Here is a 57671-nt window from a genome sequence, read left to right as displayed (position 1 = left end):
ATTTTGGGATTGATCCTATCGGTATTGTGCGTGCTATGTATATCGGGTTGAAGGATAAGAGCTTTTCACAAGGTGGTAGTACTATCACCCAACAAGTGGCGAAAAACTTCTTTTTAACACCAGAAAAAAGTATTTCTCGTAAAGTAAAAGAGATGATTATTGCAATTCGTATGGAGCGAGAATTATCTAAAGACGAGATAATGGCGTTATATCTTAATATGATCAACTTTGGTTCGCGTGCTTATGGTGTGGCTGCTGCTTCATATACTTTCTTTGGTAAAACGCCAGATCAGTTAACTATCGATGAAGCGGCACTACTAGCTGGTCTACCCAATGCGCCTTCTGCCTATAATCCAATTTCCCACCCAGAAAAAGCATTAACAAGACGTAATTGGGTTTTAGGTCGTATGCTAGATCAAAATTATATTACTCAAGCGCAATATGATGAAGCGACTAAGAAGCCTTTAAATGCAAGTTATCATACGCCAAAAATTGAATTTTCTGCGCCATATGTTGCTGAAATGGCAAGACAGTTTATGTTCGATAAATTTGGTGAGAACGCTTATACCGATGGTTATAAAGTTTATACCACCATATCTAAGACAGACCAGGTGGCAGCAACAGAATCAATACAAAAGCATATTATTGATTATGATATGCGACATGGCTATCGTGGACCTGAAAAAGTGTTATGGCAAAATAATGAGCCGGCACTAAGTGACGAAAAAATTCAAGAAGCTTTACATAAATATATTTGCTATAGCGGGATGTGCCCAGCCGTGGTTCTAGAATCATCTGATAAGGAAGCAAAAGCAGTATTATCCGATAAAAGTAATATTACTATTGCCTTTCAAGATATGAAATGGGCGCGAAAATTTATCAGTGATAATCAACAAGGTGCCTCGCCGAGAAAGGTTAATGATACTTTAAAACCAGGTCAGCTGATTTGGGTTAAAAAATCTGGTGAGAATTGGGCATTAGCGCAAATTCCAGCAGTTAACGCTGCACTGGTTTCTCTTGATTCTGATAATGGTGCAATTAAGGCGATTGTTGGTGGTTATGATTTCAATTTAAGTAAATTTAATCGTGCAACACAAGCTTTACGTCAACTAGGTTCTAATATAAAACCATTTGTGTATACGGCTACGTTAGAGAAAGGGCTAACGATGGCGACGCTACTTAATGATGCGCCGATCGTTCGTACAACAGGTAGTGTGACTTGGCGTCCAAAAAATTCACCGCCTACTTATGCTGGTCCATTAAGAATGCGAATTGGTTTAGGGATGTCTAAAAATGTGATGATGGTACGTGCATTACGCGCAATCGGTATCGATTATGCTGCCACGTATTTAGAACGTTTTGGATTCCCAAAAGAGAATATTTCACATAATGAATCACTTGCTTTAGGTTCAGCTTCATTTACGCCATTGCAGGTTGCACGTGCTTATTCCGTTATTGTTAATGGTGGGTATTTAATTACGCCTTACTTAATCGAAAAAATTGAATATGACAATGATAGTGGCGTAATTTATCAGCATCAACCATTGATTGCTTGTCATAACTGTAAAGATGAAGTGGTAAAATTTGATTCTGTTTCAGTATCGTTAGATAACGTTGAAAACGAATCAAATGAGACGGGTAGTGAAGAGCCTGAAGAGGCAAATCTTAAAACAGAAGATAATTTAATCTTACCTAATATTAATAAAGACAATAAAACCACTGATGTGACACCTAAATATGCACCACACACCGTTGATAGTGGTATTGCATATATTATGAAAGATGGACTAAGAACAATTGTTTTTGGCGGTTCGGATTGGCAAGGTACTGCTTGGCGTGTAAAAGCATTAGGTCGTAAGGATGTTGGTGGTAAAACGGGTACAACTAACCAATCGAAAGACGTTTGGTTTTCTGGTTTCGGCGGTAACATTGTTACCTCGGTCTGGATGGGGTTTGATGACCACCGACGTGCTTTAGGTCGAACTTTCCGCGCTGAAGCCGGTGCAGTTACCGCTAACCCTATTTGGGTTGACTATATGAAAGTTGCTCTTAAAGATATACCTGAAAAACAAGATGTAAAACCGGATAATGTTATTTCTGTTACTATCGATCAGCGAACCGGTATGTTACCAGGTTCTGGAGCGAGAACGATGTCAGAATACTTTATCAAGGGAACCGAGCCAACTACCTATGGATCGCAAGAAGTTGGTACCAGCGTGAAGGATTCACAAGGTAATACGCAAGAACTATTCTAAGTAAGGTTTTTATATGAATGGTTCTATAAGAATTATTGGTGGAAAATGGCGCGGAAGAAAGTTGTCAGTACTTGATAAACAAGGCTTGCGACCAACCACAGATAGAGTAAAAGAGACTTTGTATAACTGGCTAATGCCAGTTATACAAAATAGCGTTTGTTTGGATTGTTTTTCTGGTAGTGGATCATTAGGTTTTGAAGCCGCATCACGCGGTGCTCAAAATGTCACATTATTAGAGAAAGATAAACAAGTTGCCAATCAGCTTAAGAAAAATAAGCAGTTGATTGCATGTGATAATGTCGAAATTTATTCGACAGATACTTTTCAATGGCTTGATAGACCAGCCCAAAGACAATTTGATATTGTATTTATCGATCCGCCTTTTCATTATTCTTTAATCGAGAAAACACTAGAGCTTCTTGAGAATAACCATTGGCTAAGCCCATCTGCTTATATTTATATTGAATCTGAGCTGGGGCATGATTTTAATATTCCATCAAATTGGTATTTGCATCGAGAGAAGACAGCAGGGCAAGTTCATAGCTATTTATTTATACGAGAAGAAAGATAATGTTCATACTTTTAGGTAAACTAGTCTATTTATTTATATGGTTATTTTTATTATTTAATCTTGTTCATCCGTTTCCTAAACCAGCAAATATTCTCGCTTATATAGGATTGGTTGCTTTTACACTTATTCATGGATTACAAGCATGGATATTACAATCAACAATGGTTAATCAAGAAAAAGAACAGGATAAATTTAAAGCACTTAGATTTTTTATTTTTGGTGTTTTTGAAGCACTTAGCTGGAAAAACAAAAAATAAAGAATAAAATAGGTTGTCAGATATAAATATTTTTGTATAATGCTCACCACTTCTTTCGAAGCGTTCAATATGCGGGAATAGCTCAGTTGGTAGAGCGCAACCTTGCCAAGGTTGAGGTCGCGAGTTCGAACCTCGTTTCCCGCTCCAAGTCAAGATTTATAGTTTTTTATAATCACACAATTAAGAATTTTTATCTTTTAGTATCAGTTATTAAGCTTTATTTTTATATCATTAAAGAGTATTTATGTGTATTATAATCTATTCGTAAGGGGCACAACCAACGGATCATTAAATAGAACAAGCTGTTTACTGTATTTTTGACTGTTTTTTAGTTCTATCTATCAATAATTGGAATCTCTTTTTTCTATTTTGTTTTGGCTTCACACCCTTGTTTTCTATGGGTTAGAATAGCTATACTATTTAGCATAATTATAAAAGATTTAAACAATAAGTTGTGCTTATTAATTAAAGTTAAATCCACAACTTCTTGATGGAATAAAAAACTGCATTAAATAGTATAGTTATGAAGTGTAAGACAGATTTATTTATCTGTTACCAATTGTTATCTTCGGTTATATTAAAAATTGATAAATTTTGTTATGATGACAACCAGAATAGACAATCAAAATTAATAGATATTTTAAGGTCTTTATGGCAGTCATTGATACCCCAAAAGAGCATTCGCTTTCAAAAAAAGGCAATAATACTAAAATGGCATTGATCCGCAGTGGTGTGGAGGCTATGACCATCAATGGTTATGTATCTTCAAATATTGAAAATATTTTAAAAAAAGTTGGTGTGCCAAAAGGATCTTTTTATTATTACTTCAAAAGCAAAGAAGATTTCGGTAAAGCAATCATAGAAAGTTATGATAGTTTTTTTCGTTATAAGTTAGATAAACACCTTTTAAATGAGTCAATTGAATTGCCTTTATCTCGAATTAAGTCGTTTTATGAAGATGCAAAATTGAGTATGGCAAAATATAATTTTGATAGGGGCTGCTTAATCGGAGAATTAACACAAGAGGAGTCGCTTTTACCCGAAGGTTATAGCACTTTATTAGTGGATATTTTACAAAGCTGGCAGCAGAAAATAGCAATTTGTTTGCAACAAGCTCAGAAAATAAAAGAAATAAAATCTAATGTCAATTGTGAAGAGCTTGCGGTATTTTTCTGGTTAGGCTGGGAAGGTGCGGTCACTCGTTCTAAATTGATTAAGAATGCCGAACCGCTTGATATATTTATGCGACAGTTTTTACTATCTATAAAATCCGAACCTTCAGATTAATTATTATATTTTTGTTTCTTTATTCATTTTACTAACAGATTAGAGCAAAAACTCACGTTTGTTGACTTGGCTCTTTCCTCTTAAATTGCCTCTATACAGCATATAAATAATTAACCTTACAAATTCTATTGATCATTACTAGACGATCGGTCTATAATTATTAGACCGATTGTCTAGTAATGATTGCTAAGGAATAAAATATGCTGTTTAAAACCATTCTATTAGAAAAAAATGATACCAAATTCTCTTGCGAGGTTAGTTCTCTCTCAAAAAAAGAATTATTTAAACAAGAAGGCGATACACTTATTCAAGTTCAGTATTCAAGCCTAAATTATAAAGATGCATTAGCTATCACTAATAAAGGACCCGTGGTAAGGATGTGGCCAATGATTCCGGGAATTGATGGAGTTGGGACGGTTATTCACAGCGTCAATCGCCAATATAAAGAAGGCGATTCTGTTATTTTAAATGGCTGGGGGTGCGGTGAGACACATTGGGGATGTTTAAGCCAATATGCTTATTTAAAATCAGACTGGTTAATTCCTTTACCACCTAATATGACACCACAACAAGCAATGAATATTGGTACCGCTGGTTATACGGCAGCATTATGTGTGCAATGCATTATTGATCATGGCGTTAAACCAGAGCAAGGTCGTATTTTAGTTACAGGAGCAACAGGAGGAGTTGGTTCTATCGCAATTATGCTACTGGCTAAATTAGGTTATTCAATAACAGCGGCTACATCTAAAATGCAGGATACGGACTATTTATACCAACTTGGTGCTAGTCATTGCATTGATAGAAAAATACTAAGTGAGTCAGGGAAACCATTGCAAAAGGAACAATGGATAGCTGCTATTGATGTATTAGGATCACATACTTTAGCAAATATTTGTGCCCAAATTCAATATGGTGGCATTGTTGCTGCTTGTGGCTTGGCTCAAGGTTTGGATTTTCCATCAACTGTTGCTCCGTTTATTTTAAGAGGGATAACATTAGCAGGGATTGATAGTGTTATGACCCCTTATCAAAAACGTATTGCAGCATGGAATTTTCTTGCAACGTACTTAGATGCACAACAACTTAATCATATCGCTAATATTATTACCTTGGATCAATGTCAACTAGCTGCTGAGAATATGTTCTCAGGGAGAATCAAAGGTCGGTTTATTGTTGATGTAAACCAATAACATCCAGCTAAACACTAATTTGATAAATCGACAATACGTACTATGGATAGATGATTAACATAACAGAGGACACTCCTAATGAGCCAACTATTTAATAAATTAACTTTAAGATCTGGGGCAGTATTAAAAAATAGAATTGTCATGGCGCCAATGACAATTGAATCCGCTTTTTTTGATGGTAGCGTTACGCAAGAGATGACCGATTATTATGCATTACGCTCGGGTGATGCGGCCGCTATCATTGTCGAGAGTGCTTTTGTTGAAAACTATGGAAGAGCTTTTCCTGGTGCACTTGGGATTGATCACGACAGTAAAATAGAAGGTCTAAAACAATTAGCTGAGGCAATTAAAGTCAAAGGTTCTAAAGCGATTATACAAATCTATCATGCTGGTAGAATGGCTAATCCTGAATATAATGGTGGTCATCAGCCGATCTCTGCTAGCCCAGTGGCTGCGCTTAGGGATAATGCAGTAACACCATTGCAAATGACGTCAGAGCAAATTGAATTAATGATTGAAAATTTTGCGCAAGCAGTCAAACGTGCTTTATTAGCAAATTTTGATGGCATTGAAATTCATGGCGCAAATACCTACCTGATTCAGCAATTTTTTTCACCTCATTCCAATCAAAGATCAGATAAGTGGGGTGGAGATATTGAAAAAAGGTCGTCTTTTCCCTTAGCGATATTGAAAAGAGTCCACCAAATTATACAGGAATATGGTAAAAGTGATTTTATTGTCGGTTATCGCTTCTCACCAGAAGAAATTGAACAACCGGGGATTCGTTTTTCTGATTCCATGTATCTTTTAAATAAATTGAGTTCTTATGGTTTGGACTATATCCATTTCTCTATGGGCAATTGGGATAGAACATCTATTGTTGATACTGATAATAAACAGCAACTTATTAGCCAATATCGTAAACTACAATCAACCACTTTAGCGAAAATTCCAGTTATTGGTGTAGGTGGTATAGCACAAGGTATTGATGCAGAAAATGCACTATTGAGTGGTTACGATCTTGTTAGTATTGGTAAAGGTTATTTGGTTGAACCTACGTGGGCAACGAAAGTTAAAAATAATGAGCTATGTGCTACTTTTGCTGATATCACGCAAAGACAACAACTTAAAATCCCATTCCCATTATGGCATGTTATGGATTTTATGATTGTTGATAGTTTAGCTGAACAGCAAAAATATCAAAAAATTAAAGCATTACAAAATATTGACATTCGTTTTAATGCAGGTAAATACACCGCCTTCGGTCGAGGACATAATGGTGAACTACCGATTACAGTTACCTTCTCTGAAAATAAGATTCTAGATATTTTAGTTGATCAATCTAAAGAGTCAGAAGGTATTGCTAATCCAGCATTTGAGCGTATACCTCAACAAATTATTGATGGACAAACTCTTAACGTTGATGTGATTTCAGGTGCAACGGTCAGCAGTTAAGCTGTTATTAATGGTGTTGCTCAGGCGGTTGATATGGCAGGAGGCAACTCGGAAGCACTACGTTATCGAGCGAAAGTACCTGTAGAGTGGTCATCTCAGCTTATAGAAGAAACGGTGGATATTGTTGTTGTCGGTGGTGGTGGTGCTGGATTAAGCGCAGCGTTATCAGCTATTGATAAAGGGAAAACTGTTATTTTATTAGAAAAATTTCCGGCAATTGGAGGTAATACAATTCGTACTGGAGGTTGGGTTAATGCCGCCGAACCAGAATGGCAAAAACAATTCCCTAGTTTAGCTGGAGAAAAACAAACACTCGTTGAGCTTATCAATATGCCTGAATCAGAGTTTATAGCTGAATATCTACAAGACTTTCAAATATTAAAACAGCAAATAAAAGAATACCTAGCAAAAACCGAGCAAGGTGATTTTCTATTTGATTCTACTGAGCTGCACAGAATTCAAACCTATTTAGGTGGTAAAAGAACGGCTCTTAATGGACAAATTATTTACGGCCAATATGATTTAGTAAAAACGCTCACCAACCGTTCAATGGAATCAATTCATTGGCTAACGGAAAAAGGCGTTGACTTTGATCGAAGCGTAGTAGAAATTCCTGTGGGTGCCTTATGGCGTAGAAGTCATAAACCAAAACGTCCGAAGGGGGTTGAGTTCATTAATGTATTACAACAACGTATTGAAGAAAAAGGTGGGCGAATCATAGTAGATACTAAAGCAGAAAAACTGATCTTAAAAGATAGTAAAGTTATTGGCATTGAAGCGAAGCAAGCTAATGGTTCAAAAATGATTATTCATGTAAATAATGGCGTTATTCTAGCCTGTGGCGGTTTTGGTGCCAACACACAAATGATTAAACAATATAATACCTATTGGAAAGAAATCGCGGATGATATAAAAACAACTAACTCACCTGCTTTGGTTGGTGATGGTATCAAAATGGGAGAAGAAGTTGGTGCTGATTTAGTTGGTATGGGGTTTGTACAACTTATGCCAGTAGGAGACCCTAAATCTGGTGCATTACTTACCGGGCTAATCGTTCCACCTGAGAACTTCGTTTTTATTAATAAACAAGGTAAACGGTTTATAAATGAGTGTGAAAGCCGAGATATTTTATCGCAAGCCTTTATAGATAATGGCGGTTTAGTTTATATGATAGCAGACGAAAAAATTCGACAAACAGCAGCGAATACTTCAGACGAAACTATTGAAAGAGAAATTAAAGAAGGTATTATTTATCAGGCTGATTCTTTAGAAGAATTAGCCGATAAAATTGGTGTGCCTGCGTCTTCATTAATAGAAACCATAAATAAATATAACAATTATGTTGCACAAGGAAAAGATCCTGAGTTTCATAAAAGTGCATTGAGTTTAAAAGTAGAACAAGCCCCATTTTATGCCACACCAAGAAAACCCTCTGTTCATCATACAATGGGTGGGCTTAAAATTGATACTTATGCTCGAGTAATTAATAAACAGGGTAATGTTATTAGTGGATTATATGCTGCGGGGGAAGTTGCTGGTGGAATTCATGCCGGTAATCGTTTAGGTGGTAATGCCTTAATTGATATTTTTACCTATGGTCGAATCGCAGGTGAAAGCGCGGCTGCGTCGATTTAAATAAGAGATGTCATTAAATAAAAGAAGGATGATCACCATTCATTCTTCTTTTAAATTACACTCTCCGCCAAAAATATAAGGTGTCCTAGTAATGAATAGATATGAGGCGAACTTTCCTCTGATGGGAACAATGATTAATCTACTTATTTATCATACTCATGGTGAAAAAGTCCTTAACGAAGCTTATAATTTACTATTAGAATTTGAAACGCGTTTTACTGTAAACCGAACACACTCCGAGTTAATGGAAATCAATAAAAATGCAGGAAGAAAACCGATATATGTTAAAGAGGATATTTTTGAGTTAATTAAACTAAGTAAAAATATAAGTATACAAGCTAATACCCCATTCAACATCGCAATCGGTCCATTAGTTAAGGCTTGGCGAATAGGTTTCAATAACGCAAAGCGCCCAACTGATCAAGAAATAGCTGATTGCCTATCATTAGTTAATCCCAAAAATATTTTACTCAATCAAAAAGATAAAACTATTTATCTAACAAAAGAGAGAATGGAACTTGATTTGGGTTCAATTGCTAAAGGCTATTTTGCTGATCAAATAAAAAAAATATTTCTCAATCATGGAGTAAGTAGTGGGTTTATTGATTTAGGAGGAAATGTACTGACTATTGGTTGTTCACCCAATAATCTCAATAATAACTGGGTTGTGGGTATTCAAAATCCTTTTAAGCCACGTGGTAATATGATTTGTGCTGTTCTAACAAAAGATTGCTCTGTTGTAACATCTGGAATTTATGAACGATTTCTTTCTGTTGATAATAAACGTTATCACCATATACTTGATTCAATTACTGGAGCGCCTATTATTACTAATATTGCGAGTATTACTATTATTTCAAAGCAATCTCTTGATGGTGAAATATGGAGTACTGCTGGTTTCCTGTCAAACGCTCAGCAAAGTATCGAATTTTTAAATCAGCAAACGAATATTGAAGCTATTGTTATTACTTGTGATGAAAGGATCTACCTAACTAATGGGCTTGTTCGAAATAATCTCTGTATTCAGAAAATAGTAGAGTAATAACCTTAATAGATAATTATAAACCCTTCAAATTTAATATATTAAAGGGTTTATTAATATAAAATACTACTTACTAGTTCTGTTGATATAACAGATAATATCTGGATTTATCTTATTAATGGTATCTTTGGGTAATGTTGTATCCTTTAATCGACAAATATTGGTTGTACCATAATCTTCATTTTTTTCATGGGCATTAGTTCTTGCCCATACGGTTACATGAGCATAATCTTGATTATCACATTTTTTTTCTGTTAGATTAAAAGCATGAATCGAATTTCTGGGAATATATAATAAAGCATCCTTTGAAGGGGTTGTTGGTGCCCAATAACTATCTAAATCCACTATTTTAGATCCTTCTAATTGAATAACTAATTGATTTGGCAATGAAGATAATAAGGTAAAAATATTTTCTTCTGGAGAGACAACAAACTGTTTAATTCCATCATTACATGATGGTTCTCGAATTGTATAATAGATTTCATTTGTGTCATGATGATGATAAGGGTAAAAAGTGTTACCTGATTGAACTGTCATACCAATTTCAGCTCCTACTGCTTCACCATTAATTGAATCAATTTGTAGCAACCCCCAATGTCCCATAATTTCAGCATAAGCATAACCCGCACGAAAATTTTCATCTCCTGTGTGTTGGTTTCTTTCTGTATTTGTTGAGTACATCGGAACCCAACCGACACTAGCCCAAAGAGTAGGAAGTGCTCTGGCACTGATATCATTTACAAAATTTAGTGGCATTTTGATAGAATCATCAGTTGTAACTGAATAAAATTGTTCTGAAAACTTAGTACCAGCGGTTTGAATTTGAACTTTGTCACTATTTTGATAGTATTTATGTAATGATGGTCGTTTTAACCACATAGCAACATCTGATTGTCTTTCTAATGTGTCATTAGGACTATATAATCCATCTATTCTTTTTTGTGGTGAAAAACATTGAAACGCTTTTTCTTTATTATGGACAATTGTATACAAATGCTTAACAAGTACTTGTACATCCCGGTTATCCATAATACATTGGCGTATTGGTTTATTTGGTGAGATAGACGAACCTGTTTGTATAATAGCGGTGTCAGAATTTGTGCAATCAGGTGACTGAGATGTACTTAGTGCTTCTGCTAAAGTACCTAAATATATGATGGTTTCATCCCACAATTTATCAACTAGTATTTTTTCTTCATCAGAATAATTCTGTGGAGCATTACGACAAATAAATTTAGCATTTTCAATAGACTTTGAATCAATAAAACTAGGAACATCCGTTTTAGCTAAAGTATTCATGCTACAAAAGACTAGCATGATCAGAGCGAGTTGTTTTTTCATAAAATTCCTTATTTATATATTGAGTATAAAAATACTTCTTTAGTTCAATTTATTAAACAATAAAATAGACCGGTTGTCTATGAATGTTTTTTTGGTAATTCCAATAGATGTTAACGATGGTTTTAGCTTCATGCTAATAAATGATGGTTAGTTTAGATTTATTTATAGGTAATATGCATTTAGGTATAAAAGTATAATGAGTAAAGTATACAATATATTAAATTTTATATTTTAAGTTGTTACTTTTGAAAATAGTATTATGCCTATTTTAGTCGTTATATTAACCAATAAAAAACTTTTATAGGATATAAAAATATCCTTGTGATCACTCAAATAAATTAATTTTGCCTTAAAGAGCTATCGATAAAGATGTTTTCTTAATCGCTCAATAATGCAGAATTGATCTAACTAAATGATTATAAAATACCTTATTGATTTACTATAACTAGGATGTAGTAAGTAACGATAGAACAAAACAAGGCTGTTAACTACAACATTACGATAGATAATGCGATGACTATTCATCAGCAAACAGAATCTTTTTTTTCGTAGATACCTTTTAACAATAACGACTACGATTTAGCTGATGCAGTCAGGAAAGCCGATGCTAACTACATCAACAAGAAAATGTCTAGCTATTATTTGTGTCGCACTTAATACTGTTGATGCAGTTTTTTGTGAAAAACTCTTTTATGCTGGTTTGTCAAATAAATCGTTTTTACTAAAGCATTGGGCGCGCTAGGCGATAACGATCTTATCAGTTAATAGAAATGATTTAGGTTAGCTCACATACCGCATAACGATTTAAAGTCTTTTCCCTTGTGCATTCTAGGTGATTTGTATTGGTTAACCGCTCTCTCATATTAAAATAGGTATACAATAGAAAGTGCTACATTAGTACTATATAGTTTTTTTAAAATGATTACATTTCAATGAAGTAAATTTAAATAAAAAAGAACGATTCCCGCTCCAATTTCATCTTAACACAAAATTTTTTCTGAAATTTTTTAGATGTTTTATTATTTAATCTGGAATAAAAAACGATTAATTCTTAATGAATTTTGTGGAATTTTAAGCTTTATAATTAAATAAGCTAGCCGTTATAGTTAACTTATTTACAATTAAAACATTATTATTTTTGTATTCATTAATTAATAAGTTAATAATGAATAATTATGCTGTTTCTGGTTTTTAACACCCACAAAGCAACAATACAAATAAATTGATACATTAGCAACAGATCTCATTGCTGGAATTTGAAATTCTTGCTATTAAAAGCAGTAATTAAAATTTTATAAACACGATTATTTTTGTCCTGATTAGAAACTATCAGTCGTTTTAAAACCTCCGCCACCTGTTGATGAGCTGGATGAAAACCCACTGTCACTTGATGAACTATAAGATGACGAGGAGGAAGAACTCGAAGAGGAAGATGAGCTCGAATAGGAAGATGATGATGATGAGCGTGAAGAGGATGAAGAGAAAGAAGAAGATCTCCTTGATGATGAATCGTCACTCGCCCATCCTGAATTATGATTAGATGATTTTAATTCTCTCCTTATTGCTCTATACCCAAAAAGGGTTTGAACAACTGTTTCTGGAAAAATTTGATTGCTAAATAGCTGGTCTAATAAATCATTAAGCTTGAACGATGGTATGTTATATTCATAAATTGAGCTAGGAATATTGTTTTCCCTAAATAAATAGAATGTTTGTTCAAAACGATTATAAACATTGTCTAATTCGTTAAGCGTTTTTAATAACGAGGCCAGATATGCATCAATATCAAGTATTTGTTTATTTATCGCGACAATTTTTTCTAATAATTTATCATCTTCTGTTGATTTAGTTTGTAAAGTTAAATCATTAAGTTGACTTAAAGATTGTTTTTGTAACAGTTTAACTAATTGATTTGAAATTAGTTTAAACTGCGAATTATTGCCTTTTTGAAGTTCTTGTAAGGTATTTTCTGTATCTTGTTTCTGTTTTTTATAATGTGCTAAATCTTGCTCAGTTAGCGCAATTGTTTTTTTCAATTTAGATAAATTTAGGTTAGTATCAACCTCGCGTTCTTTACGCTCTTTTGCTTTTAATGCTTGCTCATATGCTCGTTTTTTATTATTAAACCGTAGCTGAGATTCTTTATATAAATCTTTAAGCATTTTATGATTTTTGAAATTTTCTGAAAAATTGATAAATCTTGCTACCCATGAGTCTAAATAACGAAATATTTTTAAGGCTTTATAATTTTTCTCTCCAAAGCGACGATTAATTAAATAATTGTAATAGTAATTTTGTTGATATTGTTTCAACTTGGTTGAAAACTCTTGTTGTGAACTTTTGAAGTTTTTTGTTTCTTTGGTTAGCTCGTCTTTAGTAATGTTATAATTATTTAATAGTGATAGATAATCTGCATCACTTTCAAGTTGTCGAATCTTTTCCGCGGTTAATTCATCTAATTTTAATAATGTTTCATCCATTTTTTGTTGGGAATCAGCAATAAAATGATCTAAATTACTGGATTTATTTTTTAAATTACAGTTTAAATCCTTTAACTGTTTGATGATTTTCTGAATTTCCAAATCGTTATTTTGGGGAGATTCTAATAGATAAATAGTCGCTATCTTTTGATAAATCTCTACTTGTTTATTTGTCAAATCAAGGATTTTTTGACGAGAGTTTTGCACCTCGTTATTAGTTTTCTCGATTGCACTAAAGATTTCCTGAAGTTTTATTTCAATACTTCGTTCAATATTGCTAGATTGCATATTTACCACTCTAAAATCCTACCTGCTTTAACTGTATTAGGACAGTTAAATTCTAGACGACCAATGGGTTTTTTACATAATTTATTTTCATCAATATGCCCATCGGCAATTTTATCTTTTTTAACCTTATTAAATTCTTTTTGAGAAACCTGCTGACCAAACATATCTACGAGTTTCGTTTCACCTGTTTCAATACTGGTTACCCATAGCGGTGTTGCTATTCCGGATGATGTTGTTGGTGTGACAATCACATACCAAGATTTACCGTTTGTTTTTTCGTGGGTGCGCTCAACTCCTGATTTATAATTAGGTTTGTCAACAATAGTAAGTGTCAAATTAGTTTGAGCTAGATTGAAATAATAAGACATCATTTGTTGATAATTTTCAAACTTATCAAAGTTGAGATTTTTTAGGTCAGCTTGTAAATCACTTTGTAAAGCAATAACAGGTACCATATCCGACTTCGGAACTTTTAGGGCTAATAATTTCTGATTATCAATCTGAATTTTATTTATAATGGTTTTTGCTCGTTCTGTGGAATTGTAAAGTGTTTCAATTTGATTGAAATCGATAACTCTTTGTCCTTGATTAAGATTATCAAGAACGGTATCGACTGCATTTTGTAGTACGTGATACTCTTTGCTTGTTTTTATAAACTCATCATCATCTATTAAATTAGCTAGCCGCTTATCATCTTCCAATAATTTTTTTAATATATTTAATTGAGTTCTAATATCCGACAATTTAGTGGTTACTGAGTCATTAATTTGCTTAAATTGTTTAACTAAACCATTTTCATCATCTGTAATAAAAGCCCCGTTAATGGTTGGCTTGGTGACTGTGGGAATAATTTTCTGGCTAAGTAGATTAGAAATTGAGGTCTTTAAATTTTTTACTGGAATCTGCGCATAATGAACAGTAGTTTTATCAATTTGCTTAAACTCGTTGCGTAATTCTGTTAATGAATCTTCCGACGCTAATATTTGACTATAGTAACTATCAATTTTTTGTCTAACGTCTCTTGTATAGATTAAATTATTAAAAAAGATTAAGGCTAAAATAAATAAAAATATGCTAAAAAGGCTAAATATTAACTTTCTTTTGATATAACAACGAACTAGAAAATGTTGAAACCAAGGACGTTTAGGTGCAACAAACCGTAACCGATTATCAAACCAAAGATCGATTCCTTCATCAACGATTTTATCGTCCACAATTTGACCTTTGGCTTCATAGAAGGTTTTAATGTTTTCTTTTAAATTAGCTCGTAATCCTTCGCGGTCAAGGTGCTCAAGTAGTAATTGTTGTTTTTGATATAATTCATCAATTATTGCCATTGCACCTAGTTGGTCACTAAGTTTAACATCCTGCATTAACCATCAACCTTCAAGATAATATTATTAAAGCGCTGTTTTCCATCTTCCACTATACGATCGATTTCTTTAGCATTATCAATCGATTCATTTCTTAGCTCTGTAATTAATTGTTGGCTTGATTCTTGATAATTGACAATGGCTTCAACTAATGCACGTAAAGAATCAGCTTTAATCGTCGAACCATAACCAGCTCTTAAACTTTCTTCAAGTTGCTTATTAGCTGAAGTAGCAATACTTTCAATGCCTTTATTCATACCATCTTTCATTGCTTCTAGTGTTTTAGTGCTTTCACTCAAACCTGTCAATGAAGTTATAGAAGCGCTTAATGCAGTAAATACAATTTCGTTGGTTGAAAAAAAGCTTACACTTTGTTGGTAGACACGCTCTTTTATGGAGGTTGTTTGTTGCAATCTTGCAAATACTGCTTCGGCAGAATTATAAGAAACGGTTAAATTATTGGCGAGATCTAAGATGATTTGATAACGGCTATCTTCTTGTTGTACATTGCGTAGAGCTTCGTCTCTAGCAAGTTCTAATCGTCCTCGAGCGACATGATCATCACCTGTAAAATTATCAACTTGAGCAATAGCGTCGGTTAATTTTTGTTTGCGTTCTTCAAGACGATCTGTCGCAATTTGCAGTACTTCTTCAGCAACGATTTGAGCTTGTTTTAGTCCAAAACGGAAATCTTGGTAGGCGTTTAAAATAATATGTTCACGCTCGACTTGATTACTTGTTTCTTTTGAAACATCTAAATAGGTTTTTTTTATTAAACTAAAACGATCAGGAATAGAACCACGTTGAAATGTCATCCAACCCATTTTAATTTTTTCCAAAAGATCTAACTTTCCGTCATCTAACCAACCAAGCATTTTTTCCATATCGGTACGAATACTATCAAAATGCTTAACAATATTAGAATAGCGATCAGAAACATGTACGCCATCAATTTGTTCCCGGACTACTTCATTAAATGCGCTTTGTTGTTGCAAAGTGTGAGCAATGGCGATAATACGATTTTTATCAATTTCAGCAACATTATCCAATAACTTTAAAATTGGCGCATCAGCCTGAGGTTTAACCATGATACCGATTTTATTCAACAACTGTACTGCTCTATCTACATATGAAACTATTTGACTAGACATGTTTAATATTCCTTTAACTATTGTTCCTTAGTTAATTAAGAAAACTAAAAAGATTATATATCACTAAAAAAGTTATCACAAATTAGGATTAATTAGTTGTGAAATATAAATTTTAATTAAACTGTGATAAAAAACTAAGCTAAAGATGAACAAGGTAATAATATCCAAATTATTGAATATACCTAGATTTGACTTCCTCCTAGTTCTATAGGCCTAGAAGGAGGTCCATCTTAATTTTATTTGCATCTTTTTTATAATTTGGCTAACTTTTCCTGCCAGTATTCTTGATATTGTGGCAGACGTTTTTGTGCTGTTTGGTACACCTGTTTTAGTTCAGTAGTATCGAGTTTTCTTTCCAGTCTCTCCATGGCATAATCTAGTTTTTTCTGCTGCATATATGCCATAAACAGTAGTGAGGCATCATACACTTCACCCATATCCGGCGTAATTTTTTCAAGCTGTTTGATTGCCCGATAATTATCATCCTTATAAATCCCGGCTCTTAAAGCTTCATCCAAATAGATTATACCGGGCTTGGATTTATCAATATTTGGGCTTCCTTTGGGACTATCGAAGTAATAGTGTTGTTTTCGCAGTGCGAGTAATTTTTCTTTATCAGGCGCTTGTTTGTTCATTGCAACAGCAATCTTAGCAAAATCCATTACACCGTAAATTAGCTGAGCTTGGTTTTTACCATAAATTCCCATACCCACTTGATAGGGGGTGCCACTAAAATCAATCACTATTTTTTTTCCAAAGCAATACGCCTGTTCTGCACCCCAAATAATAGTAGAGTCGGGATTTATTTTATTCTGCACTTTATAAAATTGGATAATAGCATCGAAAATGTAGGGATTCGTTATCGTTAATGGTGCAAAAATAATTGCTCTCCATGAGGAATCATAAGTATATAATTCATCGAGATCAAAACCGCGTTTTTTAGCTTGCAATGGTGTAATGACACAAGGTGGATTTTCAATAAAATCTTGCTCATCGATGATTAACGGTTCGGAATCGCTTTTTGGTTTAGGTGAGATGTTATAAAAAATTGGTTGACTGCTAACTTCTCCTTCATCCTTAAGAGCTTCTAAAGCTAAATCATGAAAATCTGCATATATCAGTTTTTCTTGTGGATCAGTCGCATTATTAAATAATTTTTTTAACTTTTTAAGACTATCATTAGGTTCACCAAAAAGATATTCTACTAAATAAGTCAATTTACAATATGGGTTTTGGGGCTCGTTACTTCTGTAATAATCCGTCAGACTAGCTAAATTTTGCGGAATTTTATAAAATTGACTGGATAATTCAGACATATGTTGACCTTGAGTTAATTGCAATAGCGCAATCGCAACCGCAGTTTCGGGCGTAATACCCCAATATTTTTCCAGAACAATACCAAAATTACCTGCCAAATATTCATGGTCACCATCGGTTTCAAGTGCAAATTTAATAGCCAAATCCATATGTTTCACATCCGTCATTGCCAGGGCAATAGCAGCAAATGCCCCGGCGACTGAATTATATTCATCTTGTAAATCAAAACTACAATCAAATTCATACATGGTTAAGTCAACAAACTCTCTTATTTTATCATGTAAACTTTCGTACATCGCTGCTTTGCGGAAAAAGACATGTGAACAACAAGCTATTCCTCCTGCCCCTAGCTCTAATTCTTCAAAGTCTTCATATTCTTCAACGTATTTAGCGAATTCAGAATAGTATTCAGGCTTGGCAACAAAATAAATATGAAGCCAATGCCCCTCAAATATATTTGAATAACCTTTTGCCATTAAGCCATTTAAATAATCAAGCGCATCTGAATATGCCTGTTCACTTTCTTGTTTGAAGCGTAAGTAAATTTCACCGCCCGTAGGCATGGCTCTGGCGATAATGGTGTCAGTTTCACAAAAAACATCAGTTTCAGTAAAAGTATCATAAAAACGTTCGGTTTCTGATTGATTGTCTGAATCGTCTTTTTTTCCTGGCTTGCTATCTCTAATGCCCAGCTTATCCCACGCTTGTTTTTGTAGTATTGCTGGTTCATATCCTTTATCAACTAAGTCTTGAATATGTATATCAGCATATTTAAATCCAAAATTTTCCCATTCAAACTGTAAATCAACTAAACGCCATTTGTTATAATCAAAATCGCAGTATTTATCTAACAAAGAACGTCCCTTCGATTCAGCCTCTTTTTCACCCGAATAAAGATATTTTTTTAATAATGCTAAAATTCTATCGGTATCATAATTATCAATAATGCCATTGAAGGCAAAATATTCCTCAACCGTGTTAGTTAGCAAATCTGCATGATATTCTTCTGATTGCTCCAGATATTTTAGGTCGCTTTCAATCTCAAGTATCTTTGTTTGTCGGTAGGTTTGTTCTATTGGTGTTTCGATAAGAATATTATCCGGTTGACAAAGACTAATTCTGAAATATTTACTAGTCATATCACCAAAAAAACCATCATCCAGCATTTTTTGAAGTTTTTCGGTAAGTAGTGAAACTAAATATTGATTATTTATCTCAACACCATAAATACTCGCATTATATTCTAGCTCATTTATACTTTCTGAATAATAGCGTTTGGAATTTCGTTCATTGAATAAAGCATATATTTCCAGCGTTTTATAATCAAAGGTGATATTAAAGCCACAAACATTTTCAGGGAATTTGTTAGCTGGAATATTTTTTTCATCTTCTGCCTGAGTAGTATCAAAAATGCTCTGTAATGCGTTAACTATTTTATCCACCATTTGTATCGGATAATCGGTAAGATATTGTTCAGCCAGACGATGGATTGATTCGACGTGAGTCTTGTTGTGGTCATAAATATATTTCATCACGCCTTGGGCAAAGATGCCTACAAATTTATTTTCTGGATCTCTAATTTTCAAAAGATAAGTAATGCAATCAAAATGCATAGGTGAGATGTTCTTCATAAGTTTTGAAAAAATGAGTTGAAGCATCTCTCTGATAAAAATTTGAAATTTAAGATCATTTGGACTTAATGCTTTTAATTGTTCAAATGTCGCTTCGATATCGAATTGCTCACCTTGCTTTATATAGTTTTGTAACAATATTTTTAAGTTATCAAATTCTTGTTCTTGTGGTGTTTTGGTTAAAGTGCCTTCTTTGATCGGGTTATTAATATTTTTTGTTAGTTGTTGAACTGGAGGTACTTTACGTAACTCTTCTAAATCAAATGGATTCGGTTTACCTTCACCAGCCCATTCATCTAGGTCAAACCACGGTTTTTCTTTACCATCATCAATCACATCTTTGGGTGGTGTGAGTTTTGGGTGGTTTTTCGGTTTTGGGGCATCGGGCATTTTGATGATTATTTTTTCTGTACAGGTTGATTGTTCAAGCGCTGGTGGGATCGCTTTTTCCTGATAGCCTTTTTTGATTTTCGATCTGATCAGTTTGTTGGCTTCTTTTTCCGCATCGGCAGGCGATGAAAACGTTTTAACTTGTGTTTGTCCTTTTGCCCCTATCTTACCAAATACGATTGTTAGGGATTCGTCTTGTTGGGTGATATACCAAAATTTATTCGATAATGCATCCTTAAACTCCAGATAATACTTCATTTCCTATATTCCTAATTATAATTCTATGTCAGTTCTTATAAATAAATTGAAAAGTAATTAATATAACTTTTTAGTTTATAAAATTTTGATTATAAAAACGACCATTATGAGTGTGTTGATTTAGTAAAACCGAGATGAAGAATTTTATTACTATAAATTATGTTATTGACTAATTTTTAACAATAATTTTCTATAATTACTTTCGAATTAGAATATTGCTTAGCAGTTTTTTAAGAAACTTTACATTATTATATGTAAATTTTTATAATTTTATTGTTGTTTTTAATGGTATATGGTACAACTAGCAATTGATAGTTGATTTTTTTGAAAGGTTAATTCCTTAATATTTCTGAACTATCAATACTTTTCTTTTTTCCATCTTAAATATTCAAAAATGATTTTGAGCTTTGTTTTTCAATAAAGTAATAATTGTTTTATCTATCAACATGTTATCCAAGTTATTTAAAAAATAAATCCAGTATTTATTTTGAAATGTAAGGTTCACATTATTCAAGAGTTTCATTAATTAAGTTTTTCATGTTTTTAAATTAAAAATTGGATTATAACCAATAAAAGATTTAGTGAGATAAAATATGAATAAAATAAATAAGTTAATTTTGAATTCACAATATGCTGTTAGTAATTCAAGGAAAGGAAAATTTAAAGGTAAAGCATCTCTAATCAAATTTATTACTACAACAAGCATAACTTTAGCAATGACAAATCCAAGCTTTGCTCAGTGTATTACTAGCGATCCAAATAATCAGGCTTGTACCGGTGATGTAAATAATCCCAACGGTAATGGGTATGAAAATACAAATTCTTCTGATATTTTCTCTTTTGTCCAATCTGATGGATCTATTACAGGTAGTAAAAATGGGGTAGAAATTAATTACCATGGCAATGGTATTTTGAGCATCAATACATTAGCGAAAGTTTTTGGTAACGGAGGGGATGGAATTAATGCTCAAAATAGTAGCAATTCACAAGATATCAAAATAACACAATTAGTGAGTGGTGAAACGAGAGGGAGTAAATCGGGCATAGAGGCTACTAATAATGGTAAAGGTTTAACCATTATTAATACAGCTGGAATAATCTCTGGTAATCAGGATAACGGTATATCAGTGCTCAATGGGACTCAATCTACCGATTTAACTATTAATCAATCAAGAGGCAGTATTGAAGGGCATAATCGTGGAATAAGTGCTGAAAATCAAGGTAATGGTATCTCTGAAATCATTGTTTCCGGTAATGTGAATGGATTGAGTAGTGAAGGTATATTTGTAAAAAATAGCACTAATAGCAAGAATATTACAATTAATCAATATGATGGTAGTACGGTTAGTGGGCAAAGTTATGGTTTGGCCGCTTATAATAATGGTAAGGAACAAACTGATATCACCATTGCTGGTTATGTTGAAGGCCGTAATAATGATGCAATTTATTCAGAGTCGTCAAGTACAGCATCAGATATCTTTTTAACGCAAATGGCTGATTCTCAAATTAAAGGTCATAATAACGGTATTAATATTCTTAATAATGGTAATGGATTTAGTGATTTAATCATTTCTGGTTCGGTAACAGGTGAGCAAATTGATGGTATTGTTGCTAAAAATCTTTCAGATACATCAACTGCTATGTCTTTAAGACAGTTAGGCGGTAGTATTTATGGTCATGTGAATGGTGTGAATTTATTGAATAATGGTAATGGTGATACCACTATCTCAACTAAAAATAATATTCAGGGTGATCAACAAGATGGTATTGTAGTTGTAAATGGAACTAGTTCTAGTAATATAAAATTAAATCAGATATCAGGTACGATTAAAGGTCATAATAATGGCATAAATATCACTAATAATGGTAAAAAGTCGACGATCATTTCAACTTCTGGTGTTGTTGAGGGTGCTCAAAACGATGGAATTAGGGCAATCAATAACAATTCGACAACCTCTAATATGAGCGTTATTCAGTCAAATGGCACAATTCATGGAAATCTTAATGGCATAAATGTAACGAATAATGGACAGGGCTATACGTCAATTCAAACAGCTAAAAATATTATTGGTGATCAAAATGATGGTATTGTGGTTACTAACGGTAATACATCAAGTGATTTAACGATAATCCAATCAGCAGGTAGTATTGCTGGCAAACTTCGTGGCATTAATTTAACCAATAATGGAAAAGGGAATACAAATGTTAATCTTAGTGGCTCAGTAACAGGCGATATTAATGAAGGCGTTGTAGTTCAAAATGGTACACAATCAAGTCACTTAAATTTAATTCAGATAGCAGGAAAAATCAAAGGCTTATTAAATGCGGTTAATTTAGTTAACAATGGTGTCGGTTCAACAAGTGTAAAAACTTCAGGCGATTTAGAGAGTGTTCAACAACATGGTTTGTTCGTTTTAAATAATAGTACAGCCAATAATCTTAATATTGATCAATTTGGAGGTACGATTACAGGTAATTATAATGGACTTAATGTAACCAATAAAGGAAGTGGGACGACTGAAATAAAAATTACAGGTAAGGTTTTTGGTAATAATTCTGATGGCATTTTTGTGCTTAATGATGTTGCGGCACAGAACTTAATTGTTTCTTTGAACGACTCAGGATTTGTTAAGGGCCATAATAAAGGACTCAATTTAACAAATAAAGGAAATGGTGAAACAAAAATTCTCTTAAATGGCAACATTGAAGCTGATCAAGATGATGCTATTTATGCTATAAATGAAAATAATGCTACTAACTTGACTGTTCAACAATTAGTAACCAGTAGTCTTAATGGTTTAAGAAATGGCATAGAATTAGAGAATACAGGATCTGGTTCTACAATTATTACTACTTATGGAACGGTTAGTGGTGAACAACAAGCTGGTATAGTTATTAATAATCGAGGTACAAGCACTGATGTTAATGTTAAACAAAATTCTGGAACAATTTTTGGTAAAAATAATGGAATAACAATCAATAACAGTGGTACTGGCTCAACGGTTATTGATATCTATGATACGGTTTATGCGAATGGGACCGATGTAAACAATAATTTAGATGCGGGTATCTATACAACAGGTAAATCAGACACAACAACTAATATTAACCTTAATGATGGTGCTAATGTTTATTCTGTTCTTGGTACAGCAATAAGAAATGATGTGACCAATTCTATTGTTAATTTAAATAGTGGTTCTAAAGTAAGTGGTAAAATATTGCTAGGAACAGGTGATGATACGCTTAATATCAATCAAGGCTCTGATATTTCAGATTTAACCATGATTGATGGTGGACGTAAAAATATTCGAGCTAGTTCATCGAATGAAATGGATGTTCTTAATTTTAGTACCCATCTAGTTGGATCTTCTGATTCAGTAGGTATTCGTGGTGATGTAGCGATTCTTAACTGGGAAAATATCAATGTTGGTTCAAACGGAAGGTTATCATTAACTGGTAACTTAAATACCGATAAGCTTACTCTAAATTCAAATGCTATTTTAGATTTTGTTCCAAGGATACATCAAGCTTCGGTAAGTGGCGATGTTTATAATAGTGGTACTATTGCGCTGAATAATAATTTTACTGGAGATCATCTAACTATAACCGGTAATTATATTGGTAATAATGGTCAGCTTTTGCTTGATACAGTATTGCAAGATAGTAGTAGCTCAACTGATAAGTTGTTTATTGGAGGGAATGCTTCCGGAAATACATTGGTTAAAATAACCAATATTGGTGGATTAGGTGCAGATACTGGCAAAACGAATGGTATTGAAATTGTCAATGTTAATGGTGTAAGTTCGAACGATGCATTTAATTTAGAAGGATCACATTTAGATGTGGGCGCTTATGAATACTATTTACATAAAGGCGATATTAATCAACAAAATAATAACTGGTACTTACGTTCTAGTAAACCTACTGAACCAACTAATCCAACGAATCCAACTAATCCAACTAATCCAACTAATCCAACAAACCCAACAAACCCAACAAACCCAACAAACCCAACAAACCCAACAAACCCAACAAACCCAGAGCAACCTGTTAATCCAGTGTCTCCGAATAAGGTTGCTTATCGTAAAGAAGTACCAATGTTTGCTGGGGTAGCGGCACAATTACGTCAGGCTGATTTAATTATGCAAGCAAATATGCATCAACGTATTGGTAATACTTTACTACCAGACTCAGAAATTAGTTGGGGACGAATAATCGCTGAGCGCACAGATATAAAACAAAATGGTATAGCTGATACACATAGCAAAGGAAATTATACTGGTTTCCAAATAGGTAGCGATATCTGGAAAAAAGAAGATAGCTATTGGCGTGCAGGTGGTTACTTCGGTTATTTACATGGTAGTTTAGATGTTGATGGTTTTGCCAGCAGTATGAAAGGATATGTAGGAAAAAATAGCTCAAATAGTTATTTCTTAGGTCTCTATGGCAACTATATGGATGAGAATGGGGCTTACTTAGATTTGGTGTTCCAAGGGGGGCGTCATAAAGTAGACATTAAACCAAATTATAATAAAAATAGTAAACAAAAAGGAATAGGGTTAAGTGCTTCCGCGGAAGTCGGTAAACCATTTGATTTAAATTATTATGATTGGCGAATTGAACCTCAGTTTCAAATTATTCACCAATGGATGAATCTTAATAATAGTCATATAAGTGGTAATACCACCGTCAAACAAAGTCATAATGATTCATGGCTTTTCCGAGTGGGTGCTAGACTTGAAAATCATTTTCAGTCAGAGTTAGGAACATTCCACCCTTATACTCGTTTAAATTTATACTATTCGCCCGATGGTTCAGATCGTATAAGATTTGATTGTTCCAGAGCCTCAACTAAATTTAATAGTGGTGCTGGTTATACAAGTACGGAATTGGCTATTGGTGGTAGTTATGAATTTAATAATCAAGTTAGTGCTTATACTGAGATTGGTCATACTTGGTCCAATAGTGGAGATGCAAACGTTAAGTCGCCAATTAATGGCTCTTTAGGAATAAGAGCTAATTGGTAACACGAGTAATAAACTAAGTTGTTTATCTTCCTGACCGATACTTTTAATAGAAAGTATCGGTTTTTTTCTTTATTCATTTAAAATAATTAATCTTAATAATTAATCTAAGTCATATAAAAAATAGTTATCATAATAATTTTTTTATAGTTTTAAGATTTATTTATGGTAATGTTTTTGCATTGTTTTGTTATATAAGGAAGTTCCATGACTCATTCAACCAATCCTTTGGTGCGTTTTTATTTTAAAGTAGGGCTTATTCCTCAAATTGTTTTGGGTTTGCTCTTAGGTATAACATTAGCAGCAATTTCTAAAGACGTTGCGTTAAATATGTCTTTTATTGGCTCGCTTTTTATTAATGCCTTAAAATCAGTCGCGCCAATTTTGGTACTTATTTTAGTTATTGCGTCAATATCTAATCACCAACGTGGTAAACGCGCTAATATGGGTAAACTTTTTGCCCTATATTTTTCGGGAATGATGTTGGCCGCTTTGTTAGCAACTATTGCTAGTTTCATCTTCCCTTCTGATATTTCATTAGGTGATGCTGCTGATCAGAGTAAATTAACACCTCCAGGTAGTATTATTGAAGTATTAAAAACTCTGCTAAATAAAATGATAGACAATCCAGTTAATGCGCTTGTTAATGCTAACTATATTGGGCTCATTGTTTGGGGAGTCGGAATTGGGATTGCATTAAGACACTCAAGTGAAACAACCAAAACGATGATGAGCGATCTTTCTTTAGCAATTTCATTCATTGTAAAAATCATTATTCGTTTTGCTCCATTAGGGGTTTTTGGTTTGGTTGCTTCAACACTTGCAGAAACAGGATTTGGTGAATTACTTAAGTATGCTCATCTATTAGTTGTATTAGTGTCTTGTATGTTAATTGTGGCATTAATTATTAATCCATTATTAGCTTATATTGTAATGCGTAAAAATCCGTATCCATTGGTTTTTACCTCATTAAAAGATAGTGCTATTCCTGCTTTCTTTACTCGTAGCTCAGCAGCAAATATTCCAGTTAATATCGAAATTTGTAAAAAATTAAAAATGGATGAAGATACTTATTCTGTCGCTGTACCACTGGGCGCAGCAATTAATATGTCAGGAGCGGCAATTACTATCACTATTTTAACGTTAGCTACCGTAAATTCTTTGCATATAGACGTTGATATTCTTTCTGCAGTATTACTTTGTATTGTGACGAGTATATGTGCTTGTGGTGCATCAGGAATCGCAGGTGGTTCATTACTGCTTATTCCTGTCGCTTGTAGTATGTTTGGAATACCTAACGAAATTTCAGCTAAAGTCATTGGTATCGGTATAGCTATTGGTGTTATTCAAGATTCGGTTGAAACTGCGCTTAATTCATCAAGTGATGTTGTATTTATTGGTGCAGTATCAGAAAAAGTAAATCGTGGAAAAACTAGATAATGATATCTTAATCTTAAGTTAACCAATATTTATTATTAAGCCTGATAACTATCAGGCTTTTAAATTAATTGAATAGTGCTTTTACTCATCAAATTATTGCATTTGGTTATTTGACTATTTATTATGATTTTATTGCTGTAGGTATTAAGGAATTATCATGTCATTCAACGCCATTATTTTAGAAAAAGATGAGATTAATGGGTTTTCACATTCATTAAAAACCATCACTAAACAACAGTTGCTGCAACAACAGGGTGATACTCTAGTTCAAATTCACTATTCAAGCATCAATTATAAAGATGCATTAGCGTTAACTAATAAAAGTCCTGTTGTTAGGCAATGGCCTATGGTGCCGGGTATTGATGGTGTCGGTACAGTTATTGAATCTAGCAGTGATCGTTATCAAGCTGGTGATACTGTTATTTTAAATGGTTGGGGATGTGGTGAAACCCATTGGGGGTGTCTGGCGCAATATGCTTACTTAAAATCAGATTGGTTAATTCCATTACCCCAAAATATCACACCCTATCAATCGATGATTATTGGCACCGCTGGATATACTGCTGCATTGTGTGTAAAACGTATTGTTGATTTTGGGATAAAACCACAAAGCGGAACAGTACTGGTGACAGGGGCGAGTGGCGGAGTTGGCTCAGTTGCGGTAGCTTTATTAAGCAAATTGGGTTATCAAGTTACTGCATCAACAGGTAAATTAACTGACAAAGAATATTTACACAAACTTGGTGCCAGCAATATTATTGATAGTAAACAGTTGAAACAGGCTGGTAAACCTCTACAAAAAGAACAGTGGTCAGCCGTTGTCGATGTGGTTGGTTCTCATACCTTAGCTAATGTATGTGCCCAAACTCAGTATGGTGGCATTGTAGCTTGTTGTGGGCTAGCACAAGGAATGGATTTCCCGGCAACTGTCGCACCTTTTATTTTGCGCGGGGTAACATTGGCAGGTATCGACAGCGTAATGGCAAGTTATGATAATCGTATTGCCGCATGGAACTTATTAGCTCAGTATTTAGATGATAAAATTTTGGCTCATATAGGCAATACTATTCGTTTAGACGAGTGTGTTGATACTGCGCATAACATGATAGCAGGCAAAACAAAAGGTCGTTTTGTGGTAGATGTGAACAAATAAAATAACTTTATATTGAATTTCATACAGATTTTTGCTGTTTTATTGAACGCAATTCATTTTTTATTTAGATTTGTTGGTTTTCTATGATTAGCAAAATCGTCACCTATGCAAGTAGCTAAATTATTTACTGTCAAGTAGTTAGCTACTTTGCATGTGTTGGTCATTTTCAACTATTCAATTGGATAGTTTTGTTAATTACACTAAAGGTTAGCTATTTGGATCTTATTTTTAGCCAAAATACCGCAATGGTGAGCTAGCTGATAAAAGAAAAAATAGGTTGATTAATCAAAGCAAATTAAAACTTGTATTCTTGCCAAAAAGAGACTAAATTTTAAACGTATTTTGATTTTGTAGCAGCTTTAACTTTTACCGTTTTTAAATTTTCATTCATGTATGACTAATTTATTGAGGAAATGTTATATGCCATATCAAACACGAGATGATTTACCCGAATCTGTACGCCATGTTTTACCCGAACATGCTCAAGATATTTTTAAAGAAGCTTTTAACAATGCCATAAAAGAGTACCAAGATCCCAAAAAAAGACGAGATAAAAGTTCGCCAGAGCAAATCGCATTTAGAGTGGCGTGGTCAGCTGTAGAAAAGGTTTACCGCAAAAATGAAAATGGTCAATGGGAACGCAAGTAAAAACTCAATACTATAAATGCTATCAAGTCCACAACTAAGTTATTATAGATATGGGTTTATTATCAATATGTATAGTCAATAAAAACTAGCTATTAAGCTGGTTTTTTATATGGAGAATTATTATGTTTATATTCACCCTCACTTATATTAAACCCATTAGTGAAGTTGAAAAATTTTTACAGCAGCATATCGATTACCTTGAAGATAATTATCGATAGGGACATTTTATTGCTTCAGGCCGAAAAGTGCCACTTACTGGCGGTGTGATACTTTGCCGTGCTGAGAATAAAGAACAAGCATTAACTATAATGCAAAAAGATCCGTTTTATATTCAGCAAATTGCCCAGTACGATATTATCGAATTTGTACCGTCCAAATATGCCGCTGGTTTTGAACAATCTATTTAGTTAATGATCACGGTAAGCTCAATTTTATTTTTTTAATCATCACGCTTTTACATCTATTTTCTTTGCGTATATTTTCCTGATCAATACGGAAAAAGTTGGTTAGTAATTCAAATTTTTTCCTTTTATACTGTATTTAATCTCTCATTTAATACAGGTATTTGATCATGAATAATAAAGGTTTACCAAAAGATTTTTTATGGGGTGGTGCGGTTGCTGCTCATCAATTAGAGGGTGCTTGGCAAGCTGGTGGTAAGGGGCCTAGTGTTGCCGATGTGATGACTGTTGGATCGCCTAAAAGTTATCGAAAAATTACCGAAGGAATCATTCCTGGTGAGTATTATCCTAATCACGAGGCTATCGACTTTTATCATCATTATAAAGATGATATTAAACTCTTCGCTGAAATGGGGTTTAAATGTTTTCGAACTTCGATTGCTTGGACTCGAATCTTCCCGAAAGGTGATGAGCTTGCACCAAATGAAGAAGGGTTGAAGTTTTATGATGTTCTTTTCGATGAATGTTTAAAATATAATATTGAGCCGGTTGTTACCCTTTCGCACTTTGAATTACCTTATTATCTAGTTACCGAATATGGTGGCTTCCGTAATCGTAAATTAATTGATTTCTTTGTTCGCTTTGCTGAGGTCTGTTTTGATCGTTATAAAAATAAAGTGAAATATTGGATGACCTTTAATGAGATCAATAACCAAGCTAATTTTAATGAAGATTTTGCGCCTTTCACTAACTCAGGTATTTATTACAAAGCAGGTGATAACAGAGAAGAAATCATGTATCAAGCTGCACATTATGAATTAGTTGCAAGCGCAAAAGCGGTGCAAATAGGTCATGCTATCAATCCTGATTTTCAAATTGGTTGTATGATTGCTGTTGTGCCAATCTATCCGGAAACCTGTAAACCAGGTGATATCTTAATGGCTCAAAAAGTCATGGAACGTAAGTATTTCTTTACTGATGTTCATGTTCATGGTCAATATCCTAATCATATTATCAAATACTGGCAACGCAAAGGCTTTAAATTAGACGTGACAAGCCAAGATCTCGAAGTATTAGAAAACGGTACAGTCGATTACATTGGTTTTAGTTATTACATGTCTAATGCGATTAGAAAAAAATCAGATAACTATGAATATAATGAAAAAACCGATTTAATTGGTAATCAATACGTTAAAAAATCTGATTGGGGGTGGCAGATCGATCCGGAAGGTTTGCGCTATACATTAAATTGGCTAACTGATATGTATCATTTACCGCTTTTCATTGTGGAAAATGGATTTGGTGCATATGATAAAGTTGAAGCTGATGGAAGTATTCATGATAGTTATCGTATTGAATATCTTCGAGAACATATTAAACAAATGAAGTTAGCGGTTGAAGAAGATGGTGTAGATTTGATGGGATATACTCCATGGGGTTGTATTGATTTAGTGTCAGCTGGAACCGGTGAAATGGAAAAACGTTACGGCTTTATTTATGTTGATAAAGACAATAAAGGTAATGGAACCTTAAAACGTAGCCGTAAAGATTCATTTACTTGGTATAAAAAAGTCATTGAGTCAAATGGTGAAACCTTATAACGATTTAAATTCATTAGGAGAAGTTATGAAAAAAGCGTTAATTATTTGTGCAGCTGGTATGTCATCATCGCTTATGGCCAAAAAGGTAACTGAATTTTTTGCTAGTAAAAATGTACCTATTGAACTTGATGCGGTATCTGCAACTGAAGGTAGTAATAAAATTAAAAATAGTGATTTTTCACTGTTTTTAATTAGTCCGCAAACAATGATGATGTTTGATAAATTAAAAGCATTAGGTGATGAAGTGGGTAAACCTGTTGTAAGTATTCCTTTTCAGGCTTATATTCCAATTCAATCTGGTATTGAACAACTAGCTAAATTAGTTGAGGACAATATTAATTAATTTTAGGCAAATCTGAGTTCTACCGTTCTTGATGCGATTGTTTAGTTTAATAATCGCATCATAGAAGTAGCTTATATTTTAATGACTTGATCTTTTAGGATAATTCTCATTAATAGTTAAGGTATAGTAGATAATGATAAAACAAAAACAACGAGAACTTATTAGTTTATTGATTCGTTCTAAAAATGGATTTAAAAGTAGTCAAGAACTCGCGGAGGAATTATCGTTATCAGATCGTACTGTACGTACCTATCTTAAAGATTTAAAAACATTAATAGAACGCAATGGCGGTAATATAGTTAGTAAACAAGGCTATGGTTTTCAACTTGAAATATTAGATCGAACTGTATTTAATTTATTTTTGATTGAATATCATTTATTAGATAAAAATATTGAGAAATCCCAATGCCGGGAGGCAAGTGAACGAAAGCACTATATCCTTAATTTATTATTACTTGAAAGCCAAAAAATTGATGTTGAAGCATTATCTGAACAGCTATTTATTAGCTCATCCCAATTGAATAAAGATATTGCGGAAATTAAGTCCCAATTACAACCTTATGAACTCACGCTTAAAAAAAGCCATTCTTTAATTTATGTTGATGGTGAAGAAAAAGCTAAACGTCATTTTATTATGAGTTACTTTTTTCATGAGGATTCAATCAATTTTTTACACCATTTATCCTATTTTAATCAAGCATGTGAAGCAATTAGCTTTGATACCTTAACTATCATTATTTTAGATGAGTGTCGTGAAGCGAATATCAAATTATCTGATGTAATGATTCAAAATATAGTCTTACATTTGTCGTTAAGTATTAAACGTTTGCAGTCGGGTCTTACAATCCAAAATCTTGATTTACTTGTTTCAGCTGATTCAGCTATTGAATATCAAGTTGCTAATCGAATCATTGCTCGTATTGAATCAATAATTGGTTTTCATTTTCCTAAAGAAGAGCAGATGTACCTTACGCTACATTTGATGAGTAAATCAAATTTAATCCAAAACGATCTTGATGATGAACTTGGCTCTTTATTAACTAATTTACTTTTAAAAATAGAACAAGAAACAGGCTATCCTTTTTGGCATGATGAACAGTTGAAAAATGGGTTAATTCAGCATTTAAAACCAATGCTTGTGCGTTTAGCGCAGAATATAAAATTAGAAAATCCTTTAATAGATGAAATTAAAAGCCAATATGGTGAAGTTTTTGGATTAGTTAAACACTATTTCAATCAATTACCTAATTTAAATAAATATAATGTTATTGATGATGAGTGGGGGTATTTAGCACTTCATTTTCTGGCATCACTGGAAAAATTAAAAAATGAACAGAAAGCTAAAGTATTAATTATCTGCGCAACGGGGCTTGGTAGTGCACAATTACTTAAAAATCGAGTAGAAAGTGAATTTGATGAGCGAGTAAAAATTATAGCAACACGTGGTTATTATGAAATAGAACAAGGGATGTTAAATGATATCGATTTTATTATTTCTTCTGTCGATTTATCATCCAAAGTATTTAAAGTACCAGTATTTCATGTTTCTGTATTTTTTTGTGAGGAAGATGTTCAAGCAATTCGCCGATATCTTTCTCATAGACAAATCCCCAATTCATTACCCAAAAATTTCTTTGATGATAAAAAACAGAATCATTCAATATATATAGCTCAAGTATTTGATGAAATTGCTGCTGATTATTTTTACTTGTGTCCCAATAAACCATCTAAACAAGCCGTGTTGGATCATTTGCTTAATTTATTATCTATCAATGAATCAAAGAACTTTAAGCAAGAGATGAAAAAACAGATGGAAAAAAGGATGGCGTTAGGTGAAATAATCTTTAGTCCAACCATAGTGGTTCCTCATCCAGCTATTCCAGTCGGTAAGATAGCCAAAATAGCGATTGCTGTTATTCCTCAAGGTGTGAGTTGGGATATAAATTATCAAGATGTTAAGTTTATTTTTATGATTTCTCCATCAATATACCAAAATTCCAACTTAGCTATGATGACCAAAGCGATTGTCAATTTAATTGATGATTTAGCTATGCAAGATGCAATGTTAAAAATTACCGATTTTAATCAATTCAAATCTTACTTTATCCAATTAATTGAAAAAGGAGCGTAGCAATGACTGACATAATGAGCTCGGAGGATATTCAAATTACTGCTTTCAATATTATTTTGCATAGTGGTAATGCCAAAACCAAAATTCACCTTGCATTTAAAGCGATGAGAGAGGCTAATTTCGAACAAGCAACGCAGTTACTTGAAGAAGCCAATCATGAGATTTTAGAAGCACATAAATCTCAAACTGAATTGCTTCAATCTTATGCAAGTGGCACTAAAATTGAGATGGAAATCATTATGGTTCATGCTCAAGATCATTTGATGACGACAATGACATTGAGAGAAATTGCTATTGAGATGTCCCATCTATATCAACAAACATATAAGTTATCAAATCAATAAAGAGGTTTGAGATGAATACACCACTAGAAAGCCAACTTAAATTACATAAAAAAGTTAGTTTGACTAACCTCTATTTTAATCGCTTTTTAGCGGTTCGTTATGCTACAGCATTTTTTTTGTTTATAAATCTCTATTGGGCAGTTTTTTTGATGGGAAGTTTATCTATAGCTATCGTGCTACCTATTATGCTCATAATACTTGCTACGCTAACCAGTTTTGAGCAAATTAAACTTTATCGAAATCATAAAAACCATCTACGCTATGCAAGTTTATTTTATCAAATAATGTTGATATCTATCATTGCGTTAATTGTTTCGATATTCACTCCATTATTTCACTTTTTCTTTCCATTCTTAAAAAATTCACAAGAGGCTATAAACATACTATTGGGAATAATGTTAACAAGTTTAGTTTTTACAATTCTTATATTAATAAAATTGAAAAAAATCGAACGTAATGAGGATAAACATTTTAAAAGAATTCAAGCTTATCAAGAAATCATTAATTAAATGAGGAAAACAAAATGAATACCGGATTTGTGTTGCTACAAAAATATCTAATGACTCCGATGGCTAAAATATCGCAGTTTAAGATTGTAAGGGCAGTAATGGCAGCGGGGATGGCATCAGTTCCTTTTTGTATCGTTGGGTCGATGTTTTTAGTATTTAATACATTACCAATGACATTTACTGGATTAGAAACTCTTTTCCAAAATACCATTTTCAAAGTAAGCGATCTTTATATGATTGCGAACACTGCGACAATGGGAATATTGGCGCTTTATTTTAACATTGTAGTTGGTTATGAATTAACCAAAATTGAGGAAGAAGAAACCGGTTTAAAAGTGAATGCGCTTAATGGTGCTATGTTATCAGTATTTGCTTTTGTTATGACTTTACCGGAATTAGTTCTACAAAATGGTTCTATGGTATTGCTTAGTGACCAAAGTGAAGTCTTCAATGGATTACGATTACAACCATTTGTTTTCCGATTAGGTACTTCGGGTATTTTTATTGCAATAGTAATGGCTATTGTGGCAACTCAACTTTATTTCCTCTGTGTACGTCGTAATTGGGTGGTTAAAATGCCTGAAACCGTTCCATTAGGTGTATCACGCTCATTTACTGCACTAATTCCAACCTTTGTTATTGCTTTTACAGTTATTATTTTAAACGGTATTTTAATTTTCTTTGGTACTGATATTTTCGATATTATTGGTGTTCCATTTACTTTCGTAACCAATTTAACTAAAAGCTGGCTTGGTATTATGGTCATTTTATTTTTAATCCATGCGCTTTGGGTTGTAGGTATTCATGGTGCAAGTATCATTGGTGCTTTTATAACACCAATAATGCTGACTAATATGAATGAAAACGTTGGTGGTGCTCATATTCCATTTGCGGGAGAGTTTAACAATTCTTTGGTTATTTTAGGTGGCTCAGGTTCAACTCTTCTTATGACTTTCTTTATTGCTTTTTGTGCTAAGTCGAGTCAATTGAAAATTTTAGGTCGTGCCTCAGCAGTTCCTGCAATCTTTAATATCAATGAGCCAATTATTTTTGGTATGCCGATAGTTTATAACCCATATCTTGCCATACCATTTTTATTAGCGCCAATGGCTTGTGGTACTTTAGGTTATTTTGCTATAAGTAGTGGTTTTATGAATCCTATTATTGCGCTAGTGCCGTGGCCATCACCAATGGGATTAGGGGCATTTATTGGTACCGGTGGTGATTATCGTGCTATGTTTGTTGCGATACTTTCAGCAATATTAGCTTTGGTGATTTATTTGCCGTTTGTCAAAATGTATGATAATAAACTTTATAAAGAAGAACAAGTAAAATCAGAAACTGAAGTTCAAACTGAAGAATAAGTCACAAAATCGTTTAATGAATTATTCTTTTAAGGTAGTAATAGATAGAAAAAATAAATTGATATAATAAAAAAACCCGTTATAGTAAACGGGTTTTTTTATTGCTATTATCTGATGATTATTCAGGAATAATCTCAACAATAATTTTAGCAAAAGCTTCGCTATGTACTTGGAATAACACTTCGTGTTCACCAGTAGTACGTAATACACCATTTGGCAGGCGAACTTCGCTTTTTGATACTTGAATACCACGAGCTTTAACTGCATCAGCGATATCACGAGTACCAATTGAACCGAATAGACGACCTTCATCACCCGCTTTAGAAGTAATAGTTACTTTACCTAATGCATTGATTTCAGATACGCGCTCTTCTGCGGCTTTTAACGTTTCTGCTAGTTTTGCTTCTAATTCAGCACGACGCGCTTCAAAGAATTCAATATTCTTTTTAGTCGCAGGTACTGCTTTACCTTGTGGAATTAAAAAGTTACGAGCATAACCCGCTTTAACATTAACTTGATCACCTAAGCTGCCTAAATTAGCAACTTTATCGAGTAGAATAATTTGCATTATATGTTCCCTCTGTTGCTAATTACTGATGGTTGTCAGTATATGGTAATAATGCCAAGTAACGAGCGCGTTTGATAGCGCGAGCTAATTGACGTTGATATTTTGCGCTAGTACCAGTGATACGGCTTGGTACAATTTTACCACTTTCTGTGATATAGCTTTTTAATAAAGAAACATCTTTATAATCAATTTCTTTAACGCCTTCTGCTGTAAAACGGCAGAATTTGCGACGACGGAAATAACGTGCCATTTGGCTATTCTCCTAATAGTTTAATTTGGTCAGCATGTAAAACTAATTGACTGGTTTTATCTCGTTTAGTATGTGTGCTGATAAAGCCACTTACTAATACTTTGCTGCCTTTTTTAATACTGTAACTTAACTCTTGTTGTCCACTGACAATAACTGGCATTGTGCACCATGCTTGTCTTGGGAATCCTGCTTCGATTTGTTCAGAAACGTGTTCTAAATAAAACTGGCAGTGTAAAATCCCACTGGGACTCATTTTTTTTATCGGGGTTTTGGTGACCAAGCCCGACAAAACTAAACGATTATTCTTCTGAATCATCGTCCATGTTTACATCGCTATAATCTTCTTCTGAACTACGACGTTCATCTTTAGCTTTTAGCATAGGTGATGTTTCAGTTACAGCGTGTTTTGTGCGCATAATTAAACTGCGAATTACTGCATCATTGAAACGGAAGTTATCTTCAAGTTCATTTACTGCTTCTTGAGTAGCTTCTACATTCATTAACACATAGTGTGCTTTATGCAGTTTTTCGATAGGATAGGCTAATTGGCGACGCCCCCAATCTTCTAAACGATGGATTTTTCCACCATCAGTGGTTAATGTACCAGTATAACGTTCAATCATACCAGGTACTTGTTCACTTTGATCTGGGTGAACCATAAATACAATTTCGTAATGACGCATTATCGCTCCCTACGGATTAATCAGCTTTCTGTCGGGGCAACCGCAACCCATTGAAAGCAAGGAACATGAAAATTAAGCGGTTGAAATCGACGGCGCATTATATATCAAATTAATCTCTTTAACAAATGAATAAGTTATAAAAATGCGATTTGGCTATTTATAAGCAAAATATACTCTTAATCATCAAAAAAAGGCTACTAGCCCCCTTCAAAAACCCCGTTCCTCAACTTTTTTTTATCAAAATATGAAGCGTAAATATAAAAATGTAACGATATCTATACATTTTTGTCATTAAAGTATGCTATTCTTAACAGAATAAAAATTTAAGATTAATAGCTATTTTTCTAGGGAGTATTTATATGGCTGAAGAAACCATTTTTAGTAAGATTATTCGCCGTGAAATTCCTTCTGATATTGTCTTTCAAGATGATAAAGTTACTGCATTTCGAGATATTTCGCCTCAAGCTCCTACACATATCTTAATTATTCCCAATAAATTGATTCCAACCATAAATCATATAGAAGCGTCTGATGAAGCTTTGCTTGGTCATATGGTGGTAGTGGCGGCTAAAATTGCCAAGCAGGAGGGTATTGATGAAAGTGGTTACCGTGTAATTATGAATTGTAATAAGGATGCGGGACAAGAAGTCTTTCATATTCATATGCATTTATTGGGCGGTAAAAATTTAGGGCGATTAATAGGTTAACTTATATGAAACAGTTTAAACGTACCGCAGTAATTAGTATGCTGGCTTTAAGCTTGGCTGGTTGTCAACTTTTAGGTTCTAATCAAAAAACTGAAGTTAAAGCCCCAATTGAAACACCGAGTGATCCAGGTGTAGTAGATACACCTCCACAGATTGCAAAGACAATTGATTGGAATACAATTTTATCACCACTTGTAAATAAAATAATGCAATCTTCATCCTCAATTGAAGGCAATAAAGTTTTGTTGATTAGTGACATTCAAAATCGCAGTGGTGATTATTTAGCAACAAATCAGGTTGATGAAACGTTACATAGCTTAATGAATAAACAAAATCTTTTTACTGTCGCTGATAGGCAATCTATCAACCGAGCCAAACAAGCATTAGGTATTTCGGCTGATGATAAACTTGTATCACGAAGCAAAATGATAGGCTTAGCAAAATCAATGAATGCTGGATATGTGCTTTTTACTACACTTTATAAATCTCCATCAGAAAATGATAATGCAAACCTTTCTATGGAATTACTTTCAACGCAAACTGGTGAAATTTTACAACGGGTAACATCAAAAGATGTGCCATCGGATAATGTTCAAGGGGCTGCGGAGTAATGGGGCCTTTATTGATTGATGTGCAAGGAACATCATTAACTAATGATGATGTAAAGCTTTTACAAAATCCGTTGGTTGCAGGTATCATCTTATTTAGTCGTAATTACGAAGATCCAGAACAATTAACTGAACTTATTAAACAGATTCGTACTACCACATCTGAGCGATCTGAGCGTTTATTAATTTCGGTCGATCATGAGGGGGGGCGAGTTCAACGCTTTAAAAAAGGTTTTACTCATATTCCTCCTGCTCAATCATTCGCATTGCTTAATGATATCGTACAGGCTAAATCATTGGCCTTCGATGCTGGCTGGTTGTTGGCTATAGAATTGATTGCCTACGATATCGATCTTAGTTATGCGCCGGTATTAGATTTAGGCCATGAGTGTTTAGCAATAGGTAGTCGATCCTTTCATTCAGATATCAATATTGCTTATCAAATTGCATCATCTATGATTGATGGTATGCATTGCGCAGGGATGAAAACAACGGGTAAACATTTTCCCGGTCATGGTCATGTAATTGCTGATTCTCATAAAGAAACACCAATAGATCATCGCTCTAAAGCACTTATTGAAAATGATATGCAGATCTTTGCAAAATTGATCGCAGATAAGAAACTTGATGCCATTATGCCTGCTCACGTCATTTATCCTGCATTTAATGATAAACCAGCTAGCGGATCAGCATTTTGGCTTAAAACTGTATTACGTGAACAATTACATTTTAATGGCATTATATTTTCGGATGATTTATCAATGGAAGGTGCAGCGATTTTAGGTAATCATGCTCAACGAGCAGAAGCTGCACTTAATGCTGGTTGTGATTTATTATTGGCATGTAATAACCGCAATGGCACATTAGCTATTTTAGATGCGTTGATGAATTTAAATAAAAAACAATCATTACTAACTGATAAAGCAAAACAGTTATTGACGACAACCAAAATCAATTGTGTTGACTTAATTAATAGCCATGAGTGGCAAGTACGTCATAGCAATTTAATGAAGTTAAATGAAAAGTGGGAAAATTATAATGCAAGCAGCCATCATTGAAATCGATAATAATTCAAAACTGTTGGCTTATAATGATGTAGCAAAAGCGCTATTCCCTGTTAATTTGTTGAATTTAAATCAAAAAATTGATTATCAAAAAGTATTTAATTTGGATGCAGGATTCAATTTAGCTCAGCATGATGATGCTATTATTGTTTTAAATTCACAGTATTTTTTATTGCAAAAAGTCTGTGAATCATTCAAAATTACTTTTGTTTTACAACCGGTTGAATATTTAAAAAGACGACTATCAAAAATCAATGTTGTTGGCAGTCATGCTTTTGATATTTTCGCCGTTCAAAGTCAAGCTATGCAAAAGTTGATTGCTCAAGCTAAAGCATTTTCGGTGCAACGAGAACCATTACTAATCACTGGTGAAACTGGGACTGGTAAAGATTTATTAGCTAGCGCATGTCACCAATATAGCCCTAGGGGTGATAAAGCTTTTTTAGGTTTAAATTGCGCTGCAATGCCCGATGATGTTGTTGAAAGTGAACTTTATGGACATGCAGCAGGCGCTTATCCCGGAGCAGTTGAAAGTAAAAAAGGTTTTTTTGAGCAAGCAAATGGTGGTTCTGTATTACTTGATGGCATTGATGAGATGTCATTCCAAATGCAAACCAAATTATTACGTTTTATTAATGATGGATATTTTCGAAGAGTAGGTGACGATAACGAAGTTTACGTTGATGTTAGAATCATCTGTGCGACTAAAGTTGATTTAGCTGAGTTGGTGGAACAAGGAAAGTTTAGGAAAGATCTTTATTATCGCTTGAATGTATTGTCTTTAAATTTACCTTCACTAAAAGAGCGCAAGGATGACATAGAACCACTTACTCATATTTTCATTGATGAATTTGCTAATAAGCAAGGTATTACCCCGCCAAAAGTGAGTCAGGATGTGATTCCTTACTTAACGCAATACTCTTGGCCAGGTAATGTAAGACAGCTTAAAAATGTACTTTATTCCGCATTATCTCAATTGACATCATCACAATTGACAGTAAAAGATATTGTTCTACCTACGATAACTTCGACCGAAGTTTCTTGGATCAATGATATCGAAAATAAAACACTTGATGAAATGACCAAACAATTCGAAAAAGAAGTTTTAAAAAGCTTGTATACCGAATATCCAAGCTCTAGAAAACTCGCAAAAAGATTGGGTGTATCGCATACTGCGATTGCTAATAAGCTTAGGTGTTACAAAATTGGGCAGTAATATTATATTGTTAATTTTTAAATATTTCGTTAGGTTAATTTGTAATAAATTAGGTATATTGTAAAGATTTTAATATGAAATTAAAAATTCTTTACACAGTTTCTGGGAGGGGGTTTGTGGAAAGCTATAGGATTATAAATTTACAAAGTATATCAGATGATAGAGGATCTTTAGTGGTATTGGAAAACCTAAATCAGATACCTTTTGAAATTAAGAGAATTTTTTATGTTTTTAATGTACAGGGTAATGTTCCCAGAGGGGCTCATGCAAATAAAAAATCACAGTTTGTTTTTATTGCGATCAATGGCTCTATTAAAATTAAGATCAAAGAACAATCTGGTGTAGATAAGATATTCAATTTAAATAATCCTAATACTGCATTATGGATCGATAAATTAGTATGGAAAGAAATGTATGATTTTTCAGATAAAGCTGTTTTATTAGTTTTATCTAATGAATTATATGATCCTAACGAATATATTAATGATTTTACTCAGTTAAAAGGTGATCACTGATGAAAAATCAATTGCAATTACAAAAATTTTTATTTGAAGATAATCCTTCACGATTAGATTTGTTAAATTATCCCAAAGAAAAAGGATTGCCTTCAGAGTGTTACACTATTTCAATTTACCGAAATCATTCTTTTGAATTAATTGAAAATACAATTTATCCTTATCTAGCTTTTAGCGAAACTAGTGTAAAGTTTGAGTACAGTGATTATGATGATTCATTAAGTTTTTTTAATTTGAATTTTGCATCAGATTTATTGATTTTGTGGATTGATTTCAGTCGCTATAGAATTGAAAATGTAGATTCATTTATTGAAGAAAGAATGAATTTTCTGAAGAAAAAATATAAAAAACCTATTTTATTTATACCATTTGGGCATCACTTCAAATTAAATGATAAGCAGGTTGTGGTTTACAATTTAGATAAAGTTGAAGATAGATTAGGTGATAAATTTGTTGATCTTAGATTAGAAAAATTTTCTGGCACTAAATTAAGTTCATTATCATGCCTTGAAGTCTCGAAAGAGATAGGGTTGAATTATATTCCAAGTCTTTTAAAACCAAACCTTAAAGGTATAATTGTTGATTTAGATAACACATTATATAAAGGTGTTTTAGGTGAAGATGGCATAGATGGGGTAATTTTAACACAGGGACACCGAAATTTACAAAGCACTTTAAAAAAATTAAAAGAGCAAGGTTTTTTTCTATGTATTGCATCTAAAAATAATGAGCAAGATGTCATAGACTTATTCAATAAGAGAGAAGACTTTCCTTTATCCTTAGATGATTTTACTAAAATTTATGCTAACTGGAACAGTAAATCAGAATCAATTGGATTAATATCTAACTACTTGAATGTCAACACCGATAGCTTGTTATTTATTGATGATAACACAGGCGAATTGCATAGTGTTACTAATGCTCATCCTAATATACATATATTATTAGCGAATAACGATGCAAATATAACTAACAATATACTGAATAATTATCCTGGACTTTTGAAATTGAATGTCAAAGCTGAAGATTCACTTAGACAAAAAGACACGCAATCTAATGAGGCTAGGAATAAAATTATTAATTTATTGTCAAAGGAAGAATATTTTGCGGATTTAAAAATGCAGTTAGAGTATTGTGTCAATGACATTCAACAATCAGATAGAATTGCAGAGCTAGCAAATAAAACAAATCAATTTATTTTTAGTTATAAAAGATATTCTCTTAATGAAGTTGAAAATTTGGTTAAAGATAAGAGATCAGCAGTTATTTCGATAAGCCTACGCGATCGATTATCTGATAGCGGTATTATAGGTGGAGTAATTATTTCAGAAAAGAATAAAGTAGGCATTTTAGAGGAATGCTTCATAAGCTGTAGAGCTTTAGGTCGTGGCATAGATGATACTATTGTTTTAGGTGCAGTAAAAATTGGTTTGGATTATTTAAATTTACATAGTTTTGAAGCTAAGTGTATTAAAGGTGAACGAAATACACCAGCTTTAAATTTTTTCAATAAATATCTGTCAAACTATAATACGTCTAATAAATTTGATTATCAATTGCCTAACGAATTAATTAAAATCATTGTCAAAAAAGGTATTTAAAATGGAAGAAAAAGTTATTGAAATAGTATCTAAAATTACAAAAATCAACGTTAACGATTTATCAAATAATAAGGATTCAGATAAATTGTGGGATTCTATATCACATGTTGAGATTGTTTTAATGCTTGAAAATGAATTCGGTGTTTCATTTGATGAGAATGATATAGCTCAAATGATAACATTAAATGAAATATTAAATTGTTTATTAGGAAAAATGAATTAAAGATGAGACACTCTATAAATATAGATGGTTATAGTTATAAACTCAGGCCTGTTACGATGGATGATGCTGAATTCATTGTGTCGGTCAGATTAGAAGACAAAGAACGAAATAAATATATCAATGCAATTTCAGAAGATGTTAATGACCAAATTAAATGGTTGAATACTTATTTTGAGAAGACAGGTGATTATTATTTTGTCATTGAAAATAAATTAACTTTAAAAAAAGAAGGCCTCATAGCAATTTATAATTTAGAAGACAATAAAGCTGAGTGGGGACGGTGGGTCATCCGTAAAGGTTCTTTAGCAGCAATAGAAAGTGTTTATTTGATTTATGAAGTAGCATTCAACCATCTAAATTTAGATGAATTATATTGTAAAACCATTTCTGATAATGTATCTGTTGTATCTTTTCATGATTCCTTATCTGAAGACAAAAGAGAAGCTACAATTAAAGTAAAGTTAAACAATTTGCCCTATGATTGTGTTGAACATTTTGTTACTCACGACTATTTTGTGAAAGAATTAAAAACTATATTAACTAAGAAGATTTTTTTAATTTTTCAAAGAAATTTTAAACAATATATTCACGGTTTTAAGTTTCACCATATTGGGGTTGCCACAACAGATATTCATAAAGAATTTGAAACTTATAAAATGTTAGGCTATTCAAAAGAAAGTGATGTTTTCGAGGATGAATTGCAAGGTATTAGAGGTATGTTTATTGTGGCAGATGATCAACCAAGATTAGAATTATTAGAAAATCTTGATAATAGTACAACTTTGAACTATTGGATCAATAATAAAAATAAAATGTACCATTTTGCATATTATGTTCAAAACATTGAAAGAGCATTGGAAATATTTAAAAATAATAGATTCAAAGTAATTTCACCTTTAAAAAAATCGGTTTACTTTCACAAAAGAATTTGTTTCTTAATGTTACCAAACACTTACATAATTGAGTTGATTGAGGTATAAACATGACTAATGTTGTAAAACGAAAGGTTGTGTTTTATTTTCCTTGGAAAGAGGTTTCTGGTGGTCCCTATTATTTAACTAGATTAGCTGATAAGCTAGCCGAAGATTCAAATTTTGAGGTATATTATACCGATTATAAGAAAGGGTTATCAGATCAACTTCTTAAAAATCCATTAGTAAAAAAAATTGAAGTTAGTGAACAGGATTTCGGTATTCATATGGATAATGAACCGATTTTATTGATCACTCCAATATACTGGGCATGTTGGTTACCATCTATGCATCCAGATAGTAAAATTTTATTTTTCAATTGGCATAATAGTTGCATTTCTGTCTTAAAAAATGTATGGGGTATAAAACGTAAAATTTTAAATAAATTCCTAAGGATAGTTAAATCAACCAATTCTGTGTTTTTTGCTGATTACTCACATCGTATGGCACAAAATACAAAAAAAATAATTTTTGATGAATGCTATGTTCCAGTTGTAATGAAACAAAAAAGCAAATGTGCTAGTTATGAGTTAGTTAAAGTTGGAGAAATTAATATTGCTGTTTTAGGCAGGCTATGTACAGATAAGATATATTCAATTATTGATTTATTAAATCATTTAAATAAGTTAGATTCTTTTACTAAAAAAAATATATATATTATAGGTTCAGGTGAAGATAAAGAAAAAATCCATATAAATGATTTTCCTAATTTGATAATTCATTTTATGGGGACAATAACTGATAATAAATTAGATGAATTTTTATCGACTAAAGTAGATGCTTTATTTGCAATGGGGACGTCGATTCTAGAGGGCGCAGCATTAAAATTACCTTCTATAATTATTCCACATAATGTTGTACCCTTTACTTGTAATAAATATGTTTATCTGCAAGATACAGTTAAATATTGTCTTGGGTGGTTTGATACTCAAATGGAAGAATTGAATTTGAATGCAAAACCACTAAAGGATATTATAGAAGATATTTATGTTCATAATCAGAAAAAAATATTAGGTGAGGATGCATATAAATATTTTATCAAGAATCATACTATTGAATCTGTAATCGTTTATTTAAAAGATGCCATGGAAAAAACATCTTTAACTTATAGATATTTTGAAAGTTTCAATTATAAAATCTATAAAAAGTGTAAAAGATGGAAGGTAATGGGGATCTCAATAGTTACTTTATTCAAAAATCGTTATAACGATAGCAGAATAAACATTTTCAATCTTATTCCTCTTTTTTACTATAAGCAATCAAATGAAAGAAATCGAAAAAACTTATATCTTTGGAAAATACCTTTATTGACTTTTACTATTAAAAAAGGGGGGACTGTAATTAAAATAGATGTTGCATTTATTTTGAAAATTATTAAATGGATAAAAGGTAGATAATATGATTAAATTTCTTGATTTAGCTAGTATTAACAATATGTATGAAAAAGAAATTAATGAAAGGTTTAAACAAATTTTTGATAAAGGATGGTATTTACAAGGAGAAGAAAATAATATTTTTAATGAGGCATTTGCAGCGTACTGTGGAACTAAGTATGCAGTTGGTGTGGCAAATGGTTTAGATGCGCTTAATTTAATAATTAAAGCCTATGGTTTCGGTCCAGAAGATGAAATCATTGTTCCTGCTAATACTTATATTGCATCAGTACTGGCTATTTCAGAAAATGGGTGTAAACCTGTTTTGGTTGAACCTGATCTTGATACTTATAATATTAATCCTGACTTAATTGAACGTGCAATAACATCAAAAACAAAAGCTATTATGGTTGTCCATTTATATGGTCAAGCGGTTGAGATGAAATCTATATGGAAGTTAGCTGAGAAGTATAATTTAAAAATAATAGAAGATTCTGCTCAAGCTCATGGTGCTATCTATAAAGGACGTAGAGTAGGTAATTTGGGAGATGCTAGCGGTTTTTCGTTTTATCCAGGAAAAAACCTAGGTTGTTTAGGTGATGGAGGAGCAGTAACTACAAATGATGAAGAATTATATCTAAAGATCAAAGCAATTGCCAATTATGGTTCTAATAAAAAATACATTAATCTATATAAGGGCGTCAACTCCAGATTAGATGAATTACAAGCTGCAGTAGTGAATGTAAAATTACCTTATTTAGATGAAGATAATAACAAGCGTCGTAAAATAGCAAATTGTTATATTAGTAATATCAATAATCCTTTAATTGTTTTACCTAAATCTGTAGAGAAAGATATGCATGTATGGCATCTTTTTGTTATAAGAACAGAAAATAGAGCGAAGCTACAAAGTTACCTTCAATCAAATGGAATACAAACCCTAATCCATTATCCAATTCCTATTCATAAACAAGAAGCATATAAAGAATGGAATGATTTAAACTATCCTATAACTGAAAAAATACATAATGAGGTTCTTTCGTTACCAATTAGTCCTGTAATGACACAGAAAGAAATTGAGAAGGTTATTGAGGTAGTAAATGCTTATCAATAAGTTACCTTTAGTCTCTGTGGTTGTTCCATCTTATAATCATGAAAATTACGTTCAAGAAACTATAAAATCAATCATTTCTCAAATTTATGAGAATATAGAATTAATTATTATTGATGATGGTTCAACAGATTCCACTTATGAAAAAATTCTTGAAATGGAAAGTTTATGCAAAGAAAGATTTGTTAATGTTATATTTAAAAAACAAGAAAATCAGGGTATTGGTTCAACTTGTAACAAGTTAATAAATTTATCATCAGGTGATTACATTTATTACATAGCATCTGATGATTTAGCTAAGGCTGATGCAATTAAGGATGAAGTTTTATTTTTACAAAAAAATAGTGATTATGCTTTAGTAGTTGGAGATAATGAAATTATTGATGATAATGGTAAGGTTTCTTATTGGGATGAATTTAGAAATATTACTTATAATCAAGATAAGGCTTACTATAAGACATTTGCTGACTTCCTAAAAATAAAACAATTAAAAAATAATTTTGGAACATACCTGTATTTGTATAGAGGTAATCATATACCTAATGGTTACTTAGTTAGAAAATCGATATATGATAAAACAGGATTGTATAACAAAAATGCTCCATTAGAAGATTGGTTTATGAATCTTCAAATTGCTAAATATGCTAAAATTAAATATTTAGATAAAGTACTTTTTTCTTATAGATGGCATCAAAATAATACTATTAAACACAGTGAAAAAATTCAGAAGTTATATGATTTGACTTTTCAGTATGAAAATATTTTATTAGCTAAAACAGATTTTAGATGTGTTAACAAAGAGGTGCTCAATTGTTTCTTGTACGGGAAATTGACAAAAAGACTAATCTTGCTTTACAAAATAATTGAATTACGTAGATATAAAAAAAATAGAGTAAAAATATGGGTATTACATTTATTGGGACTTGATTTTATTATCTACAAAAAAATTTTATAAAATAATAAAATCTATCTTTTTAAAAAGCTTTATTATTGTTTAAAGGAATTATATCTCACGACACCTAGCAGCTAGATTTAGTGCTAACTTAGCAATAATTAGAGCGTTGTATGATATTTTAATTTATGAAATATAGATTGAAACTGATAAAAAAACAAATTATCCAAGAGTAAAAATTAAAAAATAAATTTGTGTATTTGATATTAATATAATTTTATCTGATGATAAAAATACAGATATGACTTAAGCTATTTTTGTAATAGTGAAATTTAGAATATTAATTTAAAAAAGTATTGCTAATTAGGATTGATAACATATGAAATTTATTATTACTGGTGGAGCTGGATTTATAGGTTCTGCTGTTGTGCGCTATATTATAGAAGAAACTGAACATCATGTATTAGTTATTGATAAATTAACATATGCTGGTAATTTGGAATCTTTAGATGAAGTATCTAAAAATAATCGCTTTAATTTCAGACAAGTTGATATTTGTGATCGAAAAGCTATTGACAATATTCTGAATGATTTTAGACCTGATATTATAATGCATTTAGCTGCTGAAAGTCATGTTGACCGTTCTATTGATAATCCATCAGTATTTATTGAAACAAATATAATTGGCACATATACGCTTTTGGAATCAGCTTTAACATATTGGCATAGTTTAGAAAAAGATAAGAAAAATAATTTTCGTTTTCATCATATTTCTACTGATGAAGTATATGGTGACTTAAATGGTACCAATGATCTATTTACTGAAAGAACGCCTTATTCACCAAGTAGCCCTTATTCAGCTTCAAAAGCTTCAAGCGATCATTTAGTCCGTGCTTGGTATAGAACATTTGGTTTACCTACTATTATTACGAACTGCTCTAATAACTATGGTCCTTATCATTTTCCTGAAAAGCTAATTCCTCTAACAATACTTAATGCAATTGAAGGCAAACCGTTACCTGTTTATGGAAATGGTCAGCAAGTAAGGGATTGGTTATATGTTGAAGATCATGCTAGAGCTCTTTATTTAGTTGCGACTAAAGCCATTGTAGGTGAAACCTATAATATTGGTGGGCACAATGAACAAAAAAATATTGATGTTGTGAATATAATCTGTGACTTGCTTGAAGAGTTAGTGCAAATTAAACCTAATGGTGTTAATCACTATAAAGATCTAATCACGTATGTAACTGATAGACCTGGGCATGATCAGCGATATGCAATTGATGCATCAAAAATATATAAAGACTTAGGATGGCAACCTCAAGAAACTTTTAAAAGCGGAATGAGAAAAACAGTACAATGGTATCTAGATCACAAAAGTTGGTGTGAGCATATCAAAGATGGTACATATATAAGTTCGCGACAAGGGATAATCAAAAAATAGGAATATTTATGAAAGGTATAGTGCTTGCAGGTGGTTCAGGAACCCGTCTTTATCCTATAACTCGAGGTGTATCTAAACAGTTATTACCTATTTATGATAAACCAATGATTTATTATCCATTATCAGTATTAATGATAGCTGGGATTCGTGATATTTTAATTATTACAACTCCGGATGACATGCCTATGTTTCAACGATTATTAGGTGATGGTTCACGCTTTGGAATTAAACTGAGTTATGCAGTACAAGCAAAACCTGAAGGTTTAGCTCAAGCATTTATTATAGGTGAGGAGTTTATTCAAAAACAACGTTGTGCTCTTATTTTGGGAGACAACCTTTTTTTTGGTGAAAGTTTTGGTAAAAAGTTAGAGAAAGTTGTAGCTAACAAAGTAGGAGCGACTATTTTTGGTTATCAAGTCGTAGATCCTGAACGTTTTGGGGTTGTAGATTTTGATATAAATTTCAAAGCACTGTCTATTGAAGAAAAACCCATTAAACCGAAATCAAATTGGGCTGTGACAGGACTTTATTTTTATGATGAAAATGTAGTCGAGATGGCGAAACAAGTTAAGCCATCGAGCCGCGGAGAATTAGAAATAACTACACTTAATCAAATGTATTTAGATTCTGGATTATTGAATGTTGAGATCCTTGGTAGAGGATTTGCTTGGCTTGATACAGGAACCCACGATAGCTTGCTTGAAGCATCATCTTTTGTCCAAATTATCGAAAAAAGGCAGGGATTGAAAGTTGCCTGTTTAGAAGAAATTTCATTTAGAAATGGCTGGTTGAGTGCGGAACAGGTGAGAAGGGAGGCGTTAGATGCTAAAAAAACTTTATATGGTCAATATTTATATCAATTAGTTGAAAAGATTTAATTATGCAAATTTTTGACACAACAATTCCTGGGCTGAAAATTATTCAGCCAAGAATTTATAAAGATAATAGAGGACATTTTTTTGAAATTTTTCAGAAGAAACTTTATCAAAAGTTGTTAAGGATTGAATATGACTTTGTCCAAGATAATTACTCATATTCATATAAAAATGTATTACGCGGATTGCATTTCCAAAAAGATAATCCTCAAGGAAAATTACTGAGAGTTGTTCAAGGTAAAGTTTTTGACGTTGCAGTAGATATAAGAAAGGACTCTAAGACTTTTGGTAAATGGGTGGGCATGATTTTGTCATCAGATAATCATACTCAATTATGGGTTCCACCTGGATTTGCACATGGTTTTCAAGTTTTATCTGATTTTGCTGCTTTTGAATATAAATGTACTGATTATTATAATCCAAGTTCTGAGGAATGCTTGTCGTGGAATGATCCTACTATTAATATTAATTGGCCGATGAAAAATCCAATATTATCAGATAAAGATAAATTAGGTAAAACTTTACAGGAATTATTATAACTTAATGAAAGTTTTGTTAACTGGTGCTCAAGGTCAAGTAGGTCAGTGCTTTTGCGATATATATCCTAATAATTGGCAATTGATTACTGCAGATCATTTTGAACTGGATATTAGCGATAGGTCCAATGTCGAAGAATGGGTTGCTAAATATAAACCTGATGTAATTGTAAATGCAGCTGCATATACTGCTGTTGATAAAGCTGAAACTGAATACGATTTGGCTTATAAAGTTAATGTTTTTGGCCCAGAAAACTTGGCTTTAGCGGCAAAAAAAAATAGAGCTAAATTCATCCATATTTCAACGGATTATGTTTTCGACGGTTTAAAAAAATACCCTTATACAGAAGATGATTTGACAAATCCTATCAATGTCTATGGTAAAACAAAACGAGAAGGTGAAATTGCTGTTATGAGTGTTGATTCATCAGCAATAATAATTCGCACATCTTGGGTATTTAGTGAATATGGAAATAACTTTGTAAAAACTATTTTAAAATTAGTCAATCAGAATAATAAATTATCTATAGTGGATGATCAGATTGGATGTCCAACCTATGCAGGAGATCTAGCTGAGTTGATGATTCGTATTATCGAAAAAAATATTGTAGGGGGTATTTATCACTATTGTGGTAATAAATCTATGTCTTGGTATTCATTTGCCAAGCAAATAATAACGACAGCTACCAATCAAGGCAAATTGAATAATATACCGGAAGTTTTTCCTGTTAAAACCTCATTTTTTCAATTTAAAGCAAAAAGACCAAAATATTCTGTTCTTGATATGAAAAAACTAAATCAATATGGTATTTTTAGTTCAGATATGGTTGAAAAACTTGAACTTTGTATAGCTAAAATTGATTCAATTAAGGGTTAAAGTATGACTATTTATTTTGCCGAGTGGAATGCTGACTATGAAAAATATATGGTTAATACCCTTAAGTCTGAGTACGATGTTGTACTTTTTAATAAATTAATGAAACATTTTAGAAATATTAATTTAAAACTTGATAGAAATAACCTTCCTCGACATTGGTTTATAAAATTTCATCAATTTATAAAATTAAGACAATTGAAATATGATGATATCTTATTATGTAGTGGTTTTGGTGTTTCAGGATTTATAGATTTAATTAAGGATGTTAAATGCCATCGAGTTTTGGTGTTACGAGATACTATTGATGTTTTAAACGATAGTATGAAAAATAAAAAAAAATGGTTACAACAAAATGAAGATTATATAAGTAAAATTACACCATATTTTGATAAAATATACAGTTTTGATTTTAATGATTGTAAGAAATATAAATTTATATATTTGAATCAGTTTCTTCCTTTTACATATTCAGAAATGAAAAAATTGCGAGCCGAACAAGATAACAAATCTAATATTATTAAAACATGTTTTTTCATCGGGGAGTATTGGGATGATAGAGCTAAAGTGCTTAACAGAATTGCCCCTATTTTGCATGTAAATGGTTATCAAACAGATTTTAATTTAATTAACTATAAAGCAACCAATACTGAAAGTTTATTTCACTCATCAGATTATTATAAACTCGGTAATAAAATTAGTTATTTAGATAATATTGAAAAAGTAAAACATAGTGATGTCATCTTAGAAATAGGACAAATAGGTCAAACAGGTGTAACTTTAAGAGCTATTGAAGCAGTGTTATTGAATAAAAGATTAATTACTACTAATAAATCTATAAAAGAATATGATTTTTATTCTCCAGAGCAAATTTTTATTCTTGATGAAAATAATCACCATCAAATAAAAAAATTTTTAGAATCTCCATTTGTTCCAATCAGTTTAGATAAATTATACAAATATAGCTCCAATGCAATGTTAGAAACAATTACAGATGCTTTCGATTAAACTATAATTTTAATTTTTTCAAGCAATAAATTAAATAACTAATTAAACTCTCAACGACTTTATTTTGATGTAACTTATGTTTTGCACAATATCTCATTTGGCTCGAAGTGGTAGCTAATAATAAGGGTGTCATTTGCCATGGAGAATTATTTTTTGCATCCAAAAAATATTTTGAACATTCATAATTTTCAGCCCATTTGTGCCAAGGTTTTGTAGGTCCAATATAATGAATTAATATAGTTGCATCGGTTATAGGATATTTGCGAACTTTATTTGATTTATATTTTAACTCGTAATTAATACTAATTTGTTGGTTATATTTTCTATCAAGGTACTTAACTTTATCCAATAATAATAGATTTAACACATCTTGATCTAAATGGGTAAATTTCTTACGTAAGTTCTCGTTTGTTAGCAATTTTAATGCTTTTTCATTTATATTATTCTCTTTCCATTTTTTCAGATTAACTAGTAGAAAACCTGCGTTAAAATAACCATTCAATAATTTATTTTCATTAAGCCTTTTTGCACATTTTTCCCACCATATTGGGTCTTTTTCAATAACTACATAAGCAATATTGTTATCAAATTCTAAGTTAAATAATTCTGCTAAAGACCCTTTACATACAATATCAGCATCCAAATAAAGGATTTTGTCTATTTTATTGTAAAAATAATCTGCGACAATGAAACGGAAATACGTAGCTAATGTCCAGTTTTTTGTTGTTGGTAAATTAGTAAAATAAGAATCTTCCACTAAATATATAGTTATCTGGGTTTTATATTTGTCTGTTAATTGTTGTAATTTTTGCTGAAAATCATCATTAATAGAATTTGTGAAAATATGAAAATTAAAATTGAGTTCTGAATTAGTTAATAAGATAGACGTAATTGAAACAGCACAGCCTAAAAAAAAGTTTTTATCAATTCCATAAGCAATGTTTAACTGATTGATATTAATATCACTAGTGGTTCCAATTGTAATTTTTTTTTTAATAATACTACTCGCATTAAAATACATTGCTTGTTTCCTGTTGCATTATTTGAACTAAATTAATTTCTATCTAATTTATTATTATTGTTATTGAGTTATAATAAATCATGTCTATTACTTATTGAAAAAAACACGAAAATCAATGCGTCTGTTCTTTTTAACTTATTATTATCTGTTGATCAGTTTAAATAGTGAAAGTTAATTTGAATATTCTTTACATTATTATAAAGGTTATAAAAATTATTTCTAGTTGAAAAAGAATTGCAATAAAATTTAAATTCACAAAGTATGTATAGTATAATTCGACTTCAAATAAACTTATTTACTTTCTTATGTCAAATAAATATAGCTCTCTGAATACCATTAAACAATTGTGGCCTTTTATTTATCCCCATAAAAAAGCTTTAATTGTTGCAATTTTTGCTCTTTTATTGAATGCCGCAACTGATGCAACATTAATTTCATTAACTAAACCGTTATTAGACAATGGATTAATGGATAAAAATTATGAATTACTTATTCTTTTTTCAGTTGGTATTATTGCTTTAATCGCATTACGTGGTTTGTCTAACTACTGTTCAACTTATTGTCTTTCTTGGCTTTCAGGTAAAGTTATAACTAATTTTCGTCAATTGATTTTTGATCATTTAGTCAAAAGTCCTATTAATTTTTTAGACAAAAATCCAGTTGGTGAACTTGTTACTGTTATTACATATAACACACAGCTATTATCTAAAGCATCTTCTGATGCGCTAATCATATTAGTAAGAGAAATAGCTTATGCAATCGGATTATGCATAGTGATGTTTTATGGGAATTGGAAATTGGCATTAGTCCTTATTATTGTCGTACCTTTAGTTATTTTTATTGCTCAATTTATTGCAAAAAAATTCCGAAATTCACTTCTTTCTATGCAAAAAGGAATAGGGAATATAACAACAGCTGCCGACGAAATGTTAAAAGGTCATAAAGAAATACTAGTTTTTAATGCTCAAAAATATGAAAAAAACAATTTTTATATAATCAATAAAATTTTTAGGCGAAGTTTATTAAAAATCGTATTAGTGTCTGGACTGTCAACTCCAATAATTCAACTAATAGCAACACTAGCGTTAGGTTTTATTTTATTTCTTGTGGCAAACCAAACTATAGATATTACTCCTGGATCTTTTACTGTTGTTTTTTCTGCTATGGTTGCTGTTATGAGACCTTTGAGAGAATTGACGAGTGTTCATCTTGAATTACAAAAAGGCTCTGTGGCCTGCGAATCGCTTTTTGGGCTTTTAAATTCCCCTGTAGAAGAAGATAATGGAACAGTAGAGTTGCAGCGGGCAAATGGGGAAATTGAATTTCATCAAGTAACCTATACTTATCCTTCAAGAACTACTCCTTCTTTAAATAATATAAGTTTTAAAATCAAGCCAGGTGAAACAGTAGCATTGGTCGGTCGTTCTGGAGCAGGAAAATCAACTATAGCAAGTTTGATTCCAAGATTTTATGATGTAGAAAAAGGGGAAATATTGCTTGATGGTATAAATATTAAAAATTACACGCTAAAATCGCTACGTAATCAAATTGGATTTGTATCACAAAAAGTGCATTTATTTAATGGTACTATAGCTGACAATATTGTGTATGGGGCCAAAAATAAATATAAGAAGCAAGATATTATTAATGCAGCAATTCAGGCTAATGCGATAGAATTTATCGAAAAATTAGAAAATGGTTTTGATACAGAAATTGGCGATAATGGTATTTTACTTTCAGGTGGGCAACGGCAACGAATTGCGATCGCCAGAGTGCTTTTGCGTAATAGCCCAATATTAGTTTTCGATGAAGCTACTTCAGCGTTAGATAATGAATCTGAACGATTAGTTCAACAAGCAATAGAAAATTTACAAAAAAATCGAACTTCTATAATTATTGCTCATCGATTATCAACTATTGAACAATCTGATCGTATATTAGTTATTGATGATGGAAAAATCGTCGAAGAAGGTCCACATAATAAGCTGGTACTTGAAAATGGTATTTATGCCAAAATGTACCAAATGCAATTTAATTCTTAATAAAAAATTTTATGAAAAAAAATATTCAATCAGCTCATAGTGATATCGATAAAGATGCTTCAACATGGCAAACTTTTTCCAAGTTATGGCCTTATATTGCCAAACATAAATTAATTCTTTTATTATCAATAATTTTACTCGTTATTAGTGCTTTTGCTGATACTTCATTGATTGGTATGCTACAACCTTTATTGGATAAGGGATTTGTTCAAAACGATCAGCAATTTTTAATTATGGCCCCCTTCTATATTTTTGGGTTAGTTCTTCTGAGAGGAGTTGCTAATTATGGATATTCATTCTTTTTATCTTTTATTTCCACAAAAATCGTACTTAAAATTCGTCAACAACTTTTTAACCATTTTGTTGATGCACCAGTAAGTTTTTATGATAAAAACTCAACAGGAAGATTACTTTCACGTATAACCTATGATACCGACCAAGTCGCTTCATCTTCTTCTGATGCATTAATTACAATTGTTCGAGAGTCTGCCTTTATTTGTGGGCTTTTTTATACAATGTTTATCAATAGTTGGGAACTATCTTTATCATTAATTATCATTACTCCCATTGTGATAGGTTTAATAACTTTTATATCGGTAAAATTTAGGAAATTAGCTAAAAACATGCAAAATTCGATGGGTGGGGTAACTATGTCCGTCGAGCAAATGTTGAAAGGGCATCGTGAAATCATTCTTTTTGGTGCGCAAGATGAAGAGTCTAAAAACTTCAATAAAGTAAATAATAAATTTCGGCGAGATGGTATGAGACTAGTCTCAATATCAGCTTTATCAACACCTATAGTTCAACTTATAATTTCCTTTGCCATTGCGTTTGTTCTATTAATGGCGAGTAACCCTGATTTGAATATTACACCAGGTCAATTTACAGTTGTTTTTTCTTCACTAGTTGCGTTGATGCAACCAATAAAAAGTCTAACGAGTGTTAATGCTGATTTTCAAAAAGGTATGGCTGCTTGTCAAACTCTATTTGCTATTTTTGAACAACCAATTGAAAAAGATGATGGCAAAATAAATATTCAACGGGTACAAGGCGCCATTGAATTTAAAAATGTCAGTTTTACTTACGAAAGCAGACAAGAACCAGCTTTACAAAATATTAGTTTTTCAGTCGAACCATATAAAACCATTGCTTTGGTTGGTCGTTCTGGCTCAGGAAAAAGTACAATAGCAAGTTTGCTTACTCGCTTTTATGATATCAGTAACGGTGAAATTTTGATTGATAACCATAATATTCAAGACTTAACACTAAGTTGTTTACGCAATCAAATTGGTTTGGTTTCACAAAATGTACACTTATTCAATGATACTGTTGCAAATAATATTGCTTATGGCCGAGTTGGAGATTATTCACAAGAGCAAATAGAGGAAGCAGCTAAACAAGCCTATGCCTATGATTTTATAATGGGACTTGAAAATGGATTCGAAACAATTGTTGGTGAGAGTGGTGTATTATTATCTGGTGGTCAACGCCAAAGGATTGCTATAGCAAGAGCGTTATTACGAAACACTCCTATTTTAATTCTTGACGAAGCAACTTCAGCCTTAGATACAGAATCAGAACAAGCAATACAAAAAGCTTTAGATGATTTACAAAAAGGGCGAACATCGCTCATTATTGCACATCGTTTATCCACCATTGAAAATGCTAATAAAATATTAGTAATAGACAGTGGTAAAATTATAGAGCAAGGTACCCATAAAGAGTTGTTGTCATTAAATGGATTGTATGCAGATTTGTATCAAATAAATTTTAATAAATAATATCAAAAATTAATAATAAATAATTTGCTAAAATTTTTCACTTTAGGATCTTAAAAGGAAGATGATAAATAAATTTTTGGAGTTTATTAAATTCTTAAATAGGCAGCGGAATTTAAAAATTAAACCAATAAAACTAGCTGTTAAATTAGCTCTTTTAAATCGAAAAAAAAAGGTAAGATCACCGTTAACTCCGAAAGAGTACCTTTCAGCAGCTATTTTAATGAATGATCAAGGTATTGGTGATGCAATAGTTACCTCTTATTTGATTAAATCTTTAAGAGAAAATAGATTAAAAGTATATGTTGTAGTTGAAAAAAGAATTGCATTTCTATTTGAACAATTTATTACCGTTGATGGTGTTATATTGTATGATAAAAAGAAAGGGATAAAGCAATTTAAAAAACAACTTAATAGTTTATCTATTGACGTAGCTATTGATCTTGTTGATAAAGGTCATAATAGTATAAGACGTTCTCAAATAATTTTAGCGATTAATCCTTTACATACTATAGGTTTTAATCAAGAAAAATATAAATTGTATGATACATCGATTCTTTATGATCAATATACATCACATATTTCAAAGAGAAGTGAACAAATTTTAAAACTATTAAATATAGAAGCTGATTCAATTAAATATCATGTGAATCTTCCTGATCAAGCTCATGAATCTGTAGAAAAATTTATTAGGCCCTATTTATTATCAGGTAAAAATATTATTATTTTTAACCCTTATGGTTCCAATATAGCAAGAAGCTTTTCAGATACACAAATTGAAACTATTTTATCTTTTCTATCTCACTATGATAATTGTGTAACTATAGTAGTTGGGGAGCCGAATAAAATAAAACATATTAAGACCTCAACAAATATCATTATTAATCCGTTAGGCTCCTTTTTTGAAACTGTAGCTTTGATTAAGTTCGCAACTTTAGTTATTACCGTTGATACTTCAATTGTACATGTTGCATCGATATATGATAAAAAAATGCTTTGTATATATAATAATCGAATAATTGATAATAAATTTATTAATAACTTTGTATGGGGACCTAACTATCCTAATGCATTGCAAATATTCACTAAAGAAAATCTTGGTACAGGTCTAGGTGATCCAATTGCAAATCTTAATCCAAACATTGTACTTGAACAGTTAAAAGAAGAATTAATAAAATTAGAATGAAATAACGCTCTAAATAGAGATAATTTTAAATGGATTGAAATATAAATTTCAAAAATTCAATTGGAAATGTTATTTTTTCCTAAAAATTAGGATATTCATTTAATTAAAATTTATTTCTATTTTAATTTTTTTATTTGTCAAAAGAAAGAATCAGCTAAATCCTAAGTTTGTTAAAAAAGATTTTTAATCAGAAATGATTACATTGACGATATAATGATCATAACACCTTTAAACATTTCC

At 32.1% G+C, this 57671-nt stretch carries 45 protein-coding genes, 1 tRNA gene and 2 pseudogenes (1 of these 48 running past the window's edge); 38 read left to right on the top strand and 10 right to left on the bottom strand.

Annotation, left to right across the window (positions count from 1 at the left end; all coding sequences use genetic code 11):
* From A9G08_RS07540 to A9G08_RS07505, 8 genes and pseudogenes are all read left to right on the top strand, one after another.
* Nucleotides 1-2255: the 3' portion of a penicillin-binding protein 1A gene (locus A9G08_RS07540; protein WP_218058442.1), read on the top strand. It extends 286 nt beyond the left edge of the window; only the last 2255 of its 2541 coding nucleotides appear in the window; its start codon lies beyond the left edge, outside the window; its stop codon occupies nt 2253-2255.
* Between the two features lie 13 nt (nt 2256-2268).
* Nucleotides 2269-2826 (top strand): 16S rRNA (guanine(966)-N(2))-methyltransferase RsmD, encoded by a 558-nt coding sequence (gene rsmD / locus A9G08_RS07535; RefSeq protein WP_065563095.1) that lies wholly within the window; start codon nt 2269-2271, stop codon nt 2824-2826.
* Complete coding sequence (locus tag A9G08_RS07530) at nt 2826-3083, top strand: DUF1145 domain-containing protein (protein ID WP_065563094.1); 258 nt, start codon at nt 2826-2828, stop codon at nt 3081-3083. Before rsmD ends, A9G08_RS07530 begins: the two co-directional genes overlap by 1 nt.
* Nucleotides 3084-3154: 71 nt before the next feature.
* Nucleotides 3155-3230, top strand: a tRNA-Gly gene (locus A9G08_RS07525).
* Nucleotides 3231-3734: 504 nt separating this feature from the next.
* Nucleotides 3735-4370 (top strand): acrylate utilization transcriptional regulator AcuR, encoded by a 636-nt coding sequence (gene acuR, locus A9G08_RS07520; RefSeq protein ID WP_065563093.1) that lies wholly within the window; start codon nt 3735-3737, stop codon nt 4368-4370.
* Nucleotides 4371-4573: 203 nt separating this feature from the next.
* Nucleotides 4574-5563: an acrylyl-CoA reductase (NADPH) gene (acuI, locus tag A9G08_RS07515; protein WP_065563108.1), complete on the top strand. Its 990-nt coding sequence runs from the start codon at nt 4574-4576 to the stop codon at nt 5561-5563.
* A gap of 78 nt (nt 5564-5641) precedes the next feature.
* Nucleotides 5642-8653, top strand: a pseudogene (locus A9G08_RS11880) (flavocytochrome c).
* Nucleotides 8654-8744: 91 nt separating this feature from the next.
* A complete protein-coding gene (locus tag A9G08_RS07505) occupies nt 8745-9695 on the top strand; it encodes an FAD:protein FMN transferase (protein WP_065563092.1) in 951 nt (316 codons plus the stop codon).
* Between the two features lie 66 nt (nt 9696-9761).
* Here the strand turns inward: A9G08_RS07505 and A9G08_RS07500 are convergent, their stop codons facing one another.
* The 5 genes from A9G08_RS07500 to A9G08_RS07480 all read right to left on the bottom strand — a co-directional run bounded on the left by A9G08_RS07500 (nt 9762) and on the right by A9G08_RS07480 (nt 19924).
* Complete coding sequence (locus A9G08_RS07500; protein ID WP_065563091.1) at nt 9762-11036, bottom strand: dimethylsulfonioproprionate lyase family protein; 1275 nt, start codon at nt 11034-11036, stop codon at nt 9762-9764.
* Nucleotides 11037-12355: 1319 nt separating this feature from the next.
* A complete protein-coding gene (locus tag A9G08_RS11690; protein ID WP_065563090.1) occupies nt 12356-13813 on the bottom strand; it encodes a hypothetical protein in 1458 nt (485 codons plus the stop codon).
* The gene (locus tag A9G08_RS07490; protein WP_065563089.1) at nt 13807-15177 is read right to left on the bottom strand and encodes a DUF6384 family protein; all 1371 of its coding nucleotides are present in this window, start codon (nt 15175-15177) and stop codon (nt 13807-13809) included. The genes A9G08_RS11690 and A9G08_RS07490 overlap by 7 nt, the downstream gene beginning before the upstream one ends.
* Nucleotides 15177-16328 (bottom strand): merozoite surface protein 3b, encoded by a 1152-nt coding sequence (locus tag A9G08_RS07485; RefSeq protein WP_065563088.1) that lies wholly within the window; start codon nt 16326-16328, stop codon nt 15177-15179. The genes A9G08_RS07490 and A9G08_RS07485 overlap by 1 nt, the downstream gene beginning before the upstream one ends.
* A gap of 251 nt (nt 16329-16579) precedes the next feature.
* Complete coding sequence (locus A9G08_RS07480; RefSeq protein ID WP_065563087.1) at nt 16580-19924, bottom strand: DUF6138 family protein; 3345 nt, start codon at nt 19922-19924, stop codon at nt 16580-16582.
* Between the two features lie 593 nt (nt 19925-20517).
* Between A9G08_RS07480 and A9G08_RS07475 the strand changes: the two genes are divergently transcribed.
* From A9G08_RS07475 to celB, 11 genes and pseudogenes are all read left to right on the top strand, one after another.
* On the top strand, nt 20518-24951 hold the full coding sequence (locus A9G08_RS07475; RefSeq protein ID WP_065563086.1) for an autotransporter outer membrane beta-barrel domain-containing protein: 4434 nt from the start codon (nt 20518-20520) through the stop codon (nt 24949-24951).
* Nucleotides 24952-25155: 204 nt separating this feature from the next.
* Nucleotides 25156-26388, top strand: a complete 1233-nt coding sequence (gene sstT / locus A9G08_RS07470; protein ID WP_065563085.1) for a serine/threonine transporter SstT — start codon at nt 25156-25158, stop codon at nt 26386-26388.
* A gap of 157 nt (nt 26389-26545) precedes the next feature.
* Entirely contained in the window at nt 26546-27541 is a 996-nt protein-coding gene (gene acuI / locus A9G08_RS07465) for an acrylyl-CoA reductase (NADPH) (protein ID WP_065563084.1), read from the top strand.
* A 420-nt stretch (nt 27542-27961) separates the two neighbouring features.
* Complete coding sequence (locus A9G08_RS07460) at nt 27962-28189, top strand: ChaB family protein (protein WP_065563083.1); 228 nt, start codon at nt 27962-27964, stop codon at nt 28187-28189.
* Nucleotides 28190-28311: 122 nt separating this feature from the next.
* A pseudogene (locus A9G08_RS11875) lies at nt 28312-28596 on the top strand (YciI family protein).
* Between the two features lie 164 nt (nt 28597-28760).
* Nucleotides 28761-30191, top strand: coding sequence for a 6-phospho-beta-glucosidase (locus A9G08_RS07450; RefSeq protein WP_065563082.1), 1431 nt, complete (start codon nt 28761-28763; stop codon nt 30189-30191).
* Nucleotides 30192-30216: 25 nt separating this feature from the next.
* Complete coding sequence (locus A9G08_RS07445; RefSeq protein ID WP_065563107.1) at nt 30217-30534, top strand: PTS cellobiose transporter subunit IIB; 318 nt, start codon at nt 30217-30219, stop codon at nt 30532-30534.
* Nucleotides 30535-30667: 133 nt separating this feature from the next.
* Nucleotides 30668-32665 carry a BglG family transcription antiterminator gene (locus A9G08_RS07440; RefSeq protein WP_065563081.1) on the top strand — a complete coding sequence of 666 codons (1998 nt, stop codon included), beginning with the start codon at nt 30668-30670 and terminating at the stop codon, nt 32663-32665.
* Between the two features lie 2 nt (nt 32666-32667).
* A complete protein-coding gene (locus A9G08_RS07435) occupies nt 32668-33009 on the top strand; it encodes a PTS cellobiose transporter subunit IIA (RefSeq protein ID WP_065563080.1) in 342 nt (113 codons plus the stop codon).
* An 11-nt stretch (nt 33010-33020) separates the two neighbouring features.
* The gene (locus tag A9G08_RS07430; RefSeq protein WP_065563079.1) at nt 33021-33518 is read left to right on the top strand and encodes a hypothetical protein; all 498 of its coding nucleotides are present in this window, start codon (nt 33021-33023) and stop codon (nt 33516-33518) included.
* A gap of 14 nt (nt 33519-33532) precedes the next feature.
* Nucleotides 33533-34882: a PTS cellobiose transporter subunit IIC gene (gene celB, locus A9G08_RS07425; RefSeq protein WP_065563078.1), complete on the top strand. Its 1350-nt coding sequence runs from the start codon at nt 33533-33535 to the stop codon at nt 34880-34882.
* 118 nt (nt 34883-35000) lie between these two features.
* On the opposite strand, the gene rplI is transcribed toward celB, so the two are convergent.
* The 4 genes from rplI to rpsF are packed head-to-tail and all read right to left on the bottom strand — an operon-like array spanning nt 35001 to nt 36383.
* Nucleotides 35001-35450 (bottom strand): 50S ribosomal protein L9, encoded by a 450-nt coding sequence (gene rplI / locus A9G08_RS07420; protein WP_065563077.1) that lies wholly within the window; start codon nt 35448-35450, stop codon nt 35001-35003.
* A 22-nt stretch (nt 35451-35472) separates the two neighbouring features.
* Nucleotides 35473-35700: a 30S ribosomal protein S18 gene (gene rpsR, locus A9G08_RS07415; RefSeq protein WP_025314965.1), complete on the bottom strand. Its 228-nt coding sequence runs from the start codon at nt 35698-35700 to the stop codon at nt 35473-35475.
* A 4-nt stretch (nt 35701-35704) separates the two neighbouring features.
* A complete protein-coding gene (gene priB / locus A9G08_RS07410) occupies nt 35705-36016 on the bottom strand; it encodes a primosomal replication protein N (RefSeq protein ID WP_065563076.1) in 312 nt (103 codons plus the stop codon).
* Nucleotides 36000-36383, bottom strand: coding sequence for a 30S ribosomal protein S6 (rpsF, locus tag A9G08_RS07405; RefSeq protein ID WP_034882519.1), 384 nt, complete (start codon nt 36381-36383; stop codon nt 36000-36002). The genes priB and rpsF overlap by 17 nt, the downstream gene beginning before the upstream one ends.
* A 359-nt stretch (nt 36384-36742) precedes the next feature.
* Between rpsF and A9G08_RS07400 the strand changes: the two genes are divergently transcribed.
* The 16 genes from A9G08_RS07400 (at nt 36743) to A9G08_RS07325 (ending at nt 51404) form a co-directional block, all read left to right on the top strand.
* Nucleotides 36743-37090: an HIT domain-containing protein gene (locus tag A9G08_RS07400; protein ID WP_065563075.1), complete on the top strand. Its 348-nt coding sequence runs from the start codon at nt 36743-36745 to the stop codon at nt 37088-37090.
* A gap of 5 nt (nt 37091-37095) precedes the next feature.
* Nucleotides 37096-37701, top strand: a complete 606-nt coding sequence (locus A9G08_RS07395) for a penicillin-binding protein activator LpoB (RefSeq protein ID WP_065563074.1) — start codon at nt 37096-37098, stop codon at nt 37699-37701.
* Complete coding sequence (gene nagZ, locus A9G08_RS07390; protein ID WP_065563073.1) at nt 37701-38756, top strand: beta-N-acetylhexosaminidase; 1056 nt, start codon at nt 37701-37703, stop codon at nt 38754-38756. The genes A9G08_RS07395 and nagZ overlap by 1 nt, the downstream gene beginning before the upstream one ends.
* Nucleotides 38737-39978: a sigma 54-interacting transcriptional regulator gene (locus A9G08_RS07385; RefSeq protein ID WP_218058438.1), complete on the top strand. Its 1242-nt coding sequence runs from the start codon at nt 38737-38739 to the stop codon at nt 39976-39978. The genes nagZ and A9G08_RS07385 overlap by 20 nt, the downstream gene beginning before the upstream one ends.
* A gap of 74 nt (nt 39979-40052) precedes the next feature.
* Entirely contained in the window at nt 40053-40493 is a 441-nt protein-coding gene (locus A9G08_RS07380) for a sugar 3,4-ketoisomerase (protein WP_065563071.1), read from the top strand.
* Nucleotides 40493-42094 (top strand): HAD-IIIC family phosphatase, encoded by a 1602-nt coding sequence (locus tag A9G08_RS07375; protein WP_065563070.1) that lies wholly within the window; start codon nt 40493-40495, stop codon nt 42092-42094. The genes A9G08_RS07380 and A9G08_RS07375 overlap by 1 nt, the downstream gene beginning before the upstream one ends.
* A gap of 1 nt (nt 42095) precedes the next feature.
* A complete protein-coding gene (locus tag A9G08_RS07370) occupies nt 42096-42317 on the top strand; it encodes an acyl carrier protein (protein ID WP_081299532.1) in 222 nt (73 codons plus the stop codon).
* A gap of 2 nt (nt 42318-42319) precedes the next feature.
* Complete coding sequence (locus tag A9G08_RS11520; RefSeq protein WP_081299531.1) at nt 42320-43297, top strand: GNAT family N-acetyltransferase; 978 nt, start codon at nt 42320-42322, stop codon at nt 43295-43297.
* Nucleotides 43298-43299: 2 nt separating this feature from the next.
* Nucleotides 43300-44685 (top strand): hypothetical protein, encoded by a 1386-nt coding sequence (locus tag A9G08_RS07360; RefSeq protein WP_065563068.1) that lies wholly within the window; start codon nt 43300-43302, stop codon nt 44683-44685.
* A gap of 1 nt (nt 44686) precedes the next feature.
* Nucleotides 44687-45775, top strand: a complete 1089-nt coding sequence (locus A9G08_RS07355; protein ID WP_065563067.1) for a DegT/DnrJ/EryC1/StrS family aminotransferase — start codon at nt 44687-44689, stop codon at nt 45773-45775.
* The gene (locus A9G08_RS07350; protein WP_065563066.1) at nt 45762-46727 is read left to right on the top strand and encodes a glycosyltransferase; all 966 of its coding nucleotides are present in this window, start codon (nt 45762-45764) and stop codon (nt 46725-46727) included. Before A9G08_RS07355 ends, A9G08_RS07350 begins: the two co-directional genes overlap by 14 nt.
* A gap of 316 nt (nt 46728-47043) precedes the next feature.
* Nucleotides 47044-48111, top strand: coding sequence for a dTDP-glucose 4,6-dehydratase (gene rfbB, locus A9G08_RS07345; RefSeq protein ID WP_065563065.1), 1068 nt, complete (start codon nt 47044-47046; stop codon nt 48109-48111).
* Nucleotides 48112-48119: 8 nt separating this feature from the next.
* Entirely contained in the window at nt 48120-48989 is an 870-nt protein-coding gene (gene rfbA, locus A9G08_RS07340) for a glucose-1-phosphate thymidylyltransferase RfbA (protein ID WP_065563064.1), read from the top strand.
* A 2-nt stretch (nt 48990-48991) separates the two neighbouring features.
* Nucleotides 48992-49525, top strand: coding sequence for a dTDP-4-dehydrorhamnose 3,5-epimerase (gene rfbC, locus A9G08_RS07335; protein WP_065563063.1), 534 nt, complete (start codon nt 48992-48994; stop codon nt 49523-49525).
* Between the two features lie 4 nt (nt 49526-49529).
* Nucleotides 49530-50399, top strand: coding sequence for a dTDP-4-dehydrorhamnose reductase (rfbD, locus tag A9G08_RS07330; RefSeq protein ID WP_065563062.1), 870 nt, complete (start codon nt 49530-49532; stop codon nt 50397-50399).
* A gap of 3 nt (nt 50400-50402) precedes the next feature.
* Entirely contained in the window at nt 50403-51404 is a 1002-nt protein-coding gene (locus A9G08_RS07325; protein WP_065563061.1) for a hypothetical protein, read from the top strand.
* Nucleotide 51405: 1 nt separating this feature from the next.
* Here A9G08_RS07325 and A9G08_RS07320 read toward each other — a convergent pair whose 3' ends face one another.
* The gene (locus tag A9G08_RS07320; RefSeq protein WP_065563060.1) at nt 51406-52425 is read right to left on the bottom strand and encodes a glycosyltransferase; all 1020 of its coding nucleotides are present in this window, start codon (nt 52423-52425) and stop codon (nt 51406-51408) included.
* 305 nt (nt 52426-52730) lie between these two features.
* On the opposite strand from A9G08_RS07320, the gene msbA (A9G08_RS07315) reads away from it, so the two are divergent.
* From msbA (A9G08_RS07315) to A9G08_RS07305, 3 genes are all read left to right on the top strand, one after another.
* A complete protein-coding gene (msbA, locus tag A9G08_RS07315; RefSeq protein ID WP_065563059.1) occupies nt 52731-54467 on the top strand; it encodes a lipid A export permease/ATP-binding protein MsbA in 1737 nt (578 codons plus the stop codon).
* Between the two features lie 11 nt (nt 54468-54478).
* The gene (gene msbA, locus A9G08_RS07310) at nt 54479-56248 is read left to right on the top strand and encodes a lipid A ABC transporter ATP-binding protein/permease MsbA (RefSeq protein WP_065563058.1); all 1770 of its coding nucleotides are present in this window, start codon (nt 54479-54481) and stop codon (nt 56246-56248) included.
* Nucleotides 56249-56309: 61 nt separating this feature from the next.
* A complete protein-coding gene (locus A9G08_RS07305; RefSeq protein WP_065563057.1) occupies nt 56310-57431 on the top strand; it encodes a glycosyltransferase family 9 protein in 1122 nt (373 codons plus the stop codon).
* The last annotated feature ends 240 nt before the right edge of the window (nt 57432-57671 follow it).

It is taken from the genome of Gilliamella sp. wkB195 (assembly GCF_001690445.1).
GTDB classification, from domain to species: domain Bacteria; phylum Pseudomonadota; class Gammaproteobacteria; order Enterobacterales; family Orbaceae; genus Gilliamella; species Gilliamella apicola_E.
This window is presented reverse-complemented; position numbering and strand designations above follow the sequence as displayed.

Coding starts and splice junctions, on each gene's coding strand:
- rsmD (WP_065563095.1), top strand. CDS start 2,269: ATGAATGGTTCTATAAGAATTATTGGTGGAAAATGGCGCGGAAGAAAG.
- A9G08_RS07530 (WP_065563094.1), top strand. CDS start 2,826: ATGTTCATACTTTTAGGTAAACTAGTCTATTTATTTATATGGTTATTT.
- acuR (WP_065563093.1), top strand. CDS start 3,735: ATGGCAGTCATTGATACCCCAAAAGAGCATTCGCTTTCAAAAAAAGGC.
- A9G08_RS07505 (WP_065563092.1), top strand. CDS start 8,745: ATGAATAGATATGAGGCGAACTTTCCTCTGATGGGAACAATGATTAAT.
- A9G08_RS07500 (WP_065563091.1), bottom strand. CDS start 11,036: ATGAAAAAACAACTCGCTCTGATCATGCTAGTCTTTTGTAGCATGAAT.
- A9G08_RS07490 (WP_065563089.1), bottom strand. CDS start 15,177: ATGCAGGATGTTAAACTTAGTGACCAACTAGGTGCAATGGCAATAATT.
- A9G08_RS07485 (WP_065563088.1), bottom strand. CDS start 16,328: ATGTCTAGTCAAATAGTTTCATATGTAGATAGAGCAGTACAGTTGTTG.
- A9G08_RS07480 (WP_065563087.1), bottom strand. CDS start 19,924: ATGAAGTATTATCTGGAGTTTAAGGATGCATTATCGAATAAATTTTGG.
- A9G08_RS07475 (WP_065563086.1), top strand. CDS start 20,518: ATGAATAAAATAAATAAGTTAATTTTGAATTCACAATATGCTGTTAGT.
- sstT (WP_065563085.1), top strand. CDS start 25,156: ATGACTCATTCAACCAATCCTTTGGTGCGTTTTTATTTTAAAGTAGGG.
- acuI (WP_065563084.1), top strand. CDS start 26,546: ATGTCATTCAACGCCATTATTTTAGAAAAAGATGAGATTAATGGGTTT.
- A9G08_RS07460 (WP_065563083.1), top strand. CDS start 27,962: ATGCCATATCAAACACGAGATGATTTACCCGAATCTGTACGCCATGTT.
- A9G08_RS07450 (WP_065563082.1), top strand. CDS start 28,761: ATGAATAATAAAGGTTTACCAAAAGATTTTTTATGGGGTGGTGCGGTT.
- A9G08_RS07445 (WP_065563107.1), top strand. CDS start 30,217: ATGAAAAAAGCGTTAATTATTTGTGCAGCTGGTATGTCATCATCGCTT.
- A9G08_RS07440 (WP_065563081.1), top strand. CDS start 30,668: ATGATAAAACAAAAACAACGAGAACTTATTAGTTTATTGATTCGTTCT.
- A9G08_RS07435 (WP_065563080.1), top strand. CDS start 32,668: ATGACTGACATAATGAGCTCGGAGGATATTCAAATTACTGCTTTCAAT.
- A9G08_RS07430 (WP_065563079.1), top strand. CDS start 33,021: ATGAATACACCACTAGAAAGCCAACTTAAATTACATAAAAAAGTTAGT.
- celB (WP_065563078.1), top strand. CDS start 33,533: ATGAATACCGGATTTGTGTTGCTACAAAAATATCTAATGACTCCGATG.
- rplI (WP_065563077.1), bottom strand. CDS start 35,450: ATGCAAATTATTCTACTCGATAAAGTTGCTAATTTAGGCAGCTTAGGT.
- rpsR (WP_025314965.1), bottom strand. CDS start 35,700: ATGGCACGTTATTTCCGTCGTCGCAAATTCTGCCGTTTTACAGCAGAA.
- priB (WP_065563076.1), bottom strand. CDS start 36,016: ATGATTCAGAAGAATAATCGTTTAGTTTTGTCGGGCTTGGTCACCAAA.
- rpsF (WP_034882519.1), bottom strand. CDS start 36,383: ATGCGTCATTACGAAATTGTATTTATGGTTCACCCAGATCAAAGTGAA.
- A9G08_RS07400 (WP_065563075.1), top strand. CDS start 36,743: ATGGCTGAAGAAACCATTTTTAGTAAGATTATTCGCCGTGAAATTCCT.
- A9G08_RS07395 (WP_065563074.1), top strand. CDS start 37,096: ATGAAACAGTTTAAACGTACCGCAGTAATTAGTATGCTGGCTTTAAGC.
- nagZ (WP_065563073.1), top strand. CDS start 37,701: ATGGGGCCTTTATTGATTGATGTGCAAGGAACATCATTAACTAATGAT.
- A9G08_RS07385 (WP_218058438.1), top strand. CDS start 38,737: ATGCAAGCAGCCATCATTGAAATCGATAATAATTCAAAACTGTTGGCT.
- A9G08_RS07380 (WP_065563071.1), top strand. CDS start 40,053: ATGAAATTAAAAATTCTTTACACAGTTTCTGGGAGGGGGTTTGTGGAA.
- A9G08_RS07375 (WP_065563070.1), top strand. CDS start 40,493: ATGAAAAATCAATTGCAATTACAAAAATTTTTATTTGAAGATAATCCT.
- A9G08_RS07370 (WP_081299532.1), top strand. CDS start 42,096: ATGGAAGAAAAAGTTATTGAAATAGTATCTAAAATTACAAAAATCAAC.
- A9G08_RS11520 (WP_081299531.1), top strand. CDS start 42,320: ATGAGACACTCTATAAATATAGATGGTTATAGTTATAAACTCAGGCCT.
- A9G08_RS07360 (WP_065563068.1), top strand. CDS start 43,300: ATGACTAATGTTGTAAAACGAAAGGTTGTGTTTTATTTTCCTTGGAAA.
- A9G08_RS07355 (WP_065563067.1), top strand. CDS start 44,687: ATGATTAAATTTCTTGATTTAGCTAGTATTAACAATATGTATGAAAAA.
- A9G08_RS07350 (WP_065563066.1), top strand. CDS start 45,762: ATGCTTATCAATAAGTTACCTTTAGTCTCTGTGGTTGTTCCATCTTAT.
- rfbB (WP_065563065.1), top strand. CDS start 47,044: ATGAAATTTATTATTACTGGTGGAGCTGGATTTATAGGTTCTGCTGTT.
- rfbA (WP_065563064.1), top strand. CDS start 48,120: ATGAAAGGTATAGTGCTTGCAGGTGGTTCAGGAACCCGTCTTTATCCT.
- rfbC (WP_065563063.1), top strand. CDS start 48,992: ATGCAAATTTTTGACACAACAATTCCTGGGCTGAAAATTATTCAGCCA.
- rfbD (WP_065563062.1), top strand. CDS start 49,530: ATGAAAGTTTTGTTAACTGGTGCTCAAGGTCAAGTAGGTCAGTGCTTT.
- A9G08_RS07325 (WP_065563061.1), top strand. CDS start 50,403: ATGACTATTTATTTTGCCGAGTGGAATGCTGACTATGAAAAATATATG.
- A9G08_RS07320 (WP_065563060.1), bottom strand. CDS start 52,425: ATGTATTTTAATGCGAGTAGTATTATTAAAAAAAAAATTACAATTGGA.
- msbA (WP_065563059.1), top strand. CDS start 52,731: ATGTCAAATAAATATAGCTCTCTGAATACCATTAAACAATTGTGGCCT.
- msbA (WP_065563058.1), top strand. CDS start 54,479: ATGAAAAAAAATATTCAATCAGCTCATAGTGATATCGATAAAGATGCT.
- A9G08_RS07305 (WP_065563057.1), top strand. CDS start 56,310: ATGATAAATAAATTTTTGGAGTTTATTAAATTCTTAAATAGGCAGCGG.